The 51,368-nt window shown below is 68.8% G+C and carries 53 protein-coding genes and 1 pseudogene; 33 read left to right on the top strand and 21 right to left on the bottom strand.

The genetic code is table 11. The features are described 5' to 3' along the window. Positions 1 to 694 precede the first annotated feature (694 nt). Complete coding sequence (locus tag ACFY3J_RS35135; protein WP_390842557.1) at positions 695 to 1,768, top strand: hypothetical protein; 1,074 nt, start codon at positions 695 to 697, stop codon at positions 1,766 to 1,768. Between the two features lie 14 nt (positions 1,769 to 1,782). After that, positions 1,783 to 2,055 (top strand): hypothetical protein, encoded by a 273-nt coding sequence (locus ACFY3J_RS35130; RefSeq protein WP_390842561.1) that lies wholly within the window; start codon positions 1,783 to 1,785, stop codon positions 2,053 to 2,055. Here the strand turns inward: ACFY3J_RS35130 and tpg (ACFY3J_RS35125) are convergent. Further along, positions 1,939 to 2,391, bottom strand: a pseudogene (tpg, locus tag ACFY3J_RS35125) (telomere-protecting terminal protein Tpg); the annotation flags it as partial. The gene ACFY3J_RS35130 and the pseudogene tpg (ACFY3J_RS35125) overlap by 117 nt on opposite strands. A 984-nt stretch (positions 2,392 to 3,375) precedes the next feature. Between tpg (ACFY3J_RS35125) and ACFY3J_RS35120 the strand changes: the two are divergent. The 3 genes from ACFY3J_RS35120 to ACFY3J_RS35110 all read left to right on the top strand — a co-directional run bounded on the left by ACFY3J_RS35120 (position 3,376) and on the right by ACFY3J_RS35110 (position 11,200). Continuing rightward, positions 3,376 to 9,483 carry a DNRLRE domain-containing protein gene (locus tag ACFY3J_RS35120; RefSeq protein WP_390842556.1) on the top strand — a complete coding sequence of 2,036 codons (6,108 nt, stop codon included), beginning with the start codon at positions 3,376 to 3,378 and terminating at the stop codon, positions 9,481 to 9,483. A gap of 929 nt (positions 9,484 to 10,412) precedes the next feature. After that, on the top strand, positions 10,413 to 10,934 hold the full coding sequence (locus tag ACFY3J_RS35115) for a hypothetical protein (protein WP_390842555.1): 522 nt from the start codon (positions 10,413 to 10,415) through the stop codon (positions 10,932 to 10,934). Positions 10,935 to 11,050: 116 nt separating this feature from the next. Next, complete coding sequence (locus tag ACFY3J_RS35110) at positions 11,051 to 11,200, top strand: hypothetical protein (RefSeq protein ID WP_390842554.1); 150 nt, start codon at positions 11,051 to 11,053, stop codon at positions 11,198 to 11,200. 113 nt (positions 11,201 to 11,313) lie between these two features. Here the strand turns inward: ACFY3J_RS35110 and ACFY3J_RS35105 are convergent, their stop codons facing one another. Continuing rightward, positions 11,314 to 11,457, bottom strand: coding sequence for a hypothetical protein (locus ACFY3J_RS35105; RefSeq protein WP_390842553.1), 144 nt, complete (start codon positions 11,455 to 11,457; stop codon positions 11,314 to 11,316). Positions 11,458 to 11,472: 15 nt separating this feature from the next. Here ACFY3J_RS35105 and ACFY3J_RS35100 point away from each other — a divergent pair, with 15 nt between their 5' ends. Next, entirely contained in the window at positions 11,473 to 11,673 is a 201-nt protein-coding gene (locus ACFY3J_RS35100) for a hypothetical protein (RefSeq protein ID WP_390842552.1), read from the top strand. Positions 11,674 to 11,795: 122 nt separating this feature from the next. On the opposite strand, the gene tpg (ACFY3J_RS35095) is transcribed toward ACFY3J_RS35100, so the two are convergent. From tpg (ACFY3J_RS35095) to ACFY3J_RS35070, 6 genes are all read right to left on the bottom strand, one after another. Then, entirely contained in the window at positions 11,796 to 12,350 is a 555-nt protein-coding gene (tpg, locus tag ACFY3J_RS35095) for a telomere-protecting terminal protein Tpg (protein WP_390842551.1), read from the bottom strand. 8 nt (positions 12,351 to 12,358) lie between these two features. Then, positions 12,359 to 12,484: a hypothetical protein gene (locus tag ACFY3J_RS35090; RefSeq protein WP_390842550.1), complete on the bottom strand. Its 126-nt coding sequence runs from the start codon at positions 12,482 to 12,484 to the stop codon at positions 12,359 to 12,361. Between the two features lie 149 nt (positions 12,485 to 12,633). Next, positions 12,634 to 14,001: a replicative DNA helicase gene (locus tag ACFY3J_RS35085; protein ID WP_390842549.1), complete on the bottom strand. Its 1,368-nt coding sequence runs from the start codon at positions 13,999 to 14,001 to the stop codon at positions 12,634 to 12,636. Further along, a complete protein-coding gene (locus tag ACFY3J_RS35080; RefSeq protein ID WP_390842548.1) occupies positions 13,998 to 15,119 on the bottom strand; it encodes a hypothetical protein in 1,122 nt (373 codons plus the stop codon). Before ACFY3J_RS35080 ends, ACFY3J_RS35085 begins: the two co-directional genes overlap by 4 nt. A 264-nt stretch (positions 15,120 to 15,383) precedes the next feature. Next, positions 15,384 to 15,662: a helix-turn-helix domain-containing protein gene (locus ACFY3J_RS35075; protein WP_388730685.1), complete on the bottom strand. Its 279-nt coding sequence runs from the start codon at positions 15,660 to 15,662 to the stop codon at positions 15,384 to 15,386. A gap of 188 nt (positions 15,663 to 15,850) precedes the next feature. Then, positions 15,851 to 16,291: a GIY-YIG nuclease family protein gene (locus ACFY3J_RS35070; protein WP_388730687.1), complete on the bottom strand. Its 441-nt coding sequence runs from the start codon at positions 16,289 to 16,291 to the stop codon at positions 15,851 to 15,853. A 63-nt stretch (positions 16,292 to 16,354) separates the two neighbouring features. Between ACFY3J_RS35070 and ACFY3J_RS35065 the strand changes: the two genes are divergently transcribed. Further along, a complete protein-coding gene (locus ACFY3J_RS35065) occupies positions 16,355 to 16,492 on the top strand; it encodes a hypothetical protein (protein WP_388730690.1) in 138 nt (45 codons plus the stop codon). Positions 16,493 to 16,496: 4 nt separating this feature from the next. Further along, positions 16,497 to 17,336, top strand: coding sequence for a DUF1932 domain-containing protein (locus ACFY3J_RS35060; RefSeq protein ID WP_390842547.1), 840 nt, complete (start codon positions 16,497 to 16,499; stop codon positions 17,334 to 17,336). A 7-nt stretch (positions 17,337 to 17,343) separates the two neighbouring features. Here the strand turns inward: ACFY3J_RS35060 and ACFY3J_RS35055 are convergent, their stop codons facing one another. From ACFY3J_RS35055 to ACFY3J_RS35045, 3 genes are all read right to left on the bottom strand, one after another. Further along, complete coding sequence (locus ACFY3J_RS35055) at positions 17,344 to 17,913, bottom strand: guanylate kinase (protein WP_390842546.1); 570 nt, start codon at positions 17,911 to 17,913, stop codon at positions 17,344 to 17,346. After that, positions 17,910 to 18,923: an AAA family ATPase gene (locus ACFY3J_RS35050; protein ID WP_388730698.1), complete on the bottom strand. Its 1,014-nt coding sequence runs from the start codon at positions 18,921 to 18,923 to the stop codon at positions 17,910 to 17,912. Before ACFY3J_RS35050 ends, ACFY3J_RS35055 begins: the two co-directional genes overlap by 4 nt. A gap of 207 nt (positions 18,924 to 19,130) precedes the next feature. After that, entirely contained in the window at positions 19,131 to 19,883 is a 753-nt protein-coding gene (locus ACFY3J_RS35045) for a GntR family transcriptional regulator (protein WP_390842545.1), read from the bottom strand. A 345-nt stretch (positions 19,884 to 20,228) separates the two neighbouring features. Between ACFY3J_RS35045 and ACFY3J_RS35040 the strand changes: the two genes are divergently transcribed. The 18 genes from ACFY3J_RS35040 to ACFY3J_RS34955 all read left to right on the top strand — a co-directional run bounded on the left by ACFY3J_RS35040 (position 20,229) and on the right by ACFY3J_RS34955 (position 33,976). Beyond that, entirely contained in the window at positions 20,229 to 21,038 is an 810-nt protein-coding gene (locus ACFY3J_RS35040) for a hypothetical protein (RefSeq protein WP_390842544.1), read from the top strand. A gap of 181 nt (positions 21,039 to 21,219) precedes the next feature. After that, positions 21,220 to 21,390, top strand: coding sequence for a hypothetical protein (locus tag ACFY3J_RS35035; RefSeq protein ID WP_390842543.1), 171 nt, complete (start codon positions 21,220 to 21,222; stop codon positions 21,388 to 21,390). A gap of 170 nt (positions 21,391 to 21,560) precedes the next feature. Next, complete coding sequence (locus ACFY3J_RS35030) at positions 21,561 to 21,836, top strand: hypothetical protein (RefSeq protein WP_390842542.1); 276 nt, start codon at positions 21,561 to 21,563, stop codon at positions 21,834 to 21,836. Positions 21,837 to 22,034: 198 nt separating this feature from the next. Further along, positions 22,035 to 22,439: a hypothetical protein gene (locus ACFY3J_RS35025; RefSeq protein WP_390842541.1), complete on the top strand. Its 405-nt coding sequence runs from the start codon at positions 22,035 to 22,037 to the stop codon at positions 22,437 to 22,439. A 4-nt stretch (positions 22,440 to 22,443) separates the two neighbouring features. Further along, the gene (locus tag ACFY3J_RS35020; protein WP_376409160.1) at positions 22,444 to 22,632 is read left to right on the top strand and encodes a hypothetical protein; all 189 of its coding nucleotides are present in this window, start codon (positions 22,444 to 22,446) and stop codon (positions 22,630 to 22,632) included. 4 nt (positions 22,633 to 22,636) lie between these two features. Then, positions 22,637 to 22,819: a hypothetical protein gene (locus tag ACFY3J_RS35015; RefSeq protein WP_390842540.1), complete on the top strand. Its 183-nt coding sequence runs from the start codon at positions 22,637 to 22,639 to the stop codon at positions 22,817 to 22,819. A gap of 134 nt (positions 22,820 to 22,953) precedes the next feature. Further along, a complete protein-coding gene (locus tag ACFY3J_RS35010; RefSeq protein WP_390842539.1) occupies positions 22,954 to 24,819 on the top strand; it encodes a DUF2637 domain-containing protein in 1,866 nt (621 codons plus the stop codon). Positions 24,820 to 24,934: 115 nt separating this feature from the next. Beyond that, a complete protein-coding gene (locus ACFY3J_RS35005; RefSeq protein WP_390842538.1) occupies positions 24,935 to 25,414 on the top strand; it encodes a hypothetical protein in 480 nt (159 codons plus the stop codon). Next, the gene (locus ACFY3J_RS35000) at positions 25,411 to 25,641 is read left to right on the top strand and encodes a carbohydrate ABC transporter (protein WP_390842537.1); all 231 of its coding nucleotides are present in this window, start codon (positions 25,411 to 25,413) and stop codon (positions 25,639 to 25,641) included. Before ACFY3J_RS35005 ends, ACFY3J_RS35000 begins: the two co-directional genes overlap by 4 nt. A 155-nt stretch (positions 25,642 to 25,796) precedes the next feature. After that, a complete protein-coding gene (locus ACFY3J_RS34995; RefSeq protein WP_390842536.1) occupies positions 25,797 to 27,887 on the top strand; it encodes an ATP/GTP-binding protein in 2,091 nt (696 codons plus the stop codon). Between the two features lie 17 nt (positions 27,888 to 27,904). After that, positions 27,905 to 28,321 carry a conjugal transfer protein TraB gene (locus ACFY3J_RS34990; RefSeq protein ID WP_390842535.1) on the top strand — a complete coding sequence of 139 codons (417 nt, stop codon included), beginning with the start codon at positions 27,905 to 27,907 and terminating at the stop codon, positions 28,319 to 28,321. A gap of 84 nt (positions 28,322 to 28,405) precedes the next feature. Then, positions 28,406 to 30,508 (top strand): chromosome segregation protein ParM, encoded by a 2,103-nt coding sequence (locus ACFY3J_RS34985; RefSeq protein WP_390842534.1) that lies wholly within the window; start codon positions 28,406 to 28,408, stop codon positions 30,506 to 30,508. 80 nt (positions 30,509 to 30,588) lie between these two features. Beyond that, on the top strand, positions 30,589 to 30,777 hold the full coding sequence (locus tag ACFY3J_RS34980; protein WP_390842533.1) for a hypothetical protein: 189 nt from the start codon (positions 30,589 to 30,591) through the stop codon (positions 30,775 to 30,777). A 73-nt stretch (positions 30,778 to 30,850) separates the two neighbouring features. Next, entirely contained in the window at positions 30,851 to 31,420 is a 570-nt protein-coding gene (locus ACFY3J_RS34975; RefSeq protein ID WP_390842532.1) for a hypothetical protein, read from the top strand. 165 nt (positions 31,421 to 31,585) lie between these two features. Continuing rightward, positions 31,586 to 31,825: a hypothetical protein gene (locus ACFY3J_RS34970; protein WP_390842531.1), complete on the top strand. Its 240-nt coding sequence runs from the start codon at positions 31,586 to 31,588 to the stop codon at positions 31,823 to 31,825. Between the two features lie 196 nt (positions 31,826 to 32,021). Then, complete coding sequence (locus ACFY3J_RS34965) at positions 32,022 to 32,492, top strand: RRQRL motif-containing zinc-binding protein (RefSeq protein WP_390842530.1); 471 nt, start codon at positions 32,022 to 32,024, stop codon at positions 32,490 to 32,492. 20 nt (positions 32,493 to 32,512) lie between these two features. Beyond that, entirely contained in the window at positions 32,513 to 32,986 is a 474-nt protein-coding gene (locus tag ACFY3J_RS34960) for a Pycsar system effector family protein (RefSeq protein ID WP_390842529.1), read from the top strand. 312 nt (positions 32,987 to 33,298) lie between these two features. Continuing rightward, a complete protein-coding gene (locus ACFY3J_RS34955) occupies positions 33,299 to 33,976 on the top strand; it encodes a GGDEF domain-containing protein (RefSeq protein WP_390842528.1) in 678 nt (225 codons plus the stop codon). A gap of 197 nt (positions 33,977 to 34,173) precedes the next feature. On the opposite strand, the gene ACFY3J_RS34950 is transcribed toward ACFY3J_RS34955, so the two are convergent. The 3 genes from ACFY3J_RS34950 to ACFY3J_RS34940 form a co-directional block, all read right to left on the bottom strand. Next, complete coding sequence (locus tag ACFY3J_RS34950; RefSeq protein ID WP_390842527.1) at positions 34,174 to 35,292, bottom strand: ParB/RepB/Spo0J family partition protein; 1,119 nt, start codon at positions 35,290 to 35,292, stop codon at positions 34,174 to 34,176. After that, positions 35,289 to 36,338: a ParA family protein gene (locus ACFY3J_RS34945; RefSeq protein ID WP_390842526.1), complete on the bottom strand. Its 1,050-nt coding sequence runs from the start codon at positions 36,336 to 36,338 to the stop codon at positions 35,289 to 35,291. The genes ACFY3J_RS34950 and ACFY3J_RS34945 overlap by 4 nt, the downstream gene beginning before the upstream one ends. A 338-nt stretch (positions 36,339 to 36,676) precedes the next feature. Next, the gene (locus tag ACFY3J_RS34940; protein ID WP_390842525.1) at positions 36,677 to 37,228 is read right to left on the bottom strand and encodes a transcriptional regulator; all 552 of its coding nucleotides are present in this window, start codon (positions 37,226 to 37,228) and stop codon (positions 36,677 to 36,679) included. 259 nt (positions 37,229 to 37,487) lie between these two features. Here ACFY3J_RS34940 and ACFY3J_RS34935 point away from each other — a divergent pair, with 259 nt between their 5' ends. Both ACFY3J_RS34935 and ACFY3J_RS34930 read left to right on the top strand, forming a co-directional pair. Beyond that, the gene (locus tag ACFY3J_RS34935; protein WP_390842524.1) at positions 37,488 to 37,985 is read left to right on the top strand and encodes a hypothetical protein; all 498 of its coding nucleotides are present in this window, start codon (positions 37,488 to 37,490) and stop codon (positions 37,983 to 37,985) included. A 127-nt stretch (positions 37,986 to 38,112) separates the two neighbouring features. Next, on the top strand, positions 38,113 to 38,235 hold the full coding sequence (locus ACFY3J_RS34930; RefSeq protein WP_390842523.1) for a hypothetical protein: 123 nt from the start codon (positions 38,113 to 38,115) through the stop codon (positions 38,233 to 38,235). 15 nt (positions 38,236 to 38,250) lie between these two features. On the opposite strand, the gene ACFY3J_RS34925 is transcribed toward ACFY3J_RS34930, so the two are convergent. From ACFY3J_RS34925 to ACFY3J_RS34910, 4 genes are all read right to left on the bottom strand, one after another. After that, complete coding sequence (locus ACFY3J_RS34925; RefSeq protein WP_390842522.1) at positions 38,251 to 38,904, bottom strand: hypothetical protein; 654 nt, start codon at positions 38,902 to 38,904, stop codon at positions 38,251 to 38,253. Positions 38,905 to 39,655: 751 nt separating this feature from the next. Next, the gene (locus ACFY3J_RS34920; RefSeq protein ID WP_390842521.1) at positions 39,656 to 39,841 is read right to left on the bottom strand and encodes a hypothetical protein; all 186 of its coding nucleotides are present in this window, start codon (positions 39,839 to 39,841) and stop codon (positions 39,656 to 39,658) included. 143 nt (positions 39,842 to 39,984) lie between these two features. Beyond that, positions 39,985 to 41,070 carry an integrase gene (locus tag ACFY3J_RS34915; protein WP_390842560.1) on the bottom strand — a complete coding sequence of 362 codons (1,086 nt, stop codon included), beginning with the start codon at positions 41,068 to 41,070 and terminating at the stop codon, positions 39,985 to 39,987. 5 nt (positions 41,071 to 41,075) lie between these two features. Then, positions 41,076 to 42,203 carry a serine/arginine repetitive matrix protein 1 gene (locus ACFY3J_RS34910; protein ID WP_390842520.1) on the bottom strand — a complete coding sequence of 376 codons (1,128 nt, stop codon included), beginning with the start codon at positions 42,201 to 42,203 and terminating at the stop codon, positions 41,076 to 41,078. 45 nt (positions 42,204 to 42,248) lie between these two features. Here ACFY3J_RS34910 and ACFY3J_RS34905 point away from each other — a divergent pair, with 45 nt between their 5' ends. Next, a complete protein-coding gene (locus ACFY3J_RS34905; RefSeq protein ID WP_390842519.1) occupies positions 42,249 to 43,103 on the top strand; it encodes a hypothetical protein in 855 nt (284 codons plus the stop codon). Positions 43,104 to 43,249: 146 nt separating this feature from the next. Here the strand turns inward: ACFY3J_RS34905 and ACFY3J_RS34900 are convergent, their stop codons facing one another. Both ACFY3J_RS34900 and ACFY3J_RS34895 read right to left on the bottom strand, forming a co-directional pair. Continuing rightward, positions 43,250 to 43,774: a hypothetical protein gene (locus ACFY3J_RS34900; protein WP_390842518.1), complete on the bottom strand. Its 525-nt coding sequence runs from the start codon at positions 43,772 to 43,774 to the stop codon at positions 43,250 to 43,252. A 670-nt stretch (positions 43,775 to 44,444) separates the two neighbouring features. Next, the gene (locus ACFY3J_RS34895; protein ID WP_390842517.1) at positions 44,445 to 45,056 is read right to left on the bottom strand and encodes a Tat pathway signal protein; all 612 of its coding nucleotides are present in this window, start codon (positions 45,054 to 45,056) and stop codon (positions 44,445 to 44,447) included. A gap of 194 nt (positions 45,057 to 45,250) precedes the next feature. On the opposite strand from ACFY3J_RS34895, the gene ACFY3J_RS34890 reads away from it, so the two are divergent. Beyond that, positions 45,251 to 46,438: a hypothetical protein gene (locus ACFY3J_RS34890; RefSeq protein WP_390842516.1), complete on the top strand. Its 1,188-nt coding sequence runs from the start codon at positions 45,251 to 45,253 to the stop codon at positions 46,436 to 46,438. A gap of 571 nt (positions 46,439 to 47,009) precedes the next feature. Continuing rightward, positions 47,010 to 47,456 (top strand): hypothetical protein, encoded by a 447-nt coding sequence (locus ACFY3J_RS34885; protein WP_390842515.1) that lies wholly within the window; start codon positions 47,010 to 47,012, stop codon positions 47,454 to 47,456. Between the two features lie 77 nt (positions 47,457 to 47,533). On the opposite strand, the gene ACFY3J_RS34880 is transcribed toward ACFY3J_RS34885, so the two are convergent. Next, positions 47,534 to 48,886, bottom strand: a complete 1,353-nt coding sequence (locus tag ACFY3J_RS34880; protein WP_390842514.1) for a peptidoglycan-binding protein — start codon at positions 48,884 to 48,886, stop codon at positions 47,534 to 47,536. Positions 48,887 to 49,119: 233 nt separating this feature from the next. Between ACFY3J_RS34880 and ACFY3J_RS34875 the strand changes: the two genes are divergently transcribed. Both ACFY3J_RS34875 and ACFY3J_RS34870 read left to right on the top strand, forming a co-directional pair. Next, positions 49,120 to 50,769 carry a peptidoglycan-binding protein gene (locus ACFY3J_RS34875; RefSeq protein ID WP_390842513.1) on the top strand — a complete coding sequence of 550 codons (1,650 nt, stop codon included), beginning with the start codon at positions 49,120 to 49,122 and terminating at the stop codon, positions 50,767 to 50,769. Positions 50,770 to 50,904: 135 nt separating this feature from the next. Beyond that, on the top strand, positions 50,905 to 51,368 hold a 464-nt coding region (locus ACFY3J_RS34870), incomplete at its 3' end, for a peptidoglycan-binding protein (RefSeq protein WP_390842512.1).

Below are 51,368 nucleotides of genomic sequence, written 5' to 3'. Positions count from 1 at the left end.
CCCCGCGCCCCCGCCCGCGCCGCCCCCCCCCCGCGCCCGCGGCCGGCCCCGCCCGGGCCCCCCCCCCCGGGCCCCCCGCCCCCCCCCCCCCGGGCGCGCGTGCGCATCCCGCCCACCGGGCTTGCTGCGCAAGCCCGGTGACACTCCGTCCGCTGCGCTCCCGGAGCTGCGGGGACTGCGTCCCCGCGGGTGGCCTCCGCTGCGCTCCAGCCACCGTGCGGGCGCTGCGCACCCACAGGCCGGCCCCGCTGCGCGGGACGGCCAACGGGCCTGCGGCCCGAGCAGCAGCAACGGGGAGGCGTGGCCCGGGCGGTGAGTCTGCATCAGTTGATGCAGCATGTACCTTTGGCAGAACCAGGCCACCCCCTCCGGTGCTTCAAACTGCAGCTCTAGACCAATACTGGAATGGAACCACACCCTTGGGATGTGTGGTCGAGCGCTTCAGTTGGCCATTTGAGCGCCGGGCCGCGGGAGGCCGCATGGTCAGGTTTCGTGAAGCGCCCCTCCTCCAATTGCCTGGAGGGCGTGCAGGACCCTGCCGTGGTGCGGGGTCGGCTGCTGCTCTTGATCGCTCATCACTCAAAGGCCTGCGGATCGCATATGGGCAAACTCCGGTGTCCGCTTGACGCTTGGCCGGGCGATGTCAGAGGGGCTTCGTAGCCTGGTGAGACAGGTAGCACAGGGAGGGAAGCCCATGAACGTAAGTTTCTACAGGAGTCAGCTGGACCGGAAGAACAAGGATCGGGCCGCCGCCGAGAAGAAGGTCGGCGAATTCCGCACGAAGGAGGCCGATCGACGCGGTAAGGCAACCAAGGAGCGGTTGGCTGCGGAGAAGGCGAGCACGGCAAGCACCAGGGCGAGCAAGCTGCGCGCCGCACAGCGGTACGAGGACGAGGCCAACAAGGCAGGTCGTGACGCGGGCACCTGGAGCATCAAGGTCGGCAAGCTCAGCAAGGAGATCTCGGAGCTGTCGGTGAAGCTGGCCAAGGCTGAGACGACCGAGAGAGCTGCTGCGGAGAAGGCCCGCCAGCGCGAGCGGCAGCAGACGGAGCGCCGCGCCGCGGCCGAACAGCGGAAGATCGAGAGCCGTCTATCGACGGCGGAAGGGCAGGTGCGCACGGTGTTGAGGGAACTGCGGGCTCCGAAGCCGGAGAAGCTGCGGGTGCTGCTGCTGGGGGCCGCTTCCGACGGGAGCCTGCGCATCGGGCGGGAACAGGAGCGGATCCGTACGATCGTGCAGCGGGCGACACACCGGGACCTGGTCGACCTGGACGTCCACTCAGCTGCGACGGCGGACACTCTCCTAGACGCCCTTCCCCGCTTCCGTCCTCACATCGTGCACTTCTCCGGACACAGCGGGGAGGACCTGCTGGAGTTCGAGCAGGACGTTGACGACTTCCACGAGAGCGCCATCGTCAGCGCCGGCGCCTTCGCCCGGGCCATCGCGGCCGTGGATGAGAAGCCGCTGCTGGTCGTGCTCAACTCCTGCCACTCCGCCGCGCAGACTGAGGGCCTCGTCGAGACCGTCCCGTTCGCCATCGGCATGGCCAAGTCTATCGGCGACGTCGACGCCATCACCTACGCCGCGCGGTTCTACGCCGCCATCGCCGAAGGGCAGTCCGTACAGGGCGCGCACCTGCTCGGTCGGGCGGCGGTCGAGATGAACGGGCTGCCGGACCATGATGTCCCAGCCCTTACCTATGCCCCGGACGTCGACCCCAGCGCGACGCGGCTGGTGACGCCGCCTCCGGCTTCGGAGATTGCGTAGCGACCAGCGGCGGTGTGCGCGGCTCGACTCGGAGCACACCGCCGCTCGCTGTCCGCACCGCTGCTGGGCGGTTCGGACAGCGAGGAAAGCCAACGGCTCAACTGGCCAACTATCGCGCCCAGTGGCCAACTGAAGTGCAGGGTGAGGTCTGGTTCCATATCGGGAGCGGCTCACAGGTCGATTTCGAGTTGTTCAATGTCGGTAAATTCAATTTCCAGGCCGTGCGCGCGGCGGCCACCGTCACAAAAATAGATGTCACCCAACCCTTCCGCTGCAATATCCCGTAGCTGCTGCTCGCTGGCCCCGGATTCCTGCGCGTCGAAAAGGCGTGCCGCGTACTGCGGAGGCAGGGCGAGGGTGAGGTGCCGGATACGGGCGTCGTCGGTGGTGCCGGGCGCGGCGGTGAATCCAAAGCGGGCGCGGGTGTCGACGATCAGGCCGGTGCTGGTGGCGGCCTAGCGGCGGGCGCGCTCGCGGATGCGGGGCTGCCAGCGGGCGCGCACGGCGTCCTCCAGGCGCTGCGCAAGGTCCGCGCGGGGCCGGCGGATCTGGTCCTTCACGTACCGCTCCACCGTGCGCTGCGAGACGCCGAGGACATCGGCCACAGCACGGGTGCCCTTGAGCCCGCCGACCTCACATGCCCAGTGGTGAGCTTCCCCTCCCGCCGCAGGACCAGCAGACGACGCACCGCCGGCCCCCGCAACGCCCGAACAGACACAGCAGGCAAAACCCCACCCGCCCCCTCCAAGGCCGGATCCCACTCTCCCTCATCCACACCCCCGAGCAGACCAACACTCGCCAGCCAATGAATCAGAACTCACGAAACTGAGACAGCGTCACCCCGCACGCGATAACACCCCCGGGACAGCGATACCCCACGAATCTCTCACATCCAAAACAGCGGCCCTACACCCCTAAACCGCCACCCACCAGCAACAACACGCCCAGACCCACCGTCACTCACCCCACTGCCCCGAAACCGAGAGATCGCACCGGGCCAGGGCGCACGGAAGCACGGGCGCGAGCTCTGCCCCACAGGCTCACAGCCTCACGGCTCACCTCGTCTACCTGGGGAAATGGGGTGTGAGGCTCACAATCTCCGCATCGTCGGGCAGGTCCAGGCGTTGCTTGCGTGGCCGCGGGCGCAGCACGGCCGGGCCGCCGGGCAGTAGGCCCCTGTTGCACAGGAACTTGACGCGGCCTCCTGCCGAAAATTTCTGGCCACAGATGGGGCACGACTGGCTGGAAATCGGTGACACACTCCACGGCCAGAGTAAATGATTAACAAAGAAAGTAAATTTGGAGACGTGGAATAATTGGTTCAATATTCGCACTATTGCGCCTGGCCATAGACGGCCTTCATGATCAATCCACTCAAACCTACTGACCATGGGCAACGCTCAGGCGGGCTTGGTAAAGAAATCGCCGAGATAGGTTTAAGACTTACCGCGAGAAACCTGTGATCCTCCTGTGTTGATGCAGGCACGACAACTGCACTGACACAGGGGACTTACATGACACATGTCTTTGGCAGAGACGAACGGCCTGGGGCGGCCAACGTTGAGAGACCATTACTGCCGCCGCCGTCCGTGCGGCGCCTGCGAGCTGTGGCAGCGGCGCTGACTTTGCTGATGGCAGCCGAGGCTGCCATCGCGGTCGAGTCCTCGGGCCAAGCAGTCGCGCTATCACATGAGTTGCCGGGCAAGGACTCCAAGAAATCTCGAAAGGCATCCAAGGACCTGGGGTCTGCCACGGCTGCCACGGAGGCCGCAGCCCGCCTGAAGGCGAAGATCCAGAACCGGCGGATCGAGGTCACCGGCGCCCGTACGGAAACGTCCACGACCTATGTGAACCCTGACGGCACGGTCACGGAACAGGCATACTCCGGTCCGATCCGGTTCAAGGACGACCACGGCGTATGGCAGGACATCGACGTCTCCCTGACACGGGCCAGCGACGGATCGATCAGGGCTAAGCGGCACCCCCACGCACTGGCGATCGCCGGTAGGAGCAGCGCTCCGAAAGGTCTGAAGCGCGCCGGCAGGAAGGGCGCGGGGGCGCCGGTGCCGCTGGTCGAGATGGAGGACCAGGCCGGTCGGCAGATGCAGCTCGGCTGGTACGGGGCCTTGCCCGAGCCCATCATCGAAGGTGCCGAGAGCACGGTCGCCCGCTACAAGGACGCTCTGCCCGCCACCGACCTGCTCATCGAGGCCACCCGGACCGGCTACGAGCAGTTCCTGGAGCTGAAGAGCCATTCCGCCGTGGACGCGAACGGTGAGGTCACCTACGGTCTGAAGGCCGAGGGGCTGACCGCGAAGGCGCGCGCCGATGGGTCGATCACCTTCACCGACGCCAAGGGCAAGATCACTGGGATCTTGCCGACCCCGGTGATGTGGGACGCCCGCACCGACAAGCACTCGGGTGAGCGCACCCACACGGCGAAGGTCGGGGTGAAGGTCTCGCAGGACGGCGACATCGTCACCATCACCCTGACTCCGGACGCTGAGTTCCTGGCCGATGAGGCGACGCAGTTCCCGGTTACCATCGACCCGTCGATCAACGTCGGTGCCAGTTTCGACACCTTCGTTCAGGAGGGCTACAGCACCGACCAGTCGACCGCGACCGAGCTGAAGATCGGCAACAACGGGTCCGGGCAGAGGGCCCGTTCGTTCCTGTCGTTCCCGATGAAGAACATCACCGGGAAGCAGATCAATGCGGCGAAACTGAACCTGTTCGAGTTCCACTCCTGGTCGTGCACGGCCAAGGGCTGGGAGGTGGTGAGCACGGGGGCGGCCAGTACCAGCACCCGTTGGACCAGCCAGCCCACCTGGGGGCAGACGTACGCCACCAGCACCCAGACCAAGGGGTACTCCAGCTCCTGTAACGACGGCTGGGTCAGCGCGGATGCGACCTCGCTGGTGAAGGCATGGGCCGCCAACGGCAACGGCTCCAATCACCTGGGCCTGCGCGCTTCAGACGAGTCCGACCCGTACGGCTGGAAGCGGTTCAACTCCGGCAACGCCGCCACCAACACGCCCTATCTCTCGGTCACCTACAACTCCATACCCGACGTGCCAACCCTGATTTCCCCGGCGGACAAGGGCGCCACGAACAGCACCACCCCGATCCTTTCGGCGAAGGCCCTGGACGGGGACGGCTCACAGGTCCGGCTGGACTTCGAGGTCTGGGCGCAGAACGGCACCTCCGCGCTGCGCTCCGGCTCCAGTGGTTACGTCGCGTCCGGCGCGCAGGCGTCCTGGAAGCCTTTGGCGCTGCCGGAAGGCACGTACAAGTGGCGTTCGCGCTCGTACGACGGGAATGCGAACAGCGCCTGGTCCACCTTCCGTGCCCTTACCGTCGACACCACGCCTCCGTCCACGACGAAGATCTCTTCCACTGACTTCCCGGCCGGTCAGTGGTCCGGCACGCCCGACGACAACGGTGACTTCACCGGCACGTTCACCTTCACTCCGCCGGCCACCGATGTGAAGGAAGTCCAGTGGAAAGTGGACTCGGGCGCCTGGCAGTCGGCGGCCACCACCGGAGCCGCCGTCAGCCGCAAGCCCGTCTTCCGCGCGGGCAAGCACACCCTGACCGCCCGCACTCGGGACGCGGCAGGCAACGTGTCGGCGGAGACGAGCCACACCTTCCTTGCCGGTTCCGGCGCCGCTCTGCTCTCTCCCGGTGACGGGGAACGCCCGTCCCGCCGTGCCGAGTTGGCGGGCGAGGGCAAGGCGAACGACACCGGGGTGCGCTACCAGTACCGGCGCGGTGAGACGGACACCTGGACCGATGTCCCGGTCAAGTACATCCGTCGCAAGGCCGACGGCTCCGCGCTGGCCGCGTGGCCGGCGAAGGTCACGGGCGGCATCGCCGAGTCGTTGATCTGGAACATCACCGATGACCCGGATGTCGACGGACCGGTGGATGTCCGCGCGGTGTTCACCGACGGAACCACTACCGATGCCTCCCCGGCCAGCACCATCACGGTGGACCGCAACGCCGGCCAGGCCCCCAGCGCCGAGGTCGGGCCCGGCAGCGTGAACACGCTCACCGGCGACTTCGGCCTGTCGGCCACGGACGCCTCAGCCTTCGACCTGACGGTCACGCGATCCTTCTCCTCCCGCCGCCCGGCCAACGGCAGCGGGCAGGAGGGACAAGCCGCGATCTTCGGGCCGCAGTGGACCGCCGGCACCACCGCTGAGATCTCCGACAGCGACTGGACCTACCTGCGCAAGACCTCGGCCGCCTCGGTGGCGGTCGTGAACGTGGACGGTGACGAGATCGGGTTCACCGCGACCAAGGACGGCGGCTGGAAGCCGGAAACTGGTGCCGAAGACCTGACGCTGACTGGCAAGCTGACCGAATCCTTCACGCTGAAGGACTCGGGGGGCACCACCACCACGTTCGCCAAGGTGAGCACGGCGGCCACGACCTGGCAGGTGTCGACCACTTACCTGCCCACCGACAACTCAACTACCAAGGTGGTCTCGGAGAAGGACCCGAACAGCCCGGACACCAAGCCGCTGGCCCGGCCCAAGTACGTGATCGCGCCGACCTCGGCCGTATCTCAGTCGACCTGCGAAACGACGCCGTCGACCAAGGGCTGCCGGATGCTGGAGTACGTGTACGCGGCCTCCACCACCGCCAGCAGCAACACGCTGGGTGACGTTGCGGGTCAGGTCAAGCAGATCCGCCTGTGGGCCACCGATCCCGGCGCTTCCGCCGCCACGGCCACGGTCATCGCCCAGTACGCGTACGACAGCCAGGGCCGCCTGCGTGAGCAATGGGATCCCCGTATCTCCCCGGCGCTGAAGACGGCCTACGCCTACGACGGCGCCGGTCGGGTCACCGGCCTGACCCCGCCGGGCGAACTGCCGTGGACGTTTGAGTATGGCAAGGTCGGTGACAACGCAGTGGCCGGAGACGGCATGCTGCTGGCAGCCTCCCGCCCGACCCTGAAGGCGGGCACCACGAACGAGCAGGACGGTGGCAAGGCCGTCACCTCCGTCATCTACAACGTGCCCCTGTCCGGCAACAAGGCCCCCAACCAGGTGTCGCCCGAAGAGGCGGCCAAGTGGGGACAGACCGACGCCCCCACGGACGCCACCGCCGTCTTCCCCGCCGACCAAGTGCCGCTCTCCCACAACGGAAGCGACCTGGGTGCAGGCGACTACGACAAGGCGACCGTCACCTACACCAACGCCTCAGGACGTTCCGTCAACACCGGCCTGCCTGGCCGGCACCTGACCGTCACCCAGTACGACCGGTTCGGCAACGCCGTCTTCGAACTCACGGCCACCAACCGCGAACTGGCTCTCGGAAATGCCGACTACCAGGTCAACACCCAAAGCGAACTGGGCATACTCAGTGCCTCCCCAGCCGAACGCGCCCGCCAGCTCGGCACCACCTCGGTGTATTCCGCCGACGGCAAGCGCCTGCTGGAAAAGTCCGAGCCGCTGCACCTGATCACCCTCACGCGCGCCCTCAAGGGCGCAGGGGACAGCCCCGACCTCCCGGCGGGCGCCCAGATCGCCGCGCGCTCGCACACCGTCAACCGCTACGACGAAGGGCGGCCCACCGACGGCACCGCTGCGGTGAGCGACCAGATCACCACCGCCATGGTGGGCGCCGCGATCGACGGCTACCCGACCGATGGGGACATACGCACCACCGCAACCGCCTATGATTGGGCGAAGGGCCTGCCCGTCAAGGAAGTCACCGACCCCGACGGGCTCAAGCTGACCAAGACGACCAGCTACGACACCCAGGGGCGCGTGATCAAGACGACGCTGCCCAAGTCCACTGGAGACGATGCCGGAGCAACTGTGACCCGGTACTGGTCGGCCACCGGTACTGGTGCCTGCGCCGGCCGTCCCGAGTGGGCGGATCTGGAGTGCTCCACGGGCCCGGCTGGCAAGATCACTGGCGGAAGCTCCAACCCCGCCGAGCTGCCACTGAAGACCACCGAGTACGACCGCTGGGGCAACGCAGCCAAGGTCACCGAAACGGCCAACGGCGTCACCCGCACCACGACGAACACTTATGATGCGGCAGGTCGTCTGAAGCAAACCCAGGTCACCGGCGGCGTCGGAACCGCGGTCCCGGACCAGAGCACCACCTACGCCCCGGACAGCGGCAAGGTGGCCACCGTCTCCAACGGAACCACCACCATCCGCCGCACCAGCGACGTACTCGGCCGCGAAATCTCCTACGACGACGGCGCGGGCAACATCACCCGCACCGAGTACGACAACCGCGACCGCAAGATCAGGGTCGCCGACTCGGCCCCGTCGACGGCCACCTACGACTACGACAACCCCGCCGGTCTGCCCACCCGGGTCCACGACTCGGTGATGGGCACCATCGGCGACGTCACCGGCTACTACGACTCCGACGGCCACCTCTACAAGGAGAAGCTGCCGTGGAACATGGACGTCGAGTTCAACCTCGACCCCACCGGCACTGAGACCTCCCGCTACTGGCACTGGGAGTCCGGCTGGACCATCCAGGGCGAGACCAGCAGCAAGTCCATCCACGACCAGGTCGTCTCCCGCACCACCTACACCGGAGGCGGCGCCTACCAGGAGTACACCTACGACGCCGCAGGCCGCCTGACCCGAGTCGACGACTCTCAGGCCGGCGTCACCACCCACCGCGCCTACACCTTCGACAACAACGCCAACCGCACCTCCCTGACCACCACACTCGACGATGTCGACGGAGGCACGCCGACCGTCACAACCGTCAACTCGACCTACGACAGCGCCGACCGGCTGATCGCCCCCGGCACCGTTTACGACGCCTTCGGCCGCACCACCGCCCAAGCCGGCGGCGCCCAGAACGCCTACTACACCAACGACCTCGTCCGCCAGATCACCGCGAACTCCAAGCGCACGACCTGGATTCTGGACGCGGCCGGGCGCCTTGCCTCCTCGAAGACTGAAGAGCAGACAGAGGATGGCACCTGGGGCGCAGCCACCACCGAGACCAACCACTACGGCAGCGACGGCGACAGCGCGGACTGGGCCACAGAGGACAGCGGCACCATCAGCCGCAGCCTCCAGGACCTGGCCGGCAACCTGATTGCCACAACCAGCGCGAGCAGCGACATCGTCCTGCAACTCGCCAACATACACGGCGACATCGCCACGCAGATCCCGCTGGTGGACAACACCACCCCGGTGATCAACACCTACGACGAATACGGTGCCCCCCTGCCCGGCACCGACCCCGCCCGCTACGGCTGGCTCGGCGGCAAACAACGCTCCACCGAAACCCCCAACGGCGTAACCCTCATGGGAGTGCGCCTCTACGACCCGTCCACCGGACGCTTCCTGTCCGTAGACCCCATTCCCGGCGGCAACGCCAACGCCTACGACTACTGCCATGCGGATCCCGTCAACTGCTTCGATCTCAATGGAAAGTGGTCACTGCGCTCTTCACTGCGCCGACATTTCTATCGTGCGAGCGGACGGGTCAATCGCTGGGTGAACCGCCACCCTACGGTGCGTCGAGTCTATTACGCTTCTGTTCATGCGGGTGGCCGCGTGTATCGCAATCACTACGTCAGAGCCTGCACGGTATGGGGCGCTGGCGGAGCTGGGCCGGTCATCGCGTACGGCTTCTGGGCTGGGCCAGTCAACTGGGGCTTGGCCGGGGTCACCGGTGCCTTCGGCTGCGGAGCCGGAATGGCCGGTTACAGATGGAACTAAAAAAGAGGCGGCACAAATGCGCTCCCCGGATCGTAAACCCGACAGTATCGGGTCCATCATCGCTTCCATTGCCAGCGTGAGCAGCATGTATGTGGCTCACCTCGCGATGCCGACATTGTCAATCGGCTTCCTGGTCATCCCTGGAATTATCATTGGGACGACTACCGCAATCGCGATACGCAAACCGTGGAGAACGAGATAGCGGATTGACCTGAGCGTAAAACCTGTGCAATGGCTCGATAGTCAAATAGCAGCATATTGCACGCGGTGACAGGTGGCCCCCGGCGAAAGAAGGTTTCGCCGGGGGTCGCGCACCGCCTGCGGGGCTAGAATTCCATTACCTGGCGGTCGGATAAAAACGGCGCCCTGCCGCGCTCGGTATGCGGGACGTTGTACTGACGCATCGCCAGATAGTCAGGGCGGGACGGCCCGGCGGGTCAACGGGCAGCGGGGCTTGACCCAAGGCCGGGTAGTGAACAACACGCGGGTCTACGCCCCGGTAGTGCCGACCTCGGCGCCTACTTGGTGCGATGTCACCGCAGGTCAGCCACTTGACACACGTCGCAGGCGCAGCACAGAAATCGACGTGTTATTGATCTGCAAGCCCTAACGTATCTGCGCTGGCGGCCAGCCAGTTGACGTGGCTCGGGCATCGGGCGGGAATGCGAGCAACGGAGCCCCGTTGAAGCAGGTAGTCAGAGGGAGTGGGCCAGGCTGTGGCCTTGGCAGCACGGTGCGCACGTACTTGACAGGTAGTCGAGCAACCCTTCTTAGGGCCAGGAGGAAATCCACTGCATACCGTCAAATGCGGGCGAACTCTCGCTGCCTGCTCGCAGTCGACCGCCAAAGAGTGAAGCGTGCCATGTAATTCGGTCCCAGCTCGCCGCCGGCACGTGCCGCGCCGAGTGCGGCGGCCGATGATGCAGGTGGTGGCATTGATGAAGGCTGCACCCTGGAATCCCCATCGGGAAATCCTAACACCACCCCTATGCAGTTCCGATTATCGCCCGCACGGCAAAGTCAATAAAATCTCTTCTTTTGTGTTTTTCGTCAATCTTTTAGGTGATCGAGTGAAGAGTCCGGAATTTAAAGTGGGCGACAAAGTCAGCCACCGAATAGAAGAAGGCAACGTGGGGGAGGTTGTGGCAGTCCGTAGTGCCCGGTGGCCGTTTCGGTACTGGATATATGACGTTCAGTGGCGGGAAGGTGTATTGCCTGTGCCGATGCGAGAGGGGCTATGGCAGGTACAAGAGAAAACCGTCACCATCGTCCTCGATGATCGGGCCCTTCCCGAGGACTCTGGAACCGATGACGCCGCACAGCGCACCGAGCCCGCCGCCACGCCCATGAACCCGGCCACGAACAGCGACCGCATGGACACGTCCCCTTCCCTGCCAGGCCCTCCGGACACCGAACCGGACGGTAATAGCAATGAGTTGATCGGCCGATGAGTCGGCCCTCGTCGCGACACCCCTTGCTCGTGCCGACCCGGCCCCGATGGCCTCACCCAATGGATGAGCTGAAAGCAAGAAGGCCCTGTCCGCCTCGAGGTTGGCAGACGGGGCCCATGGGCAGCGATCAGGCAGGCACCGCCCGAGACGCAGTTCCCGGCCAGGCCCTGGAGCTGTGCCGGCGGTTGCAGAGCGACCTGGCTCGCCTGGAGCAGGACATCGCCAGCCAGGCCTCCCCGCCGGACACCGCGCCCGGCACCGACTGACGTCAGGCGGCGGCCTCCGGGCCGGTGCCCTGCGCCCGGGCGAGGGGCGTCCAGCACGCGCTCGCCCGGGGAGCCGATCACCTCGCCCGCCTCGGCGGGGCCGCCGCCCGGGCTCACCGGGCGGCGGCACTGGCAACGGCAGCCACCATGGCGACCAGCACCGCCGCACCGGCCAGGGCAACGATGAACGGCTGGGTGCACCTTGAGGCGGCCCGCAGCGCCAGGGCGAGGCGGTGAAGAAGAAGTTCCTGCCGCACCGCGAGAATCGGGCGATGACCGACCGCCGCCCGCTGGGCACCGGACCCGACCGCGCCGACGTCTCCCGCACGCGAGACACCGAGCTGCCACCCACGCCACGCGCCCAGCTCGCCGCCGAACGCCTCCCCACCACCCCGGCCGCCGAACCGAAATCGCGCCCACCGGCCGGGCGCCGCGTGCTCGGTGCCGGCCCCGCCGCGCCCGGACAGGTGTAGAGCAGCACGGCCGGGCACGGATTGCGGGCCGTGCGCTCGCGTACGACCTGCACGTAGCTCTGGCTGCCGCGGCCGGCCGGTTCGGGAACGGGTAATTGATGCTCGCCGTTTCGGTCTCCTGATCAGAAATCCAGGTCCAGGTAATCAATTTCGTTGAGGACGACGTCTGACAGTCCCATGGCACGCGCTCCGCTGTCCTGGAAATAGATCTCTTTGAATCCGTGGGCGATAATCTGCCGCATCTGCTGGTCGCTGGCCCCGGCGTTGCGGGCGTCGAACAGGCGGCGGGCGTACTCCGGAGGGAGGTGCACGGTGAGGCGGCGGAAACGGCCGTCGTCGGTCGTACCAATGGGCGCGGTGTACCCGAACCGGGCCCTCGTCTCCACCGTGATCCCGCCCGTGGTCGCGGCCTGTCGCTGCCGGCGCTTGCGCACCTGCGGCTGCCAGCGCTGCCGTACTGCGTCGTCGATCTTCGCGGCGATGTCGGCGCGGGCGTGCTTGCGGGCGCCGCGACGGTAGCGGTTCACGGAGTCGGCGGTGACACCGATCTCCTGGGCGACGGCCTTCGCACTGCCCAACTGCTTGAGCAGGTAGCCGATCTGGCCCTTGAGCGTCTTGGGCGGCTCACGGGTGAACGACTCCCGGTCGGCGCGTTCCATCGCGTCATGGATCTCCACGGTGGCACTCAACTCCCTTCAGGGGTGGGGTCCTGGCCGTCGGGGTCGACCAGCCGGAACCAGGTCTCGCGCGTCTCGCGCAGGTCGTGCCACAGCTCGAACCGGGCAGAGGAGCGGCAGGTGCGCATGGACATCTGCAGGGCCCCGCATGGGTGCCTCCGATGCCCGTGCGGGGCTCTCCGTTCATGATCGACTGTGCGGGCCGCTGTAAGGCGTTCACGGCCGGGCCGGGGTAGTTGCCCGGCGCCGGGCTGAACTCGCCGCACAGCGGCGTCCAGGGCGGTTAGAGGGCGGGTTCTTCGTCGGCGGACATGTCGCGCAGGCGGCTGTAGTGGAACTGGTGGGCCACGGTGACGGTGGCCGTGGGCCCGTTGCGGTGCTTGGCCACGATCAGGTCGGTCTCCCCGGACCGCTCAGACTCGGGCTCGTAGTAGTCCTCGCGGTGCAACAGGATGATCGAATCGGCGTCCTGCTCCAGGGCGCCGGAGTCACGCAGGTCACTGACCGCCGGCCTCTTGTCCTGCCGCTGCTCAGGGCCGCGGTTGAGTTGGGCCAGGGCGATGAGCACGGCACCGGTGTCGGCGGCGAGAATCTTCAGTTCGCGGCTGATCTCCGTGACCCGCTCGTAGGGAGACTGCCGGGCGTTGCGCTGGTCGGTCTGCATGAGCTGGAGGTAGTCCACGACCACCAGCGGGGCCCGGCCGGTCTCGCGGACGATGGACTTGATCCGCGAGCGGATGCGGGCGGGGCTGACGCGGGCGCTGTAGTCCATCCACAGCGGGAGGTCCCGGAGTTCGGGGGCGTGCCGGTCCAGGCGGTCCCAGTCGTCTTGCGTCAGGCCGTCGACACCGTCGCGGATGTGATGGAAGGCCACGCGGGCCCGGGCGGACAGGATGCGGTTGCTGACTTCGGCGCGGCCCATTTCCAGGCTGTGCACGAGGGTGGGAGCTCCGGTGCGGGCGTTCGCGGTGGCGACGCCGAGGGCGAACGCCGACTTGCCCATGGCCGGGCGGGCGGCAACCACGATCATCTGCCCGGGCATGAGCTTCATCAGGGCGTCCAGGTCGGTGAAGCCGGTGACGGCGGCCGGCGGGAGGGACACGGCCAGGCTGTCCAGGTGGGCGTCCAGATGGTCACCGAACCGGCCGAAGTCGTCATCGTCCGCCTGGCCGTCGGCCGCGAGGTACTCCAGCTCCGCCTGATGGGCGGCGATGGCGTCCGGCACCGACAGCGGGTCCGCCAGGCGGGCGCCCTGCATCCCGCGCACCAGCGTGCTCTGATAGCGGCGCACCTGGGCATAGCCGTGCACGAGATCGGCGTAGTGGCCGGCCTCAGCCGGGGAGCACGCCTCACTCGCGATCTGGGACAGGCCGGCCAGGCCGCCCACGCGCTCGAGGCCGCCGGTGCGGCGCAGTTCCGCCTCCACGGCCGGTACGCCGGTCGGGTGGCTGGCGCCGTGCAGCCGCTGCACCGCCGACCACACCAGCTCGTGCGCGGGCTCGTGCCAGTCACCCTCACGCACGGCACGCGCCACGTCGGCCACCGGGTCGTAGGACGGGGTCGCCATCAGGCAGGCGCCCAGCGCGCGGCGCTCCGCGTCCACGGACACGGCCTGCTCCTGCTGCGCCTGGTCCAGGGTCTGGGTGGTCACTTGGCCGCCTCCACGCCGCTGCGGGTGATGCCGGGGTGCGTGCAGCGGCGCTGCGGACCGCTGTCGTCGTCGTCCAGGAGCCAGCCGTACTCATCGCACCCGGTGCAGGCGGCGATGACGGCGCGTGATGATGCCGGCCGCGGGCTGCTGCCCGGCGCGGGAGCGGTCTGCGGGCGCACCAACGCGTAGCGGCGCAGGTCCTGCACCCACCCGGGCAGGCACTTCGTCCAGGAGGTCGCACCGCCGGTGTTCTTCAGCACCTCCGCTTCGAGCAGGCCGCGGTGGTCAGCATCCAGGCCCGCCAGGGACGGCCAGCCCTGCTTGCGCATCGTGCGCAGCAGCTTCGGCGCGCACTTGCGGGCAGTGGCCGCACCCGCCTGCCACCGCTGCATCTGCTGCAAGAAGTCCTCAGCCGCAGTGATCTCCTCCAGGGAGAACTCCGCCTCCTCCTCCCTCTGTGACGGAAGCGACCCCGTGGTGCGCGTGGGAGGGGTAGGGGAGGAGGAATCCTCCTCCTCCGGGGGGTGTGGGGGGGGAGGAGCGGATCGCGGGTTTTCCGCAGTCCGGCTCTGACCAGGCGAAACGCGGGTTTCCGGATCGCGGGTTTTCCGCGATCCGGCTCCGGACTGCGGGTTTTCCGCAGTCCGGCTCTGACCAGGCGAAACGCGGGTTTCCCGCGATCCGGAAGGCTGGGAATCGCGGGTTCCCCGCACTTCGGCGCTGACCTGCTGCGATGCGGCGATGCCGAGATCGACGTACTGCTCGTTGTTCGCGGGGTTCCGGTAGACCCGGGTGACCCAGGTCGGACGCTGGGTGGACTCGTCGTAGACCGAGACGCGCGCGAGGTGGCCAGCCGTCGTCAGCCGCTTCGCGATGGCGTTGTAGCGGTCCTTGCCCATCTTCCAGCCGCGGGCTTGGAGGTCAGCGCGGATCGCTTCCATGGTCGACGGCAGGCGCGGATCCCGCAGCAGCAACTCGGCCAGAACGCCGAGGTCCTCCGGCTGCAGCGTCGGAGTGCGGACCAGCTCACGCCGCAGGACAACCTCTTCCGGAGGCTCCCACGCGCGCTCGAATCGGGAGTCCCCGAACTCGTCGGACGGGCTGTGCAAGAGGTACATCTCCCCAGGTAGGGGAGCCATGACCAGCGAATGTGACCTAGCTGCGGCCCGGAGTAGTGGCGTTGCGCAATCTGATGCGCATACTCTGGGTACAGGTGACCACGCGGGCCCTAGGGCCCACGGGCATCACCCGGCAGACGAGGTCACCTCGCTGCTCACGACTCGGAACTTTTGCAGGGTGCGAGTCGATCGCTAGGAAGCGGTCCCGTTGTGGCGACGGGGCCGCTTCAGCGTTTCTACGGGGGGTGGTCGGAACGGTGCACTTCAGCCTGCCTCCGCGAGCTCGAAGCCGTCAGCCGCCTCGGGATACTTCTCTGCCCATCCCTTGAGTAGGCGCAGATATGCGTCTCGATGCCGACGGCGCGGCTCGGACTGCCCATTCTCCCAACGTAGGAAGGCCATCCGATGCACCCCGAAGGCCTGTGCGACTTCCATCTGAGTCAGGCCGGAGGCCTTGCGGAGCCGGGCCCGAACCTCAGGCGGAGGGAGAACATCGGCAGGTCGGCTGAGCAACGCATCCACAGCCTTGTACAGATCACCCATCACTCCCCCTTCCATGTGATCCCAAACTGTACATCAAATGCTGCTCCGGAGGTCGCAATTGAGGACGTGTCAGTGCGCGAGAGCCATGTGCGGACAGAACCACGGGACGGAGACAACGTCCGACGTGCCCGGAATGCCGGGCTCACCGGACGGGAAGCGCGGAGAAAGCTGCCCGCCCTGCCGGAAGGTCAGCTGTCGCACAGGCATCTCCCAGCTTCCTTCCAGGTCGGGCACTCCCGTTCCACCCGCTCGTACACACTCGGAGGGTCATCCGGAAACCACTGAGAAAACTCCTCAACGGAGAGGTGGTCGTAGCGCAACTCGTGCATCGGCTGCCGGCGTCCGGTGCGCTCGCCTTCCTCCACCTGCGCGACTTTCACGAACGGGCTTACGACCCCCACCGGATCCGGTCCGAGGTCAAACCACTCGCCGTGATGACGCTTGTCGGCGAATCGGCGGTGAAGCTCGGCCTCGACGATGGCGCCGCCCTCGAAGACCGCGAGTAGTTGTAGGAGGACAGGCGAACCAGTCTGCAGATGACGGAGCCGTCGCTCCGGATTGTCGGTCCAACCGATCTTTACCAACGGTGAGTCGGGAGAACCGATCAGGTATACGCGGTCGGTAGCCAACGGATCTCCTTGATCGGTGGGCACGGACGCGGCGACCGTGGCACTGACTTGGCTAGGTGTCTGGTGAGCGGCGGCCACCAGGCCGGCCTGCGCACCATCTGGCTGCGTGGCCGCCCCTGGCCCGACGCACTTCCCGCCGCGCGCCACGTCGTCGACGACGTCACCGACGCCATCACCATCCTGCTCAACGAGACGGAGTAGCACCGTGGACCAGCCGACCATCGGCATCCTCCACCCCGGCAGCATGGGCGCCGCCGTCGCCGCCTGCGCCGCGACCAACGCAGCGGCGGTCCTGTGGTGTGAGACCGGGCGCAGCGCCGCGTCCGCAGAGCGCGCCGCCCAGTTCGGCCTGACGCCTGTGACCACGCTGTCCGAACTGCTGGACCGCAGTGACGTCGTCATCAGCCTCTGCCCGCCGGTAGCCGCAGAGGACCTGGTCCGAGAGGTCGCCGGGCACCGCTTTGCCGGGATGTACGTGGAGGCGAACGCCATCAACCCCGAACGGGCGCAGCGGATCGCCGCGCTGCTCGAACCGGACGCGACCGTCGTGGACGGCGGCATTGTCGGCTCCCCGCCGGTCGGCGGTAAGACGCCGACCCTGTACCTGTCCGGCCCGGCCTCCGCGACCGAGCGCATCGAGGCGCTGTTCGTGGGCACCGACGTCCGGACGGCGGTGCTGGGCACGGAAGTCGGGAAGGCATCCGCGCTGAAGCTGTCGTACGCGTCGTTCCAGAAGACAAGCCGAGTGCTGGTGGCGCTCGCAGTCGGGATGGCGCGCGAGCACGGCGTCGACCAGGAGCTCATTGAGGTCGCCTCCCGGCGCACCGACTCGTACCTCTCCGAGCCGCAATACATCGCCAAGACGGCCGCGCGCGCCTGGCGCTGGGGACCGGAGCTGGAGGAAGCCGCCGACGCGCTCGCGGCCGCCGGCCTCCCGCCGGAGATGCTGCGCGCAGCCGCGGCCACGCTGGCACGGTGGAACGACGTCAAGGACGACGGCGAACTCACGCTCACCGACGCCCTGGACCGACTCGCCCAGGCGTAGCCCGCGCTCATGCCGTCGCCGCTCCCGCCCGCTGCGCCAGCAGCTGGTCGATGAGCCGCGCCGTGTCCCGCGGCGTCGACGCCGTGGTGTCCACGGTCAGGTCCCAGACCATGCTCGGGTGCGCGTCCAGGTCCCCCCGGGTCGCGTCCCACGCCGCCAGCCGCGCCGTGGTGTCGCTGTCGCCTCGGCCTGCGGATCGCTCCGCAGTCGCCTCGCGCGGGCACCACAGCAGCACCACCGCCCAGTCCGCCGGGTAGCCGTCGATCAGGGCCCGGATGCCGCCTACCTGCCCCAGGTGCACCACCGGCACCCCGGCCGCGAACGCGGCGTCCAGGCCGGGCACGTCGATGACGTATGCGTTGCCGTAGCGGCTGTTTGCGTAGACGACTCCGCCCGCGGCCTCCAGCTCGCGCAGTTGCTCCGCCGTGCCCATCCGGTAGCCGGTCGACTTGCCCGACCCGACTTTGAGTCGTGCGAACTGGCGGTACTGCGCACGCAGCTCGGTGAGCGCCGCCGTGACGGTGTCCTTGCCCGCCGCTGGCGGGCCGTACAGGATCACGCCCTGACGTCCGGTCATGCGTACATCGCCCCCATCGCCTGCCGGGCCTGGTCCGCGAGCGTCACCGCGGTTCCCAGCCGGTTGTCGACGACCAGGTGCGGCACCGCCGGGCGCAGGTCCAGGTCGATGGTCGCCATGTACTCGTCCCAGCGCTGGAGCTTCCACGCATCGCGGGCCGCGGACCGGAAAGTGATGTACTCGCGCATCGAATCCTCGTCGCAGCGCACCCACACCGGGAAGACGTCGACACCCATGGACGCCGCCCGATTGGACAGGCGCTGCATCCAGTCCGGGTCGGTCATCTCCGAGATGAACGGCGCCGAGAGCACAGTGCTGATCCCGCACTTGATGTTGGCCATGGCTGACTGCATGAGGCAGTCGTACTCCACAGACCGGACACGCTCCCGATAGAGCTCTGTGTGCCGGTCGTTCGGGTCGCCGCCCAGCGCGATCAAGAGCCGTTCCACGAGCGGCCGGGTGAGCGGGTCCTTGTCGAGCAGCGGCCAGCCGGTGAGATGGACGAAGAAGCGAGCGAGCTCCGTCTTCCCGCTACCCGCAAAACCGCCCACCAGGATCAGGACCGGACGGTGCGGGTCGCCGCCGGTGTGCCGGCGCTTCCACGCGTCGATGATCCGCTGCTGCAGAGCGAAGTGCCCAGCATCCTCGGTGCCCGGCGAGATGCGGTGGATCGCCCGCTCGACGGCCAGGACGTGCGCGCCGTTGAGCCGGTCGTCCATGGGCGTGAGCTTGAAGGACGTCTCCTCCCCCGGCAGAGCGGCCCGGAAGCCGAGGTCGGGCTCCGTCGCCCGGTAGAGGAGGCAGTAGGCGCGCCGATAGTGCGGGCCCGGGTAGACCTCGCCCTGCTCGTGCTGCCACAAGGTCTGGGGATTCGCCGCCGGGATGCCTTTCAGCTTGGCTCGCTCGGCAACCTCGCGGAGGCGCTCGCCAGCCTTCTCCAGGGTCAGACCGTGGGCCTCCCGTTGCTCCCGCAGACGGTCCGGCCTCCACCCCGCTCGATGCTTCCCCACCCTGGTCCCCTCCGTCGTCGCCATGGCCCGTGAGCCTAGGCCGCAGGCGCCAAATCCCATGTGTACGCGGATGTTGAAAACCCGTGAACGAGGGTGCGCACGGGCTTCGACAAGCCTTTGTGATGTTGCACGACAGTTCCAGGCGGTGTGATGGCCCCCACACAGCGAAGGGCTTGAGGGGGCAGACGAGTGGCTATTCACCGAAGGTCAGGAGCGGCCTCCATGCCACACACCGGGTCGGAGAATGTCCTCCCATACCTCCAGCGGGCCTTCGTCGTCGGAGTAGAGGGTCCGCAAGACGAGAACCGGGACAGGAACGTCCGGCGGCACGTCGATGCCGAACTCATCAAGTTCGTTGTTAGAGGCCAGTCGCGCCGTACTCTGCTCCGGTCCTGCGGTGATCGTCTTGCCGGTGCGCTCGGTGTAAAGGTCGTGCCGGAACTTCGGCATCGGTCCTTCGTCGAGCAGTTCCGGCAGGGGGCCCAGGGCCCGCATGTGGATCATGTTCAGAGCCAAGACCGTGGGTTTGCCGTCCTGCACAAAGGTTCGGCTCCTCAGCACAATCTCGTCGTACAGGTCGATCCCGAGAAGGTTCGCAACCTCGGCATCGGCGCACGAGCGAAGCACAGAGCGAGAGTTCACGTAGGTCTCCCGGGGAGCCAGCGGCCTGCCGGTGCGGCGAAGGCGCTCCAAACGTGCCGCGCCCGTAAGGATCGAGGGCGGGACTTCGCTGGGGCCCAGCACAGTGGTGCCGCTGCCTTGTGTCGTACGAATCAGCCCTTCCGCCTCCAGGGCCTGGTAGGCGCGATGGACCGTCGCTGTAGCTCCCTTGCCTTCTGCGACAAGGGCCTGGACCGACGGGAGTCGGTCGCCAGGGCCGTAGTCGCCGTTCTCGATTTTTCTCGCGATTTCATCCGCGATCTGTCGCCACTTTGGCGGCTTCGGGGCCGGGGCTGGCATGGCGACTCCTCTCGGCTCGGCTTGTGCAAACAGTCAACCACATTCTAGAAGACCTTGACATCTCTTCTAGAAGACTTCATCGTGGTGTCTGCGAACGGCGCTAAGCGCCCTTCGCCTTCGCACCAGCACGACTGCACAACTGCAGGAGTCACCACCTCCCAGAGGTGGGGGCAGTGGGGTGAGCCGAGCTCCCCCGGCCTAGGCGTCTGTACCGAATAGCTCCACCTGATCTACCTCGAACGGCGCTGCTGCGCTGTCTGTCCGCCAGGACCAACCTGTCGAAAGGCCGGCCTGGCGCGGCAGAGAAGGCAGCACCCGCACCCGATCCCATGTCAGGAGGATTCGATGCCCCGCGTTCGTCCCGGCCGTGTCCGGACCAAGAACACGAACCGCCGTGAGGCGCTCAAGCTCAGCGGCATGGCCCCGGAGGACTTCAATGTCCGACCCGGCGAAGTGAAGTCGATCGCCTGTCCCGACTGCCGCACCTGGCGCCGGATCATGGGCGAAAAGGTCCTCAAGATCCGCGAGCACTGCATCTCCGACAAGGTCGCGGAGGGCGAGAAGCACGTCACCTGCCCCGGCAGCGACCAGCTCGTGGTCATCGACATCGACGTCCGGCGCTGGCAGTCCGAGCAGAACCGGCTGCTGCGCGACGCGATGCCGCAGGAGAACCGGCGCGCGGCTCGCCAGTTCTACAAGCCGCTCCCGGCCCCGGCCGCTCCGGTCTCCCGGATCAAGGCGGAGGTCACGCTGGAGTCGACCCGCCAGTCCTACCTCGCCCACCGCAAGGGATGCACGCGGTGTGTCGGCGGCCAGCACTGCACGGACGGCGGCATCCTGGCTCGCCGCTACGTTTTCGCGCTCAACCAGGAGCCCGCCCGCCGCGAGGCCCGCGAGCAGCTGGAGCGCCAGGAGCGGCGCATTGCGCGGAAGCAGTCGGTGCCGGCGGTCCGCAAGGCGCAGTGGGCCAAGCACGGCGGCAAGGCGGTCGAGACGGCGAACAACCGCTGCGCGGAGCGCACCCCGGGGTCGCTCTCCGAGTTCCGCGGCCCCCAACTCCCGCTGGCGCCGCAGAACGTGGAGGCGCACGACCGGCGCCAGGCCGAACTGGGCAAGCGGTACGCGCGGCGGAACGCGACCACGTCAGCCGCCTGACCCGCACACCGAGACGATCGACCACGGCCCTGGCCGCCCCGCAACAAGGGGGCGGCCGGGGCCGTGGCTGCTCGTATGGCAGCAAACAGCCCCCGGACTGGGCAGTTCCAGGGGCCGTCTGCAGTCCCGAGATGGGCAGTCCCGGGGCTGATCTCACGCTACAAGACCCCTGGGAGACCTGATGAACACGCCTGTACCGACTGATCCCCGCACTCCGCAACAGCGCATTGCCGACCAACTGGCAGCCGCGCACCGGCAGCTGATCCAGCCGGGCCTGTCCCGTCCGCAGCGCGCCCGGATAGCTGACCGTGTCCACAACCTGCAGGAGCAGGCCCGCCGTCTCGGCGCCTGACGCAGCCTGCGCTGCCCGCCGGCCACCGCCTCATGACTGGGCGGTGGCCGGCGGAGTGCGCAGGACGCACTGCCCCGCCGCTGTACGGGGCCCCGTACGCGACGAACCCCCAGGGATTGCGCCCCTGGGGGTTCTCGTCGCAGGTCACCCTTTCGGAGAGGACGACCCGCATGCACAGCATCGCATCCCGCCCGAGCGTCCAGGACGAGATCGGCCCCCGCCTCCCGGGCGCCATCTACGCCAACACGGACGGACGCTTCGAGGTCCTGGCGCTCATCACCAACCCGGCGGAGGCCGCGCAGTTGCTCCGCCGGGCCGCCCGGTGGGCGGTCATCGTCCGCGACACCCTGCGTCCCGACGGCCAGCCCTTCGCGGTCGGCTCCGTCTGGACGACGTCCGACTACCTGATCCGCCCCGCCAGGACGGCGTGCGCCCCGGCGGCCTGACGCCCCGCCACGGTCCATCTCCCACCCCACCAGAGCAGGAAAGGGGTGGGAGGCGGGCCGTGGCTGGCCGTCCGGCCAGTCATACAGCGACAGCCCCGGAAGGTGAGAGCTCCGGGGCTGTCTGGTCATCAGGAAGGACTAGTTCCCTTGACCACTGCGATCATGACACGTCCCGCAGCCCGTACACCACGGGCTGCCGTGAATCCCGAGAACGCGTGCGGCCGGTGCAACGGCTGGCATGCTGGTCCCTGCCCGGCCGCCGCGAACCGCCGGCTCGGTGTGCTCCTGGCGCGGATGGTGCGCGAGGCCGATGCCCGGATCCCGGAGGGCCGGTGGGCGCGCCGCACGCTGCAGGAGATGATGCCCGGCTTCGAGCGGCAGCCGGTGCTGACGCTGCGCCGCCCCGTGATGGCTGACGACGCGTGCCCCCTGTGCGGCCGGTGGTCGTGCACGGGCAGCGACTGCCCGCCCTCCGGCATCGTGCCCGCCGCGACGCCGGCCACAGCGTCCGCCCCGGCCGCCGCGTCCGGCGGCGGCCAGTGCAGCCAGTGCGGCGGCTGGTTCGAGGGCTGGCCCGGCGGCGTCTGCGACGCCTGCCGCTGACCGCATGCCACACCTCATACACAAGGCCCGGGCCGCGCAACGCCGCGCGGCCCGGGCCGCGTCCGCGGTCGGCCCCGCGCACCCCCTCACCCGGATCCTGCTCGCGGCCGCCGCCATGGCTGCCGCGGCGGCCTGGGAGACAGGGCATCGGGTCACCGACCTCCACCCCACCCGCCGGCACCACGAGAGATGAGCACGTGCCTGACGACCTGTACCAGCGCTACCAGGCAGCGCACCGCGCCCACCAGGCGCACATCCGCACTTGCGCCCGCTGCACCGACGCCGCTCGCTGCCCTGACGGCCAGCGAGCGTACGAGCTGTTCGCCCGGCTGCAGGACGCCTACCTCGCCCGGCGGCGCGACCAGCAGCGCCGCAGCTGAGCCACCTGAAACCCGGACTGACAGTCGAGAGCTGACTTCGCGCCCGCCCGGCGGGAGCCGCACCCAGTTTCGCGCCCGCCCCGCAGCACGCTCTCAGACCGGCCGCTCGCCTCCCGGGCCGCCGGCCTTTTCGTGTGCGCGGAGCGGGTAGAGCCAGCGTCCGCTTCGCGAGCAACCATCCGCGCCGACCGCCGCTTCGGGAACGCCTCACCGCGTTTCGGGAGCGGACCCCGCCATTTCGCGCACACCCTGAACGCCCCATTCCGGAGGCCCCCATGACGATCACCGACTGGCCGCGAACCGCGGCCGAACCCGACCCCGAGACGGCTTCACCGGCCGCCGTTTCGGGACCGCCCAAGCCGGTTTCGCGGACGCCCGGCATCGTTTCGGATGCGCCGGAGTCCGTTTCGGAGACGGAAAGCGGAACCGGAACGAAGCCCTCCCCGGGGAAGCTGACCGGCACCCAGAAATGGACGGCCGGAGCGATCGTCATCGCCGCGCTCGCCCTCGCGGGCATCGGCCTGTACCTGTCCTTCGAGCACGTCGCGGACTTCGCCTACACCGAGCTGCGCTTCGGCACGCTGGGCAAGGGCCAGCTGTTCGCGGTCGGCGTCGACACCGGCATCATGGTGATGATCGCGGTCGACCTGCTGATGGCCTGGCTCAAGCGTCCCATCAGCTGGATCCGCTACCCGGTGTGGCTGCTGACGGCCGCCACCGTCGTCCTCAACGCCGCGTCCGGCGCACCCAAGGACCGGGCGTGGGAGCTGCTCGACTACGTCGCCGCCGGCGCCCACGGCGTTGTGCCGGTCCTCTTCATCATGGTGGTGGAGCTGGGCCGCACATCGATCGACCGGGTCGTCCGGCCTGACCAGGCTGAACGGGACTCGATCCCGTGGCTGCGGTGGATCCTCGCCCCGGTCGCGACGGCCCGGATCTTCCGCCGGATGCGGCTGTGGGGCGTCACCTCCTACCCGGAGATGATCCGCCGGGACCAGCAACTTATCGCCTACGAGCAGTGGCTCAAGCGCAAGTACGACGGCGACCTGAGCAAGGCCACCGAGGATGAGCTGCTGCCGATGAGGATGGCCCCCTACGGCTACACCGTCGACCAGGCCCTGGCCATGCCCGATGAGCAGGAGCAGGCAGCTCAGGGGCGTGAGGAGGACGCCGAGCGCCGGCGCCTGGACGCGGAGACCCGCAGCGAGGTCGCCAAGGCGGCGTCCGAAGCCGAACGTCTGCGCGCCAAGGGCAAGGTGGAGGCGGTCCGCGCTGAGGTCGACGGCCAGACCGGACAGGCCCGGGCCCATGCCCGAGCCCAGGTCAGCGCCGCAGAGCGGGCCGCTGCGCTGGAGCAGGAGGCACTGGACCAGGCCGTCATCGCCGAAGCCCGCGCCCGCGAGGCCGAGGCGGAGCGCAAGGAAGCCCAGGAGCGCGAGGCGAAGGCCGAAGCGGACCTCCGCGCAGCCGAGCTGGAGCGCCAGGCGGCTGAGAAGCGGAAGGAAGCTGCGGAGGCCGACCGGGTCGCCGCGGCGGAGGCACAGGCGATCGAGACCCAGACCATCGCCGAAGCCCGCGAGGCCACTGCCGAAGCGAACCGGCGTGCCGCCGAAACGGAGAAGGCCGCCGCCGAAACCCGCCACGCTACTGCCGAAGCCAACCGCAAGAAGGCGGAGGAGGAGCGCCGCCAGGAGACGGCCCTCGCCGACATCGCGCGCGCCAAGCAGGAGGCCGCCGAAGCCGAGAAGGCCGCTGCCGAAACCCGGCTGGCCGCTGCCGAAATCGAGCGCCGTGCGGTCGAAGCCGAGGACGACGCGAAGCTCAAGCCGCGCGAGCGGGCGGTCCGCAAGGTCGCCCGGATGATCCTCGCCGTCGGCGGCGAGGCCGACCGGCTGCTGCTCGCTGACATCCAGCACGAGCTGGCGGTCGCTTCTGCCGGCACCGCTTCCGAGTACCGCCAGGAGGCCGCCGCACTCCTCGCTGGTGGTTACCGGCCCTGACCATCCGTCCGGCACACACCAGTGAGGGCCAGCCCAGGGGCATTGGGCTGGCCCTCCGCTGCGACTGCCGGAAGCAGTCATCAGTCCCCCCAAGTACAGCAGGAGGAACCCCACTGTGAACAGCAACGACCCGAATTACGCGCCGCTGCGGGACGTCGCGGCGAGCCCGGAGGCAACCGCCCGCTACCTGGCCGACGTTCAGCGGGTCCTGCTGGACATCGGCAAGAACCTGGAGACCCTCGCGATCGAGACCCGCGTGCACTGTCGAGGCACGCACGTCGACGGCGACCGCTGGTACCACGCCCGGCTGCGCGCGATGCCCGTCGAAAAGGCCCTCAGGGACGTGCTCAAGCACGTCAACGGCCTGACCGAGGGCCTGGAAAAGACCGCCTACAAGCGCAACGCTTTCACCGACGAAGTGAAGAACCTGCCCGGAAAGCGAAAGGAAAAGGAGCTGGAAAAGCAGCGGAAGAAGAACCCGCAACTCAAGGCCGCCCCGCAGGCGCCGCAGCAGCAGGGTGCACAGGGCCAGAATACGGGCTATAGTGTTCCGAGGTCGATTTACGACCTCGGACAGAGCCGGGAGTCCGCGTGACACGGCCGCTTCTGAAGTCCGAGCTGCAGGCGCAGCGATCCCGCGACCACCTGATGAAACAGCGGGATTCATTCATCGCGAAACACGGCGAAGACCTCGGCGCTTTCTATTTTCTGCTCATGCTCATTCAGACGCAGGGGAAGAAAGCATTGAGGCGCGGTGACGTGGCAGCGCTTCGGGCGCTCGCGCACGACCTGCACGCCGTCTATGTGAAGCACACCCAGTAACCGCCCGCTCGTGCGTGGGGGGCCGCCGCAGCCCGCGGCGGCCCCCCACGGCATTCCCAACGCGCAGGCGCCCACACGCCCAGGCGCCCAGGCGCGCACACGCGTACGCGAGGCGGTCACCCGCTGTCAACCCCTTGAAGGAAGGAGGTGGGGCCGTGTCGGAGGACACCGGCGACACCCGAGGGCAGCTCCTGAATTTCCCCACCCCGGGCGACGTGCTGAACCAGCCGCCGCAACTGGCGGACCCCGGGCGACTTTTCCCGGACACGAATGAAGGCGCGGATATTCCTCCGGAATCGCCCGAGGAAACCACCATGGAGTTGCCGCCGATCCCGGCGGTCCCGAACCCGACGGCTGCGCTTCGCTCGGAAGAGATTTCGGCAGCAGGAGCCGATGAGGAAATCGGCGAATATGAGGAAGGTGAATACGTTCAGCCGCGTTCTCTCGCTGACCGTCTCGGTGACTGGCTGGAATTCCGACTGGAAGCGGCGCGGGACCGGCATGCCGGAGAGGCGTCTTTCCGTGAGGCGGAAATAGCGCGTAAGGCCGCGCTGCTGGAGGGCCGTACCGCTCAGGAAGTCGCGATGATGGAGCAGAACGGGAAGCTCCACGCCGCGATGATGAAGGCGAAGGCCGACAAGGCGGCGGCGCGGGGACGGGCCGACGCGGACCGCACGCGGTCCTCCGGCTCCGGCCTGGGCGCGGACAAGGGCCGCTCGAAGGCCGGCGGCGGGGGCGGGACCCCGCGGAGCGGCGGCAGTAACTCCGGCGGTTCCGGCCGGGGCTCCAGCGGCGGTCGGGGCGGCGGCAACTCCCCCGGGAGCGGCGGGAAGGGCTCTGATCGCTCCGCTGGCGGCCGCAACAACGGCGCCAAGGGCAATGAGTCGTCCGGCGGCTCCAAAGGCCGCCAGAACGGCTCCGGCGGCTCCGGCAAGGGAGGCTCTGGCAAGGGCGGCGGGTCGGGCAACTCCGGTTCCGGCAAGGGCGACGGCGGCAGGACGCAGAACTCGCCCGCCTCCGGCCGCCAGGAGCGGGCCGCTGCCCGCCAGGCGGCCCGCCAGCAGCGGCGCAACGCCGACCAGGCGGCCGGCCTCGCCGACCGCAGCAAGGACCGCGACCAGGCCCGCGCCAACCGGCAAGCCGAGAGGGAAGAGCGCCGCAAGGCGAAAGCCGAGCGGAAGGCGGCGAAACGGGAAGCCGCAACCTCCGCCGACGGCCGTACCACTTTGGGTGCGGCCGTCGCTGAAGAGGCACAGCAGCGCTGGGACAAGCGCCGGGCCGACGTGAAGGACAAGAAGGCCGACAAGGCCGATAGGGCCGGCGCGGAGAAGGTGAACCTGTCCAAGGGCAAGGACAAGGACAAGGACAAGGGCGCCAAGGACACCAAGGGCGCCAAGGACGGCAAGGGTGCTGGCGGCAAAGGCGACGGTGCCCCCAAGGAAGCGCCTGATGCCGCCTCCAGTGCCCGTAAGGACGACCCGGCGTCCGATGAGCCGGGCAAGGCGTCCGGGGCCGGTGACGGGCCGTCTGGTGGCTCCGGTACGGGTAAGCCGAAGGGCGGCCGGTCCAAGGGCGGTCGGTCCTCGGACAGCCCGTTCGGGCCGGAGGACTCAACTCCCACTGCCGAGTGGCCCGATCACCCCGCCCGACCGCCGCGATCTGCCGATGACGGCGAGGAGGACATCGTGGACGCGGTCATCGTCGAAGACGCGGCCGACCCCTTCCGAACCTCCGTCTCCGGCCCGGCCGGTCTGCCGCGCGCACCGGAATCGCACACCCAGCGACCTGGCACTACCCGACCCACTGCACAGGAGGACCCCGTGACGGAGGTCAACAAGACCGCGTCGGGCCAGGCCGGCCTGGCCGCCAAGCACCGTACCGACATCACCTTCGGCGAGTACCTGACGGAGATCGTGAACATCGCGATCGCCGCCGCGCTCGACAAGGACCGCGCCCAGGACCTGGCCGTCGCGCTCGACAAGGTCGCCGACGCCCTACGGGACATGGCCACCGACCTGGTCGGTGACCACAACATCGCCACCGAAGTCGTCGGCCAGATCACGGACCTGGCCGACGCCGCGACCCGCATGAAGCAGCTGGCCGAACGGTGCGCCACCGAGTGCGAGGTCGCCTCCGAAGCCGCCCGGATCGCCGCCATGTCGGTCGGCCAGACCTACGGCCAGGACATCCAGGCCATGGACGACGCAGGCCTGGCCCACGCCTCGACCGCAGCCCACCACAACTAGGAAATGGCGGTTCGCTGATGAGCAACCTCACGCCCCACACCAGCAGCGGGGCTGCCGCCCCGACGGACGGCGACAACCGGTACAAGGCCGTCCAGAACAAGCTCAAGACGCTGGGCAAGGCCATGGACACGGCCGACACCGAACTCGAGGCGCTGCTGCGCGGCATGCGCATGAACGCACAGCGCGCGGAGGGCCTGGCGGTGGACATCGCCAACGCCGAACTGGACCGCACATTCATCGAAATGACCAACCAGGTGGCCGTCGCCCTGGGCGGCGCCGCCGTGGAAGTCCACAAGCTCCATGAGACGGCCCAGGAGGTGTCCGGCCTGGCCCACGACGCGCAGCGTACGCACGCGCGGCTGTACGAGGCCCTGGACGACATCCGCTCCAGCCGCAAGGAACGCACCCCCAAGCCAGGCTTCTTCGCCCGCTGACCCACCACCCGCACACCTCCAGCGATGGGCGGCCCCGCCAGCACGGCGCGGGCCGCCCATCGCGTTCTTCCGAAGGGAACCACTGTGTCCGTGCCGCGCAGCGTCGCACTGGAGCGCACCCTGTACACCCTGGCCGCGCCGGTCCTCGCCGCGGCCCCGAACCTCTACCCCGACAGCCCGGTGAACACGGTCGTGCAGCTGGCGGGCGCCGCCGGTATCGGCGGCTGGGTCCTGGCCGCCAAGAGCGCCGAGCCCGGCGCGGGCCGCAAGATCCTGCGCTGGTCCCCGCTCGTGCTCGCCGCCGCCGTCGACGTCGCCGCCAAGAACACGCCCGGCTGGGGCCCGTGGTGCCTGGACGCCCTGCTCGCCGCCGGATGGGCCGCAGCCGGCTGCCTGGTGCTGCCCTTCTCCCGGCACGCCCGCCGCCACCACCGGCCCGCCCTCGCCACCCCGGCCCCCGCCCCGCAGCTGCAGCCCGCCTCCGAGCCGGAGCCGTCCCAGCCCGACGACGGCGCCGACCCGTTCACCCGCCAGGTCCGCCAGCTGTGGGAGAACCGCGGCATGCCCGGCCGCACCATCGTCATCAAGGCCACCCCCCACCCCGGCATGCGACACGACCTGACGCTGCTGCTGCGCGCCTGCGAGGCCGGACGGCCGATCTCCGGTCTCACGGAGGAGACCGTCGCCGCGGCGTTCGGTGTCGACGTGACGGACGTACGCATCGAGGAGGTGGCCCGTCAGTACGGGCGCGAGGGCGGCCCCGGCTGGAAGGAAGTCCACGTCACCCCCGACCTGTCGGAGCGGCGCCGCCAGGCCCCCACGGATCACGAGTGGTGGACCGACCGGATCGGCGCCGCCGGCGGCCCCGTGCCCGGTTCGGAGTTCGTCAAGGAGGTCCGCGACAAGGAGCGCAAGGTCACCCACTACATCGCCCAAGTCCCCGACGAGATGGGCGAGCCGCGCGTCAACCTGCACACGCTGGCAGCCGCGCTGAAGACCAAGTACGACGAAGGCCGCCTCTTCGTCACCGTCGACGGCAGCCAGGTCCTGGTCTCCCTGTGGGACTCCAGCCCGCTCGCGCAGGTCTTCCCCGCCACCCGCGAGCTGCTGACCCCGGACAAGGACGGCCGCTGGGTGACCGGCTACCTCGGCAACGGCCAGCCCGCCCGCAACCGCGTCTACACCGACCGGGGCGCAGCCCACGGCCTGTTCGTCGCCCCCTCCGGCGGCGGCAAGACCCAACTGATGGGCCTGCACGTCGCGGCCGACGCCCTGTTCGGGGCCGTGGTCATGCTGGCCACCGAGGCGCCGGACGAGAAGACCGCCGCGCTGGGCAAGCACACCGCCCGCTACGGCGTCGGCGCGCTCTACATGATCCGGCTCCTGCGGGTCCTGGACGCGCTGATGGAGACCCGCGGCGAGATGCCGTGGGAAGACGGCCTGGTCCACGACTGGGACCCCAGCCTGCCGGGCTGCCCCTACCGGATGCTCTCCGCGTACCTGGACGAGTTCCTCTCCGCCGCCCGCAACGGCGACTACGGCGCGGAGATCATGGACCTGGCCGAACGCGTGTCGGTCAAGGGCCGCAAGTACGGCATCGGCATCAAGGTGGCCGGCCAGTCCATCTACGTGCAGGACGGCTTCACGCAGCTGCTGTGCGAAAACCTGCGGGAGAACTGCATCCCCGTCGTCTTGAAGGTCGCGCCGAAGAAGGTCGCCGACATGTTCAGGACGCTCGGCATCCCGTCCGAGTACATCCCCGACCCGCTCCCCCGCTCATTCTCCCCCGCGGAGAAGGGCCGGATCGACCGGGTGATGCGCGGCGAGCCCGAGCCGCCCGCCGACTCCAACACCGGCGGCGCCGGCTGGATCGTCGAAGCCAAGCAGCCCGACGTCCTGCGCACCCTGTTCATGGACTTCAAGGCCGGCATCGACGGCTACTTCCCCGACACCGTCGCCACCCTCACCGACTACGAGATCCGTGAGCTCGAAGCACGGGGCCTCTGGTTCGACTGGACCGAGCCGCCCCGGCCCGGCGAGTTCGGCCCCGAGCCCGACGACGAGGACGACGCCCCGAAGAAGGGCGGCGGCAAGCGCCGCGGCGGCAGCAAGCCCGCCGCCCGCCGCGACTCGGTCACCTCCCCCCGCCAGGCGCTGGAGGCCATCAAGAACCTCTCCGGCGTCTGAACCCCACACCCACCCACCCCCCGCAGGGCCCGGCCGCGCTCGGCCGGGCCCTGCCCGCACCTGGAAGGACACCCAAGCCCGTGGCCGTATCGATCTCCGCCGTCGTCCTGCTCGGCATCGTCGTCTTCGTCCTGATCCGAGGCAGCTCCATACGCCTCTGCCCCGCCCTGGCCTGCGCCGGATTCGGCTTCTTCCTCGCCTCCACCGGCGCCGCGCCCGTCATCCGCGACGCGATCAGCGCCGTCACCGGCTGGATCTCCAGCATCTGAAACCGCCCCGGCCGCCGGCGTCGAAGGCCGCCACCCCTCAACCCCCGCACCTTCGACGCCGCAGGGAGCACCGATGCCCCACACCCCGACCAACCCCGCCGTAGACCAACTCGCCCCGACCACCCAGGCCGCCACGGCACCCGCGCCGCCGGCGGAACTGTCCCTCGAGGAACGCCTGAAGTTCATCGACACCGTGATGAGCGTGCGGCTGGACGAAGCCAAGGTCGCCTACGAGGTCAACACGGCGCACATCCCCACCGAGCCCGTCGACCTGGCCGACGTCATCACCGTTCCCGCCGTCCCAGCCGACACCAGGCCCGCCCCGCTGCCGGACCTGTACCGGACACCAGTCGCAGCCGTTCTGCAGCGCGCCCACCACCGCCTGCTCACCAGCGGCTGGTGCAAGGACGCCCTGGTCGACGAAGACGGCGCCCGCTGCATGCTCGGAGCCATCCGAGCCGAGGCCCGCGGCGATACCGGCCTGGAAGCCAACGCGGCCGCCGTGCTCCTGGACGCGATCCGCCGCACGTTCGGCGACGACGTCGACTCCGTGCCGTCCTTCAACGACGCGCACGGCTCCGCCCACGTCCCGCTCCGCATGGTCGACCAGGCCGCCCACCTCGCCGACGCCCGCGGACTCTGAACTCCGCTCCGGACCACCTGCCCCGCACCCGAACCCACGCGGTCGGGTGCGGGACAGGCCGTCCGGCCCGCGCACCACCCGCCCACTCCGCAGCCCCGGGGCGGGCGAGGACCGGACAGGCCACCCGGCCGCCACGCACCACCCGAGCGACAAGGAGACCCCGTTTTGGCGAAAGCCCCGACCGTCATAGGCGTGATCACCGAGCCCCCGGCCCCGACCTGGTGGAAAGCCAACCGGCACAAGGCCTTCGGCGTCACCGGGCTGCTGATCGGCTACCTGATCGGTACCCACCTGCACGGCGTCCCGGAACAGCGACCGGACACCCCACGGCCGGGCCACACCACGCCCGCGCCGTCCACACCCGGACCGCACGGCACGCATACGGCTCTCGGACTCGCCGCCTGACACCAGCCGCACCACCTGCCGCGCCCCGTCGACGCACCCGATGCCGGCGGGGCGCGGCGCTGCTTACCGACGACTGGAGGAGATCGCACGTGCTCATTCCCCGTCCGCGCCGCCGGATCGGCCGGCCCCGCCCCACGCTTCCCGGCCCCCGCTACCCGCACCGCCCCCACCGGCTGCCCGGCGCCTGGAGTGCGTGATGGACCGCCCGAACGAAGACGACCTGATTGACATCGACCCCTACGACGACGGCAGCTTCCCGGAGTTCGGCTTCAACCAGGTCCCCGGCACACCGGCGGTGCTCGCAGCACTGCGGGGGACCGGACCCGTTCCGACGACCGGGCTCGCCACCCGCCGCCAGTTACGGGCGATGGGTCTAAGCCCCGGCGGCCACGACCCCGCCGCTGTGCTCGTGTGGCGCAGCGGCAAGCGCAAGGCGTGGCTGTACCGCATCGACCTCGCGAAACCGAAGCGGAAACCGACACTCGCCCAGGAGGCCGCTCTCGACAAAGCCATGGCCTCGCGGCAGACCTGCCCCGTGTGCAAGCGCCGGTTTCACGCGTGCCTCCCGCTTAAAACCCTCGGCAGCTGCCTGGAGTGCTTCGACGGGACCCCGGCCGACCCCTCCACCTACACCGCTCCCCCGGCCGCACATCAGCTCGCCGCCTGACCCTGACAGGAGAGACCACCGTGTCCGTCCCGACCACACCGCACACCGCGACCACCGACACGAACCTGGCTGAAGCGCTCGCGGCCGTCGCCACGGAGATCGGCCGAACCGACGGCAAGGCCTCCTTACTCCTGGCGTTCAACGGGGCCACCTTCGCCGGACTCGCCACCCTCGCTGGGCACCGGCTGCCGACCCCCGCCACGGTCCTCGGCATCCTCGCTGCTACCGCGCTCGGCACCGCAACCGTCCTGCTCCTCATGGTCGTCCGCCCCTGCCTCGGCGGCAGCGACCGGGCCTCGTTCCCGCACTGGGCACGCTTGACCGAGACCGAGATCCGTGCCTGCATGGCCGGTGACACCCGCGCCGCTCGCGTCCGCGTCCTGTCCGTCATCGCCCTGGGCAAGTTCCGCCGGCTGCGCCGCGCGGTCGACTGCACCCTGGCTGCCCTCGTCTTCCTCGCCCTGGCCGCCGTCGCGGCTGTGCTGGCCGCGTGAGAAGAGACGCTTCGATGGCACGCATGACCATCTGGGCGGCTGCTGTGGCAGCGCCCGCCCCCTTGCCTCGCTGAACCGCTTGGCGGTAGCAGCCTCGGGGCGGCCGCCGCATCGGCTAAGGCGCTTCACGGCCGCCCCGGACGCCCGCCTTCCCGTCACAGGACGCGAGCACTTCCAGCATGCCTGACCCCCGGTATTTCCCGGGCGGCAGTGATCACACAGCAAGAGGCGCACCCCTTACGCCTTGGACTGGTCGGGGTGCGCCTCTTCCCTTCTGCCCGTCCCCGCAGGGGCGAGAACGGAGATCCCATCATGCCCGCTACCGGAGCCTTACGGCAGCCGACGCGCAGCCTTGTCATCGCCGTGGCCGCCGTGCCGCTCGCCCTGGCCGCGCTCGCCGACAACCTCAGGGTGCGCCGCCAACTGGACGCCGCCCGCCGGGACCCGCTGTCCGGATTGCCCGGCCGCCCCGACCTGACCGCCTACACCGACCGCCTGCTGAACACCCGCCGCCGCGCAGACCTGCATCTGATGCTCTTGGACGCCAACGGCTTCAAGGCCGTCAATGACACCTACGGGCACGCCGCCGGCGACGCCGTCATCCGCACCATGGGCCAGCGCCTGGCCCGCTGGACGACCGAGCGGCAGGCCTTCACCGCCCGGCTGGGCGGCGACGAATTCGCCGTCGCCGCGGTGCTGCCATCATCGTCAGACCTCGAGGACATCGCCGCACTGCGCGACCAACTGCAACAGCCCCTCCACCACGACGGGCTCACCCTGCAGATAGACGTGTCGATCGGCATCGCTCGGGCCGCCGACCTGCCCGGCGAGACCACCGACCGGATCCTGCGCGCCGCCGATGCGGCCATGTACAAGGTCAAAACCGGTGACCAGGCGTTCCCCTACCTGGCCACCCGCGCCGACGCCTACACCGACACCGTCAACGGACGCCGCGCCGGCCGCCCCGGCACGCACCTTCCGTCCGCATGACACGGCGGCCGGCACGGCCGAAAGCCAAGCGCTCCCCCATCTTCGAGGAGAAGGACTGGGGGAGCGTGCCGCTGATGGATCCCGACCAACGGCGATAGCCCGCCCGTGACATAGGCCCGTGGCCTTCCGGAAGTCCGGAAGGCCACGGGCCTTTTGCGTTTCCCCGGGGCTCGGTCGCGGCGACGGCCCCACTAGTCTCAGGCTGGCTGCTGTCCTTGCTTGGACAACTCGCCCATCAGAGCGCTGTACTCGTCCGGCTGTTGTTTCTGCAATGCGCCCATCATCATGCGCGCGCACTGAGCGAAGACAGCCGGTTCCATCTTCAGCTGTAGATGCATGACGACAAACGCAGCATCGTCATACGGCAGCTGGCGAGGTTGTGCGTCTGCCTGAGGTGCCGAGTACTCCGCACCTGACGCAACTGGGTCAACGTCACCAGCTCCCTCGGGAGTCTGGTCTGGCGTCTTAACCGGGTTAAGAACCAAGGGGTGGGCCTCGGCGTCGACCGACGCGTTAACCGGGTTAAGGGCCGCCGAAGGGCCGGATTGCTGTGGCACGGACGCCCCCGCGTCCGACGTGGCCGAGCCGCGCTTCTTACGCGGGGCCTTAACCCGGTTAAGAGCCTTCTCCGCCTCAGTGTGCTGCTGGTCCTTCGGCAGACGGCCGATGCGACGTCCGTCCTTGATGTTCAGCTCGCCCGACTCCACCTTCCCTTGGAGATCCTCGGGCAGCTCGAGCAATGCGAGACGCTGGGACACCCAGGCGCCCGTCTTCCCCAGGCGCCGGCCGACCTCTTCCTGCGTGCCATGCTTGGCCAGGAGCTGCTGGATGGCCTTTGCCTGGTCGATCGGTCGCACATCCACTCGGTGAACGTTGGCGATCAACGCCGATTCGAGGATGTCCTCAGCGGTCGCAGCGAGGTCGTCATTGACATCGATCCGAAGCTCCGCCAGCCCCGCCAACGAAGCAGCAGCCAGACGCCGGTTGCCGTCGATAACGACATACTCCGCCTCCCCGAGCGCTTCCTCCTGACCCGGGTGCGCCTTCAGGAAGGCGGTCCGCCGGGCCACCGTGACCGGCTGGATCTGGCCCCTGATGCGAAGAGAGTCCGCAGTCTCCTCGATCTCAGTGAGTTCCTCGCGCGGGTTGTACGGGTTGTGGGCCAGCAGCCTCAGCTCCACTGCCGCAGGAGGCCGTTTGCCCTCACCATTCATGATCTGCTCACGGGTACGGATACGGCGCGGTGGTTGCTTCGCACCGTTCGGCTCGTCATCCATGGAGAACCCGCGGGTGACCCGCTGCTGCGGGGGCGTCATACGGCAAGCTCCTTCGCCAGGTCGCGCATCACCTGCGCGTGTTCACTGTCCGGGGCGTAGACCAGCAGTGGGATCTCACCGTCTGCTGCCTCCCGGCCTTCCTTCAAGTCACCGATCACCGCCAAGACCGGCGGGGAGCTGCTCTTCTCCCACTCGTTCTTGTTCTCCTGGACGAGCTTGCCGCGGCGGCTGTCGTAGGCGTTGATGATCAGGCCGAGGTAGTCGACCTGGATGCGGCCCTTCTTGCACAGGTCATCCTTCTGTGCCTTCAGTAGCCGTACTGCGCGGTGCGAGGCCCGGTTCGCCCACACGGGAGTGATAACGCCGGACCGGTCCTCGAGCTCGCCTTCACGACGACGCACGTAGTACAGGGCGGTGTCCATGTTCAGCCCGAGGCTGGGCGGGCCGTCGATGATGATGACGTCGTAGTCGTTTTCCAACGGCTCCAACGCCCGTTCGAGCGCGGCCTCACTGAAGCTCACCTTCGACAGGGCGACATCGCGCAGGAAGGCGTCATCGCTCGCGGGTAGCAGGTGCAGCCGGTCGCCGAAGACGTCCTCCTCCAGGGCGACGAGCAGGTCGTGTATGTCGCCCTTGGCAGTGCCGTCCATGTGCATCATCAGCGTCTCGACTTCGTCCTCGTACATGAGGTCCTCGAAGCCGAGTTCTGCTGTGAGGTGTCCCTGCGGGTCGTAGTCCACGAGCAGGACACGGTGGCCGGCCTCCGCGAGCGCTTGGGCGATCCCGGAGGAGAGGAACGTCTTGCCGACGCCGCCCTTCTGGTTGGCGACTATCACCCGCACGACCGGCTGCTTCACCAGCGGCGCTGAAGGGGAGGGGTGAGCGTCGAGCCAGAGCGTCAACGCCTGAGCCAGTCCCTGAACGTAGGTGACACCGCGCTGGGAGCACACCGCTTTGAACCGGTCTGGTTCACCGACGGGGAGGAACGTTCCCCACGTCTTCGCGCCGTCAGTCTCCACCTCGGGGAGGCCGTTAGCTTCGTACCAGGCCTTGACGGCATGTTCAGCCGCGTCCTGGATGTCCATTCCGTGCTCGAAAGCGCGGATCTTCAAGTGTCTACGCAGCCTGGGAGTGAGAGCGGTAATTAGCTTCTCTCGCTCCCCCCGAGGGCTAGGAATGCTCATGAGCCCGAACATTACTAGGTCATCGGCTGGATGCAGCTGACGGACGCACGCTTGTTACACGACTACCCCAGACTGCGCCGACGCCCGAGCAAACGGCGCCCGCAACAGCAGGATGCGCAGCTCGTCGCCGTGGGCGTGGCCGGTGTCGCGGCCGTCGGGCTGATCGTGATGATGGTCCACTGGCTGCTCGCCCACTGGTGGGTCCTCCTCGTCGCTGCGGGCCTTACGGTGTTGGCGGTTCAGCGTCGCGCGGTCCCGCCCAGCTTGCGGACGACCTGGTCGAGGGCCAGGACCAGGTGCGGGAAGTCCTCGGACTCCGCCAGCACCGCCCGCCACCGGCCCGAGTGCGCAAGCGCCCCGACCAACAGGTGAGCATGCTCGCCCACTCCCCAGGCTTCCGGCGGGTCCGGCAGTTCCAGCCAGTCGAACTGGATCTCCTCGCCGGGCGGGTGCGCGATCACTGCGACGTTCCGGCCGGTCGCGGCATGACAGGGCTCGCAGTGAGGCCGGACCTGATGGCGACGGAGCGCGCGGGTGAACGTCGAGTACCCGCCCTCATAGCCCAGGTCCTTGACCTCGTCGAACAGGGTCGAGGCCCACAGATGGGGATCGTCCGCCAGGCGCTGGCGGCAGTACTCCAGGAACGGGACGAAGGCATCCGGGCTCTGACGGCGCTGCCCCGGCACCTGTTCGCCGTTGAGATACGCACGGATGGTCTTGCGATCACGGCCCAGATGACGCGCGATCGCTGAGATCGACCAACCCTGACGACGCAATGCGTGAGCATCCACGTCTTCCTCCCGCGTGAGCATCCAGGCCCCCGAACAGGCCGAACTCGTAGCTCACGCAGGCTCTCCTCGATCAGAAGCCCCCATCCCGAAACGCCGAGCGAGATCACACGAAGGGTGGGGAGATCAAGAGAGCAGGTTTGGCCGATTCGGGAGCGATGGATGGAAGGATGGAAGGTTCCTTCCCCGGCTCTCGCAGAGCCTTCCGATATGTTCTTCCGGACTCGCGGCCAGCGAGGGCCACACACATCGGAGGGGAAAAGTGCCAGGTGAACGGCTTGATGCGGAGTGGGTCCAGTCCTGGTGGGAACGGACCGATGCGACGCTCGCGGAGCTGATGCAGTCGTTCCTCGCAACGCACGGCTTCCCGCCTGGCCGAAACGCCGTGGCACTGGCAACGGATGACAGCATCCAGGCGACGGACGCACTTGCAGACCTGACGCCGATCCCCTCCGATCTGACCACGCTCTACGGGGTGATCAGCGAGGCATCTCTGCCGGATGTCGACAGCGGCTACTTCATCCACTCACCCGCGATGGTGGCGGAGCAATTCCGCGAGTACGGCCCTCCACCAATCAACGGAGAACGGCCCGTGCTGGTCTTCGCCAGCGACGGCGGCGGCCATCTCGTCGCGATCGGAGCGAGCGGGCAGATCTGGAGGTCGACCACGGCTTCCTGGTCCGACGACTTCGAGGTAGTCGCAGCCAGCCTGCGTGAGTTCCTCGAACACATCGGTCGGCGGATCACGGACCAGCTCTGATCACAGCCTGAAGACTCCATGAGAGCGGGCGTGGCCTCTTTCCCTTGCCAAAGGTGGGGAACCCGAGTGAGCAGGTGTGGGGTCACCCCCGAGCAAGGGGCGGCCGTTTTCAAGGAGCGTCATCACCGTGGCGCCGGTCGACACCGACCGGCGCCTGACCCCCGCCGCACGGCAGGCCGTCCAGGACGGCATCCCCGACTCGTACGAAGCCATGGTCACCCTCGCGTGCCTACGGCTCTGGCTGCCCTGACTTTGCGGACACGCCCTAGGACTCGCGCGCCCGCCACATCGTGGCGCTGAACTCGATGCGGTCCGGGTGACCTGTGATCCTGGTGCGGTCCCCACCCACAAACCGCGTGATCTGAAGCCGTACGACGTTGCCCTGGTCGGTGATCAGGCAGAAGCCGCTACCAACCTCCGCCGGCCACTCGGTCATACGCATGGCATCGAATCCGCCCGCCTCGGCGTCGGCCGCACATTGCTCCGGTTGCGGGGGAGGGGACGATTCCGTGAAGACCGCCGTACGACCCTCCTCGATCACCAACTCCGTGAAGGCGTCGGTGCGGTAGAGCAGGTCGGGCTCAACGAGTTTCCCTTTAGCCTCCGCGTCCTCCCGCATCCTCTTGTATTCGGCGGAGCCAAACGTCTGGGCACGTGGCTGGTCAAGGTCGAGCGTGCCGAAGTCCCATCCAGCGGGCTTAGAGATGCCTACCTTGCGGTCTTCGTAGACAAGCTCGTAGCTGCTCGCCGGCGCCTGGGATGACGGCGTGGATGACGGCGCCTGCGAGTCCTGCTCCTGGGGACTCGGCGTCACCGTCTCGCCTGGAGTCTTGGGGGCCTGCGCCGACGGCTTGGACTTGCCCTCCGGCTTGTCTTCCTTGCCGCCATCGGCCAATACAGGAATGACGGTGTTAATCACGCCAAAGGCCCCACCGCCAACGGTCGTAATGACAGCTCCGATGAGGGCGATTTTGCCGCCTTCACTCAGGCCACTGAACCAGTCCCGGGCCCGGCGCAGGGCTGACTGTCGCGGCGGTTGGGGTGGTGGGAGTGGTGGCTGTGGACCGGAACCCCGGTTGGGCGTCAGGTACGGGTTGTTGTTCTGAGGAGGCGGTACCGAGGACAACGAAACTCCCTAGCTGGACTGTGAGTTGGGCCTGGAAGCGTAGATCCTGCGCGAGAAGAGAGCGGCTGACAAATCATCAGGTGACTACGCCGTTGTGACGTCGCGTCCGATGCTCTTAGCCGCGCGGCAGTCAGTTGTCCCTGGTGTCCGAGCTGGGATTCCGAGGCCGAAACGGCCTGCGCCGAATCCTGCGGGGCCCGACCGTACGATGATCGCCGTGACCACCCGCCGCACGCTCGGCGCCGGCCCGAGGCTCCCGCCCAGGCCATCCGCGCCACACAGGCCGACCTTCTTGACGCGCTGCCCGGCGTCCGCCTCCCGGACGTCGGCGAGCTACGGGCACGCGGCGTGGTCGGGAGCCAACCGTCGGCGCCCCAGAAAGCACGTTGCAGCTTGGGGGCCGGGCGTACGCACACCGCCTCGCCGGATGCCTCCGGCTGACACTGGACGCGCCGAGGGTCCGCACGGAGCCCCGGGACAAGGCCATGACATCCCGGGGCTCCGCTATGCACTGGCCTGGTCTAACGAGCTGGGGCCACCTCAGTCAGCCGTTCGACTCGATGGCGGACCGGACGTTGTCGATGTCGAAACCAGTCTCAAGGACCGCGTGGGCGATCGCGAGCAGGGCGAGCGTCTGCGCCTTCGCCCCCGGGTCGTCGACCTCGGGCAGCAGCTCCTCCGCCTGCTCGGCGAAGTGCCTCGCCTGGGTGAGGTGTTTACTCTGGGACATGTTCTCCCCCTCCGTTGTCAGGTGCTGAGTGATCAAGAATGCCCGAGGGCCCGGACAACGGATTACCAGCCGACCGGCTCCAGGTAGCGCTCCCGCCGGCGGCCGGGGTCATCGACGCCGAGGCAGAACCTCGGCTCCAACCGTCAGGTGAGGCCGGCGGAGGCGTTGTCGTCCCAGCCGTCGTCGATCTGCATGTAGCCGAGCATGGAGCGGGAGTGGCGGGCCCAGCCGCCCTGGTCGGCAATGGCGATGCCGTCGCGTCCCTTGCGGCGGGCGGTGGAGGCCAGGCCGATGCGCAGGGAATGCCCGGTCCATGCGATCGGCACCCCGGCCCGCTGCGAGATCCGCTTGATGGCGCGGGTGACGGCGTCCGGTCCCATGCCGCCGGTGACGTGGCCCCACCTGTCGATGCCGACGAACGCCGGCGTCGACAGGTCGGCCCACTGCTCGCCGTGCTCGGCGACCAGGCGAGCGCGGTAAGCGGTCCAGGCCCGCACCGGGCAGACCTCGGGGTCGTCGGCGTAGCGGATCTTGGCGTTGCGCACCGAGTGCTTGGTCTTGCCGGTGAGCACGGCGACGACCATGCCGCGCGGGTGCAGGGTGACATCGCCGGCAAGCAGTCCGGCCGGGTCCTGGCTACGGGAGGCATAGGAAAAGCCGGTGAGCACCAGGGCCTTGTCCCGGTCGCCGGTGAGGGTGTCGGGGCAGGCGCGGGCAACGGCGCGCAGCCCGTCGATGTCGGCGCCGACCGCCTGTCCACGGCCGCGCCGCTCCCCGGCCTGCAGGAGCTTGACCGCCAGGCCATCCAGCGCGGCGCGGGCCTCGGCCTGGTCGTCACCGGACACCTTCACGCCGCGTCCGCGCAGCTCAACGACGGCGGCCGCCAGGTGGGTGGACGCCGAACTGGGGGCGTAGCCCGTGCCGTTCTGCCGGCCCTCGCGCAGCATCCAGGTCACGAACGCCACCAACGCGCCCCGGGAGCCCTCCCGTTCGGGCAGGCCGGTGCTATTGCAGAAGCGGGTCCACACCCGCCAGCTCTTGGCGTAGGTGTCGACTGTGTTGTCCGGGGTGATCTCTGCGGCGACCGCGTCGGCCAGGTCCTCCGCCTCGGCCAGGCGGCGGGCGGCGTCCACGCCGTGCCGGGCGGCCCACCGCTCGATGAGGTTCTGGCGCTCGGTCCGGACGGGTGCGAGCGCACTCGGCGATTCCTCAGTGGGCGGGGAGAGCATCTCGGTCACTGCTGTTCCTCGTCGTAGTCGGCGTCCCACTGCTCCGGGCCGTAGCCGTAGTCCGTAGGGTCCTCCCGCTCGTAGTGTGTCCCCTCCACCGCGTCCTCCCAGCAGCCCCCGCACAGACCGGTACTGCCGTCGGCCGCTTCGGTTGGACGTCCGCACCGGTCGCACGGGACCAGGGCGGGGAAGGCAACTGAGCAGGCAAAGCAGAAGGAGACTTCACCCACGGGTTCGCTGAGGATCCGGACCCCCCACCCGAGCATCCACTCCCCACACCGCGGGCAGGTATTGAGCTCGCTCGGCTCGTCCTGGCCCTCTGCGCGGAAGAACGACAGCAGCTCCTCCGGCCCCCAACGGCTCGCGCAGAACCGGCACGCGGCGACCGGCTCCGCGCCCGGGCCGGCCGTCTCGCCGAGTACGAGGGCCATCTGGTCGCAGTCGGGGCACTGGATGGTCCGGTTCTCGACGCCCTCCTTCTTCACCTCGCCGCGGATGCGGTTCGTCCGCTCCTTCACGAAGGTGTTGATGTTGACCAGGCTCCCGCGCAGCCCGCGCAGCGTTCGCTCGGCCTCTTTCCTCTCCTTGGGGCCAAGGCGGGGCAGAAGCTCCTCGTCGACGAAGCGGATCAGGAAGTCGAGTACCTCGCCGGCCTTGGCCTCCACCGCGCGGGCCGGGGCGGTCAGGCCGAAGTGCTGCAGCTTGTTGCGGTGCTTGCCTAGGCCGGTGAGTGCCTTCTCCTCCTTGTCGGTGATGGGCACGGCTGCGATGTTCCGCAGGCGGGTGACGGCCTGGTCGGTGGTGACGCTGGAGAGCGTGGCCTCGTCGAGGGCCTTGCGGGTGGCGTCCTCGGGTTTGCTGAAGACGAGGATCCAGTGCTCGGCCATCAGCCGGGCCTTGAGCAGCACCTCGACGGCGGCCTGGAGGTGGAGAACCGCGTACTTCACGTCCCGGGCGGTGACCATTGACTCGTTCTCGTCGAGGTGTTCAACGACGCTCGTCAGGTAATCCAGCCCGTTGCGCACGAGCGGGAAGTCGAGCTGGGCAGGAGCAGAGCGCGGCCGGACCCGTGGCCGCCAGTGTCTCGGCGGCGAGCTCGTCTCGGTCGGCGCCGCGGTCTCGTCGCTCTCCATGTGCGGTTATCCGACGTGACCACCCGCGCCGCTACCGTTTCCGCCATGACCACCGGATCCCGCCCGCGCTTCTCCGTCCGCGTCGGCCTCACCGCCGCACCCGAACACGACGGACCGTTCGACGACGTGCCCGAGCACCTGCTCGTGCCGCTCCAGAGGTGGGTCACCGACGCGCTCAGCTACCAGGGGAACCCGCAGAACGACAAAGCCCGTCCCATCTGTCTGCGCCTGCGCATCCCCCCATCACGAGACCGCTACGGCAAGGAGCAGTACGTGTGGCCACTCGCGCAGGCAGCCGGCCCCCAACTGCTGGACGTGGTGGACGAAGTTCTCCGCGCCCGGGCCGCGGCCGCGTGGGAGGTCGAGGCCCTCGGCCGGATGCTCGACGACGCCGGGTCGGCCTACCGGGTCAACGAGGCTGCGGACGGGCTGGAGGAGCGGGTCACCCCGGCCGTGCGCGACGCGGTCCGCCAGACGATCGTCGATGCCGCGGCCGGTCCTGCTGCCGGGTCGGCCGCCGACCACCTCGCCGCGGCCTGGCAGGCGGCCTACGGGCGCGGCCCGGATGCGGTGCGCGCGTACAGCGAGGCCATCAAGGCGGTGGAGTGCGCGGCGCACGCCGTGATCCAGCCCAATAACGCGAAGGCCACCCTCGGCACGATGCTGGGCGAGATCAAGAACGCACGGCACAAGTTCAGCGCGGCGATCCCCGCCCCGGCCGGTGATCCGATCGCCCCGGCCGAGGCGATGATGCGCGCGCTGTGGGAGGGGCAGACCTCTCGGCACGGTGCCCAGACCACGACCGTGCCCGAGACCCTGGAGACCGCCCGAGCCGGGGTGCACCTCGCCGCAACCCTGGTGCAGTGGTTCGTCTCCGGAGCCGTGATCCGCACCCCTTGAGCGCGGCCGGAGCCAATGCCAGTGGCTCCGGCCCCTGTCTCCCGCGCTCTGGACCATGCCGCCCACACGCTCTATGGCAGGAGCCGGCGCGCCCGTGGTGGATGACTTATGGGCGCCGCTCCGGTCCGGCCTCGTCTCTGCTGCGCTCAGTAGCGTGGGCGGCTGAACCAGGCCACGCCGTCCTTCTGAGCCATGAAGACGATCAGCAGAACACCGGCGGCCAGCTCTGCGAGGGATGCCATGACCATGGTGGCGGGGGCGGCACTGGCGGTGAGGCCGAGAGCGAAGGTCCCGACCACGCAGAGCCAGGCGCCGTAGACGATTGTGCAGATGCGGAGGGCGTTGCCTCCCTTGCCAAATCGTGCGGCGAGAACGAGTGCGAGAGCGGCGTAGATGGTGGCCCAGATCATTCCGACCTGAGCGACCAGCATCTGCGCTGCCGCCTTCTGCTCCGCCTCCTCAACAGCGGGGGCATTGGACCACCAAGACTCGCTGTAAGGGTCGAGGGAGCTCTGTGCTGCCTCGGCCTGAGCGAGCGCAGCCAGGCCCAAAATGATCAGGAAACCCGCCAGCAGGAACAAGACTATGCGAGCTGTCTTGACCCGCTGCGGCATGTCCGGGGAGCCGCTGGCGTACCCCGGCTGCTGCACGTACCCGAAGCCGGGCGACATCTGAGGGTGCGGAGGGTGACTCGGCGGAGGCGGCATGTGTGAGAAGCCGAATCCCGGCTGCTGCACGTACCCGAAGCCGGGCGACATCTGAGGGTGCGGAGGGTGACTCGGCGGAGGCGGCATGTGTGAGAAGCCCAATCCCGGCTGCTGGGCAGCAAGGTTGCTCTGCTCGGGCTCCGGACGAGGTGCCTCGTTCATTCGGGTCGTTCTCCTTCGGTCTTGAATTGGCGGGGTCGGATGTCGATCTGATCGGCATGCGCTGGTGGTCGAACCGCTACCAGGGCGGGTAATCGGTGGCGGGCGCGCTGGTGTGCCAGCGCACTCGCGATGTCTGAGGTGGTGAGGGCTCGTGCCGCGAGGCGGAAGCCCTCACCGAAGAGCAGGGTCAGAACACCCTGCGGCGTTCGTGCGGTCAGCCGCGGCCGTCGCATGCCTTGCAGTCGCCGCTGCCGCGGCAGCTATCACACTTCCACACACCGCGGTAGCCGGACCCGTCGCAGGTGGTGCACTTTCCATTGCCCTTGCAGCGCTGGCACTTCCACATGGTGAGTCCTCTTCTCGTTACTGTCGACGGTTGGATGTCGGTAGTCGGCCAGTGGCATCTGGTTAGCCGCGGCGAGGTAGTGCACGTGCCTTCGCCCTTGCACCGCTGGCAGATGCTGATCGGCCCTCAGTACGTACGGGCCTTCTCCCAGCCGCGCGCGTTGTCCAGCGTGGTCGCGAAGTAGTTCCTGGGCGGGACGCCCTGACCATTGGGCAGGTGCTTGCTGCTGAGAGCGGGGCTGTACGTGCGGAAGATCGCGATCGACTTCGTGAGGCAGTTGTTGAAGCCGATGTCGTAGCCGTTGTTTTTCATGTTGTTGAAGGTGCGCTGCGCGGCCCTGAGGTCACCGTTGGCCGTGTTGATGCACCGGTAGGCGTCGTAGTAGCCCGCCCTGTGGTGGCCGTCCCGCTTGATGCTCCTGCGGAGGTCGTCCCAGGTGCCACCCTTGATCCAGCTGCCGTTGTAGTCGCCGGCCGCGATGTGCAGCTTGTTCTTGTAGCCCTCGGTGGCGCCCCAGATCCAGTGGTTGGCGTTCTTCGGGTCGCGGATCGCCCAGGCGACGTGTCCATACGTCCGGCCGGCGATCCGGGCGCCCTCCTTGTCCAGGAAGAGGCATGCCCGGCCGCCCGTGGCGGCGTCGGCCGTGCTCGGGGCGACCATTGGTACGGCGGTCGCCGACAGCACGGCCGCGAGGAGGGTCAGGAGTGTGCGATGCTTTCGGGTCGTCGATCGGTTCACGGCAGGACTCCATTCCTGGGTAGGTGGATTGAAGGCGGATCAGCTCGGTTCCGTCCGCCGCGATTCACTCTCCTGAATTCCGGAAGCCCGCTCCAGACCCTTCGTCCGGAAGCCGCTTGCAGTGCAAGGTGCACAGGCTCTGACCTGCTGTTTCACTAGCGCAGTGCAAGCTTTAGGCAGGAGGAGAAACCGCGGTGGGGGAACAGGGAGAGGCATTCGAAGAGCTGGCGTTCGCCCTCGTCCAGGCCCTGGATGAGTGGAGCGAGTGCCTGCAAGAGGTGATGGCAGGTCCTGGGCCCTCCCGTTCCGGGCTGGTCGCCCGGTTGCGGGACGCGGACCCGAAGATCGACAACCCTCTCCTGGGGCATTGGCTGCTCGGCCGCGATCAACTGCTCGGCGAGAACAAGAGATCCGGCCGTGTGCCGACCGTCCAGGACACCGCACGGATTGTCGATGCTTTCCGGGGCGATTCCGCGTCCCAACGCCGTCGACTGATGGGGATCGCCAAGCGGATCGAATTACACAGGGCCCAGCTGTACAAGATCAAAGGCCACCAATGGCGAAGCGCGGTGGTCAACGCGCTCAAGGCCCCGGATCAGCCCAGCCCACCGGGCCTGGCCGACCCAGCAGTCCTCCCCCAGTCAACAGACCTGCCAACAGGCCCTGCTGACGGCACGCCAACGCAGGCCCCGGCAGCCGTGCCCACCCCCCAGGTCGTCCCGAGCGAAGACAACGAGCGGCTCGCAGCCGGCCCGACTGCCCCGTCGACGACCGCTGCCCCTCCTGCCCCTGCAGCCTCCAGCTCATGGAAGCGGCCTGCCGGCGTCGTTACGACCGTCGGCCTGCTGATCGCCCTGGCAATCGCAGCGAAGGGATGGCCTGGGTCAACCGGGCAGGGCGGTCAGGCCGAGCCTTCCGCCGGCTCAGCGACATCGGCCGCAGGAACAACTGCTCAGTCCAGTGACGCATTGGGGGGAGACAGCCGCTGTTCTCCGCCCAAATCCGGTCCGTCTGGTGTTCAGCTGCGCGCTTGTGCCAGGGTCCAGCGCGACAAAGTGGCTTTCGCCCTCAAGGTCGACAATCCCACGGCCTCCGCCGTGGAAGTCACGGTCAAGGTGGGCGGCTTCTGGGCAAAAGCGTCTCACGACTGCCAACCTGGGCCTGCCACTGCCCACACCAGGGTTGAACCGGGCACAACATTCACCACCGAACCGGCCCACTGCACGACGGCCCGCCAGGACGCCCCGCTCGCCTATCAGGCAGAGGCATACATTGCCGCCGGCGACGGACAGGAGTGGGTTGGCTACACGCTCTCGCCCCGCGCCAACGTTTACGCGGACCAGGAAACCAAGTGGCGGTGCCCCGGCGATGTGCCGTGCTAGAGGCCCCGTAGCCGGCCCATTCGGAGTGGGCGTAGGTAGACGCCTGGGCCACCCAGTCGTAGCCGCTGTAGAAGCGGATGTCCTGCCCCTGGTGTTTGAACTCAAGGCCGAATGCCGGATGGTCGTCGTGCCATGGCTGCGGGTCCCGCGGGCGCAACACGGCGTCGATCCGGACGGGCTCGCCCGTCCAGTAGCGGCCGGTGACTTGTTCCTCGATGTGGAACCAGCGGTCGAGGATTTGGAGGACGTGCTGGGTGAAGGCGGCTTCGTTGGCGAAGGTGCCTGGGGGCGGCAGGACTGGCTATCGGGTGCCGCTCGCCGGATTGGGCAGCCATGGGCCGGGCATAGAACGCCTCCTTGGGAGCGGGCGGCTTCCCTGGCCGCCTCAGGGTTGCTCTATCAGCAGGGTCTGACAGCGACTACAGCCCGGGCCCCAGGGCCCGTTGGGTGCCCTTGTGGTGCTCTCAGGGCACTCTCAGCGGCCCACCGGCAGACTCCACTAGCGGCTGCAGACGAACGAGCTCGCCGAGTTCGGCCCACCGGACGATGGAAGAAGCGGGTCACCCCGGCCGTGCGCGACGCGGTCCGCCAGACGATCGTCGATGCCGCGGCCGGTCCTGCTGCCGGGTCGGCCGCCGACCACCTCGCCGCGGCCTGGCAGGCGGCCTACGGGCGCGGCCCGGATGCGGTGCGCGCGTACAGCGAGGCCATCAAGGCGGTGGAGTGCGCGGCGCACGCCGTGATCCAGCCCAATAACGCGAAGGCCACCCTCGGCACGATGCTGGGCGAGATCAAGAACGCACGGCACAAGTTCAGCGCGGCGATCCCCGCCCCGGCCGGTGATCCGATCGCCCCGGCCGAGGCGATGATGCGCGCGCTGTGGGAGGGGCAGACCTCTCGGCACGGTGCCCAGACCGCGACCGTGCCCGAGACCCTGGAAGCCGCCCGAGCCGGAGTCCACCTCGCCGCGACCCTGGTCCAGTGGTTCGTCTCCGGAGCCGTGATCCGCACCCCCTGAGCGCGGACACGCATCCGGCCGACGGACCCGCCACCGGAGCCACAGCGGCAGGTTCCGTCCACTTCCGCGGGATGTGGTCAGTGTCCGCAGCCGGCCATGGGGTATTCGAGGTACTTCCACGTCTCGGGGCCGACCTGGCCGTCGACCTTGATGCCAGAGCACTGTTGGACGGCTTTGACGGCGGCTTCGGTCCCGCTGCCGAATTTTCCGTCGACTTCGAGGGCGTAGTCGTAGTTGTAGTTGAGGAAGCACTGGATCTGCTTGACCTTGGAGCCGACCATGCCCTTGGCCATCGTCTGGGCGCGGTCGGAGTTGTAGTTGCAGTTCTCCCGTCCTTCGGCACCCAGGCGCACGGTGCTCGTCGCTGTCGGAGTCGTTGACGCCCGCGGGCTTGGGGTGGCCGTGTGCGGAGCCGGGGCCTCGGCGGAGGGGGATGAGCCAGGCACGGTCTGCTCGCCCGGGGAGGGCGTGGCGCCCGCGGACGAGGCGTTCGGTGCAGGGGAGCCGATGCCGGGAGCCGGCGTCCTGGACTGGCCGCTGTCCGACTTGTCGTCGTTGGGTGTCGGGGTGGTGTCAGCGGGCAGCTCGGCGTCGATGGGGCGGTTGCTGGCGGCGGGCGGGGGACCGACAGCTGCATCCTTGTGGTCGGGCATGGAGGCCCAACGGCCGAGGACCAGGACCACGACGAGGCCCGCGAGAACGACTAGCTTCGCCGGGACCTTCCGCTTCTTCCCGGCGCGAGGCTCGGTGGTGACCGGCCGGACGACGACAACTTCCTCGCCGACCGTGGGAGCGGGTGTGGCCGGTGCCGGAACGGCAGCGTCGGGCCGTTCTGCTGACGGGCTGTGGCCGGGTGGAACGGACGTAGTCGCAGGCGGGACGGCTGGAACGGGCGCCGCTGCCGGTGAAACAGGCTCGGTCTGGGGAAGCGCAGCGTCGCCCGGACCGGCGTGCGCGTGCGCGGGCGGCCGTGGGGCCGTGGCGGCGGCCGGTTCGTCGGCCGGAGTGGACTTGGCGGTCGAGGAGCCTTGCGTGGGGGGACCTGCCTCCGCTCTTTCGTCGGCCCCTGTGCCCGGGGTTGTTGAGTCGGTGGCAGGCTGTGCCTTCTCGTCGCTGGAGACCGTATCGGGCTGCGTCTGCATGGTGGGGGCGGGCTGTGCGCGGCGGGCGTCGTCGGCTTCCTCCCACAGCCGCAGGAAGTGGTCCCGGTTGAGTCTGCGGCGGGCGCACAGCCGCTCGATCGCCTCGCGAGGCGGGAAGCCTTCGCCCTTCAACACGCGGTTCCACGACGACCGGGAGTACTGGGTGTCGTGCGCGAACGCGTCGAGGGAAAGCTTCTTGTCCTCCTTGACCCGTACGAGCTCGACGCGCAGCGCCTCGACTTGAGCTAACTGCGTCGCGTCCCTGGCGCCCTGGTCCTCGGAATGCACTGATCCCCCTCCTGAGATGCCGACAAGGCGTGTTCCACAGCCGTTCCTTTCCGCAGGTCACAGGCCTGCGGAACGCGCGGTACGGCGCGGTACGGATGGAATGGCGATCAGGTTACCGATGGCACGGCGGTACCACGAATCTCCATCTCGACAGCGCAGCCCGGTCGGGCAGCGAAGCCGCCCCGCCCTCCCGTACGAACGGGTGGGCGGGGCTCGCAGATGAGAGATGTGAGATGCGAAAGCACGTCAGGAACCTGATCCTGCAGGCCCTCGCGGTCGCAACGGTGTCCGCCGGCACGTACGGCGTGGTGAGCGCGAGCGGGGAGTCGGCGAACGCCGCAAGCCCCACCGTGTACGGCGTGCGGGGCATCGACACCAGCCACCACAACGCCCACCCGATCCGCTGGTCGGCGGTGAAGGCGTCGGGGGAGAGCTTCGTGTTCCACAAGGCCACCCAGGGCACCGGGTACCGCGACCCGAAGTTCGCCGGCGACTTCGCCGCCGCCCTGGACGCCGGTCTGATGGCGGCGCCGTACCACTTCTACGACTCCGGCACGGGCGCCGCGCAGGCCGCCCACTTCATCCGCACGGTGAAGGCCGCCGGCTACGACGCTAAGCGGCCCGGGCAGCTGCCGCCGGTGGTCGACCTGGAGAGAGTGAAGGGCCGCTGCCCGGCCGGGGTGAACAGCGCGCAGATCGCCGCGTTCCTCGCCAAGGCGAGGGAAGCGTTCGGGGTGAACCCGATCGTCTACACCTCGAAGGACTTCGCCGACACCTGTCTGCGCGGCAAGGTCAGCGCCCTGGCGAACAGCCCGCTGTGGCAGCCGCGGTACAAGAGCGGGTCGACGGAGCCCGCCCCGGTGGGCGGCCGGTCGTGGTCGATATGGCAGTACACCGAGCACGGCTCCGTCCCCGGCATCAGCGGCCACGTCGACCATAACGTCTACAAGGGCACCCTGACCCAGCTCCGCCGCCTCGCCCACCTCGCCCCCGCGTCCGGACAGCCCACCCCGCCACGCGGCAACACCACGCCCGCCACGGCGAAGTCCTGGCCCATGTTGAAGTCCGGCTCTCGCGGTACGGACGTGCGCACCGCCCAGCACCTGCTGAACGCCGCCGGTCACCGCCTCGACGCCGACGGTCTGTTCGGCCCGGCGACCACGGGCGCGGTGAAAGCGTTCCAGAAGCGCAACGGGCTGAACCCGGACGGAATCGTCGGCCCGAACACCTGGAACAAGCTGATCCGGACCGTCCGCCAGGGCTCCAGCGGCGAGGCCGTCAAGGCCGCCCAGACCCAGCTCGCCGGCTACGGCCACAACATCAGGATCGACGGCGCCTTCGGCCCGGCCACCGCGAGCGCGGTGAAAGCGTTCCAGAAGCGCAACGGGCTGAACCCGGACGGAATCGTCGGCCCGAACACCTGGAACAAGCTCGTCGCCGGCACCACCACGAGCACCCCCGCCCCCACCACCCCCGCCCCGTCCGGCAACGGCAAGCTGACCAACCGCCAAGCCCTCACCCAGCTCGCCGCCGCCGGCATCAACCACCCCGTCGGCCGCACCTCCCTCGACGGCGTCCGCGCCCGCACCATCCAGGGCGTCATCGCCCTGAAGAAGGCCAGCGGCTGCACGATCACCATCACCGGCGGCACCGAGTCCGGCCACAGCAACGGCGAGTACTCCCACGCCAAGGGCTACAAGCTCGACCTGCGCACCCGTGACGAGGGCCGCTGCGTCACCAACTGGATCAAGAACACCCAGCGCAAGGGCAAGCCGCGCGGCAACGACCCCCGCTGGCACGGCACCCTCGCCGGCATCTCCCTCGAGTACGTCTACGAGACCCCCAAGCGGGGCGGCGTCCACTGGGACATCACCTTCATCTGACCCTCCCGGCGGCCCCTGCAGGCGGAACACGCCGCCCGGGGACCCGCCCTCCCCTCCCACATGAACCTGGCCGCGCCCTGCCCGGGCGCGGCCCATCACCCCGGACATATCAAACAGAAAAGGATCAAAGCGATCATGAAGCGCTCGCCTCGTGCCCTGTGGACCACCGTCACCACAACCCTCGCCATCGCAGCACTGACCGCACTCGGTGCCGCACAGGCCCCCGACACCGCCAACGCCAGCAGCAGCGACCCGGCAGCCGCCGCCGCTCGCCCCGCCGGCACGTCCCAGCAGAGCTGGCCCACGGTGCGCACCGGCAGCCACGGGCACGCCGTCGTTGCCCTGCAGCATCTGCTGGCCGCCCGCGGCCACGCTGTCACCCCGGACGGTGCCTTCGGCCCGCGCACCGCGGCCGCCGTCAAGACCTTCCAGCAAAGCCGCAGCCTTGAGGCCGACGGCGTCGTCGGCCCGAAGACCTGGAACGCCCTCATCACCACCCTCAGCACCGGCAGCCACGGGCACGCCGTCGTTGCCCTGCAGCATCTGCTGGCCGCCCGCGGCCACGCTGTCACCCCGGACGGTGCCTTCGGCCCGCGCAC

The sequence above is a fragment of the Streptomyces sp. NPDC001231 genome, from assembly GCF_042896885.1.
Lineage (GTDB): Bacteria > Actinomycetota > Actinomycetes > Streptomycetales > Streptomycetaceae > Streptomyces.
The sequence above is the reverse complement of the archived record's forward strand: the minus strand, read 5'-3'. Positions and strand labels throughout refer to the sequence as shown.

Bases quoted from the DNA above. Each gene is read 5' to 3' on its own strand.
- ACFY3J_RS35135 (WP_390842557.1), top strand. From the start codon at position 695: ATGAACGTAAGTTTCTACAGGAGTCAGCTGGACCGGAAGAACAAGGAT.
- ACFY3J_RS35110 (WP_390842554.1), top strand. From the start codon at position 11,051: ATGGGCAGCGATCAGGCAGGCACCGCCCGAGACGCAGTTCCCGGCCAG.
- ACFY3J_RS35100 (WP_390842552.1), top strand. From the start codon at position 11,473: ATGACCGACCGCCGCCCGCTGGGCACCGGACCCGACCGCGCCGACGTC.
- ACFY3J_RS35090 (WP_390842550.1), bottom strand. From the start codon at position 12,484: ATGTCCATGCGCACCTGCCGCTCCTCTGCCCGGTTCGAGCTGTGGCAC.
- ACFY3J_RS35080 (WP_390842548.1), bottom strand. From the start codon at position 15,119: ATGTACCTCTTGCACAGCCCGTCCGACGAGTTCGGGGACTCCCGATTC.
- ACFY3J_RS35075 (WP_388730685.1), bottom strand. From the start codon at position 15,662: ATGGGTGATCTGTACAAGGCTGTGGATGCGTTGCTCAGCCGACCTGCC.
- ACFY3J_RS35055 (WP_390842546.1), bottom strand. From the start codon at position 17,913: ATGACCGGACGTCAGGGCGTGATCCTGTACGGCCCGCCAGCGGCGGGC.
- ACFY3J_RS35045 (WP_390842545.1), bottom strand. From the start codon at position 19,883: ATGCCAGCCCCGGCCCCGAAGCCGCCAAAGTGGCGACAGATCGCGGAT.
- ACFY3J_RS35040 (WP_390842544.1), top strand. From the start codon at position 20,229: ATGCCCCGCGTTCGTCCCGGCCGTGTCCGGACCAAGAACACGAACCGC.
- ACFY3J_RS35035 (WP_390842543.1), top strand. From the start codon at position 21,220: ATGAACACGCCTGTACCGACTGATCCCCGCACTCCGCAACAGCGCATT.
- ACFY3J_RS35030 (WP_390842542.1), top strand. From the start codon at position 21,561: ATGCACAGCATCGCATCCCGCCCGAGCGTCCAGGACGAGATCGGCCCC.
- ACFY3J_RS35020 (WP_376409160.1), top strand. From the start codon at position 22,444: ATGCCACACCTCATACACAAGGCCCGGGCCGCGCAACGCCGCGCGGCC.
- ACFY3J_RS34990 (WP_390842535.1), top strand. From the start codon at position 27,905: ATGAGCAACCTCACGCCCCACACCAGCAGCGGGGCTGCCGCCCCGACG.
- ACFY3J_RS34975 (WP_390842532.1), top strand. From the start codon at position 30,851: ATGCCCCACACCCCGACCAACCCCGCCGTAGACCAACTCGCCCCGACC.
- ACFY3J_RS34965 (WP_390842530.1), top strand. From the start codon at position 32,022: ATGGACCGCCCGAACGAAGACGACCTGATTGACATCGACCCCTACGAC.
- ACFY3J_RS34955 (WP_390842528.1), top strand. From the start codon at position 33,299: ATGCCCGCTACCGGAGCCTTACGGCAGCCGACGCGCAGCCTTGTCATC.
- ACFY3J_RS34950 (WP_390842527.1), bottom strand. From the start codon at position 35,292: ATGACGCCCCCGCAGCAGCGGGTCACCCGCGGGTTCTCCATGGATGAC.
- ACFY3J_RS34945 (WP_390842526.1), bottom strand. From the start codon at position 36,338: ATGGACATCCAGGACGCGGCTGAACATGCCGTCAAGGCCTGGTACGAA.
- ACFY3J_RS34920 (WP_390842521.1), bottom strand. From the start codon at position 39,841: ATGTCCCAGAGTAAACACCTCACCCAGGCGAGGCACTTCGCCGAGCAG.
- ACFY3J_RS34915 (WP_390842560.1), bottom strand. From the start codon at position 41,070: ATGCTCTCCCCGCCCACTGAGGAATCGCCGAGTGCGCTCGCACCCGTC.
- ACFY3J_RS34910 (WP_390842520.1), bottom strand. From the start codon at position 42,203: ATGGAGAGCGACGAGACCGCGGCGCCGACCGAGACGAGCTCGCCGCCG.
- ACFY3J_RS34905 (WP_390842519.1), top strand. From the start codon at position 42,249: ATGACCACCGGATCCCGCCCGCGCTTCTCCGTCCGCGTCGGCCTCACC.
- ACFY3J_RS34900 (WP_390842518.1), bottom strand. From the start codon at position 43,774: ATGTCGCCCGGCTTCGGGTACGTGCAGCAGCCGGGGTACGCCAGCGGC.
- ACFY3J_RS34875 (WP_390842513.1), top strand. From the start codon at position 49,120: ATGCGAAAGCACGTCAGGAACCTGATCCTGCAGGCCCTCGCGGTCGCA.